The organism is Desulforhopalus vacuolatus (assembly GCF_016918505.1).
Taxonomy (GTDB): Bacteria; Desulfobacterota; Desulfobulbia; order Desulfobulbales; family Desulfocapsaceae; genus Desulforhopalus; species Desulforhopalus vacuolatus.
This window is the reverse complement of record NZ_JAFFPZ010000010.1, coordinates 1-57,671: the sequence shown is the minus strand read 5'-3', so window position 1 is coordinate 57,671 and position 57,671 is coordinate 1. Positions and strand designations below refer to the sequence as shown.

Genomic DNA, 57,671 nt, shown 5'->3' with positions numbered 1-57,671 from the left:
GCAGATGTCTATCGCCCGGCGGCCATTGAGCAGCTGCATGTGCTGGGGAAACAGATTGATGTCCCGGTATTTGACTCCACGACGGAGATGAAACCGGTTGATATCTGTCATCAGGCATTGAAAGATGCCGATGTTAAAGGTTACGACACCATCTTTATCGACACGGCCGGTCGCCTGCATGTTGATGAAAATCTGATGGCTGAGCTCAAGGAGATTCAGGCAGAAATTCCGCTTTCTGAAGTTCTTTTTGTCGCTGACTCCATGACCGGCCAGGATGCAGTTACCGTTGCAGACAAGTTTAACAGCGATCTGGAAATTTCCGGGATTGTCCTGACCAAGATGGAAGGTGATGCCCGTGGCGGTGCAGCTCTCTCCATCAAAAATATTACCGGCAAGCCGATTAAGTTTGTTGGTATAGGGGAAGGGCTTGAGGACCTTGAGGTTTTTCACCCGGAACGTGTTGCTTCCCGAATTCTCGGCATGGGTGACGTCCTTACTCTTATTGAGAAGGCGGAGAAGGTTGTTGACCGTAAAGATGCCGACCGGCTGGCGCAAAAACTGCGGAAAAATCAGTTTACGCTGGAAGATTTTCTTGATCAGATTCAGAAAATCAAGAAGATGGGTTCTCTTGAGCAGATTCTTGACATGGTTCCCGGTATCAATAAGCTGAAACAACTGAAAGATACTCCCAAACCGGATGAGAAAGAACTGCTGAAGACCGAGGCCATCATTTGCTCCATGACAAAAAAAGAGCGGGCCAATCATCAGATCCTCAACGCGAGCCGAAGAAAACGCATCGCGGCTGGCTCCGGTACACAGGTCAATGACGTAAACCGTGTACTGAAAAGTTACTCGGAGATGCTCAAGATGATGAAAAAATTTCGTGGGAAGCCCGGTGCAATTACGGGTGTCAAAAGAAGAAAAGCACCAAAGGGTATGAGGCGGAGATAATTCTCAGCACCCTGTTCTTTTTACAAGAAACAAAGTATAAGAAACTCACCCTTCGTGGTGCCAACAGTAATAACAACCAAAGGAAAACGGAATGGCTGTACGTATTCGTCTCACCAGACAAGGCAGAAAGAAAAAACCCTTCTACCGTATTATTGTTGCCAACGGTAAGAGCCCTCGTGATGGAAAATTTCTTGATATTCTTGGGACCTACGATCCACTCCAGGAACCAATTATAGTCAAAATTGATCAAGAAAAATTGAAGAACTGGATTGCCCTGGGGGCATTGCCCACCACTACGGTGAAAAGCATCCTGAAAAAGGCTCAGACTGCGTAACGCAATGGAAGACCTTATTGCTGCTGTCGCCTCTTCGCTTGTGGATGCTCCTGAATCAGTGAAGGTTCGACTCGTAGATGATGAAGAGAATTATCATCTTGAGTTGAGTGTCGCCCATCAGGATCTTGGCAAAGTGATAGGCAAGCAGGGGCGCACCGCGCGGGCGATGCGCCGTCTCCTTGCTGCGGCTGCTGCAAAACAGGGAAGAACATCCCGTCTTGATATTGTGGAATAATCTGTGGATATTTTTACTCTTCCCGGCGATGACTGGTTGCTCCTCGGCTTCATTCGCAAAGCACAGGGAATCCGGGGCGAAGTTTCAATGCAGTGTTTCTCCGGGCAACCAGAGAACATGAAACGTTACCCGAAAGTCTCCCTGATAAGCAAAGCGGGGGTGATTTCCGGTCCACTGGTGATTGAAAATGCCAGAGTGCAGGGCAAATGTGCTGTCCTGCACTTTCAGGGATTTGCCACTCGCAATGAGGCAGAAGAAGTCCGCGGTTCCGGGATAATTATTCGTAAAGACCTGTTGCCCGCTGCCAGTAAAGATGAATATTACCTGCATCAACTTGTTGGCAAATCGGTAAAGCTGGTTTCCGGGAAAGTCATCGGGACAGTTCACTCTTTTTTTAATAACGGAGCTCATGATCTGGCTGTGGTGCGAAGAGAGAGTGGCGAAGAATGTTACATCCCGATGGTAAAAGGTGTTATCGTCCAGAACAGTGGAGAAGAACTGGTTATTGATCCGCCAGAGGGTCTGCTGGAAGCAAATAAAGCGAAAGGAGATGCAGAGGAAAAAGGTTCGGAATGAGATTTGATATTCTGACCATTTTTCCGGAACTGCTTCGTTCTCCTTTGGAGGAAGGTATTCTCCGCCGGGCTCTCCAGCGGCAACAAATCAGTGTTAATCTTGTCAATATCCGCGATTTTGCCTGTGACAAACATCAAATGACCGATGATCGGCCTTTTGGTGGAGGAGAGGGGATGGTGATGAAGCCGGAACCTCTGAGCGAAGCACTGAAAAGTTGCCAGGAACCTGAGAAGAAGACGCGTACCATTCTCCTCAGTCCGCAGGGACGCAGATTTGATCAACGGACAGCGGAGGAATTTGCTGCTGAAGAAGAACATCTTATCTTCGTTTGTGGTCGCTATGAAGGTGTTGATCAGCGTTTCATTGATTCTTATGTTGATGAAGAGCTCTCTATTGGAGATTTTATTCTCACCGGTGGGGAGCTCGGCGCAATGATTGTCGTCGATACGGTGACCCGGTTACTGCCCGATGTTCTGGGATGTGCAGATTCTTCGGGGAAAGACACTTTCAGCCGCAACCTGCTGAAGCATCCACAATATACGCGTCCGCGGGAGTTTGAAGGTGTTGAGGTTCCTCCTGAGCTGCTTTCGGGAAACCATGAAGAGATAGAGCGTTACCGTTTCCTTGAATCAGTCCGCAATACACTGAAGAAAAGGCCTCAGTTGCTGGAAGAGGAAAAGTTCAGCCCGGCTGAGACTAAACTGCTGAAGAAGGCAGGTCTTTTCTTACAGATTCGGTCAATTCAACACCGGGAAATACAATGAGTAAAGGTGAGACAAGCCTTTATCTGGCGCTGATCCACCATCCGGTGATGAACAAGAATCAAGAGATTATCGGCTCGGCCGTTACCAACCTTGATATTCATGACATTGCCCGAATGGCATCGACCTACGGAGTGGCCCGCTACTTCATTTCCACTCCATGGGCAGATCAGCATACAATGGTTAAGGAGCTTCTCGATCACTGGCTCCACGGTCATGGAGCAACATACAACCCGGCTCGGAAAGAAGCACTTTCCCGGGTACGTCTTGTCTGGAACCTTGACGAAATTGTGGATCAGCTGGGAAAAGAATTTGGCAGAAAACCGCTGATTATTACTACCAGTGCCACTGAGCAGGAGAACACCCTGCCATGGCAGGAATTACGAGAACGAATCGGTGATAAAGAACCAGTGCTTATCCTTTTCGGGACGGCACACGGGCTCGCACCGGAAATATTGCAAAGAGCTGATTACAGTCTGCCGCCGATTCAGGGCGGAACACAGTACAATCATCTCTCGGTGAGATCTGCAGCGTCGATCGTTGTTGACCGACTGCTCGGATCTTAAATTACGGGGTAACTGGAAACCTCCTGAGACTTTAACTTGACATAATCCCATGAGCACTATTATTGACAGAATTAACAAAGAACAAATGCGGACTGATATTCCCGATTTTCGCCCGGGAGACAATGTAAAAGTTCACATTCGCATTTTCGAAGGCAGCAAAGAGCGTATTCAAATTTTCCAGGGCGTAGTTATCAAGCGCAAGCGTGGAACCATGAATGCGAGCTATACCGTGCGTAAAATCTCCCACGGTGTCGGCGTGGAAAAAACCTTTGCCCTGCACAATCCCCGTATTGAGAAAATTGAGCGGGTTACGAGAGGACGTGTACGCCGTTCACGTCTCTACTACCTGCGTACCCGTACCGGTAAAGCTGCCCGTATTCGCGAGCGCGGTCTCAACCGATAAGTCCAGGCGGAACTTCCATTTTACCTCACCGTCGCGGAAATCTTTTCCGCGACGGCGTTGTTGTGTCCCCTCTTTCCTGTCCAATCCATGGACCTGCGATTACCGAACTCCTTTTCTCCGTCCTCCGGAGATAATTTTGCCATTGAGAAGCATCTTTACGCTTCCAGCTGGCAAACTGTTGCCGGAACCGATGAAGCCGGGCGAGGCCCCCTCGCCGGCCCGGTAGTTGCGGCAGCTGTTATTCTTCCCCGCAGAGGAGAAACTTCCCTCTGGATTGACTCAAAAAAGTTGTCTCCCAAAAAATTACTCCTTCTCAGAAGTATATTGATGGAATCTGATGCCTTTATTGGTATTGGCGTCAGCAGTGTCATGGAGATTGAACACATCAATATTCTTCAAGCCTCCCTGCTGGCAATGGAGCGTGCCGTCTTAAACCTGTCGATACAGCCGGACTGTCTTCTCGTTGACGGGAAATTCCCTACTCATATACAACTGCCTCAGCTTCCCCTGATAAAAGGGGAGAGTCGCAGTGCTTCCATCGCCGCCGCCAGTATTATCGCTAAAACTCACCGGGATCAACTTCTCTGCGAACTGCACGAACAATACCCGCAGTATAACTTCGCACAGCACAAAGGGTATCCCACCCGTGAACATCGCAATGCCATCAAAAAATATGGAATATGCCCGGCACACCGCCGCACCTTCAAGGGGGTAAAAGAGTATGTCGATGCTGCGTCAGCTCCTCGGTAAGTCAGGGGAAGAGATGGCCGCCACAGAGTTGAAGCGAAAAGGCTACACAATTCACGCCCGCAACTGGCGCTGCCAATATGGAGAAATTGATATTATTGCAGAAAAAGACAACTGCATTGCCATCGTTGAGGTAAAAACACGCAGCTCAGAAAAATTTGGCCCTCCCACCTCGGCTGTCAATCGCCGCAAACAGGGAAAGATTACCCGGGCGACAGAGTGCTGGCTGCAAGAAAACCACCTCGATGCGGATATCCGCTTTGATGTCATAGCCATCGTTCAGCAACGGGGATGCAAACCTCTCCTTGAGCATTTTGAAAACGCCTTTGACTGCACCGGCTTTGGTTGGTGATTCACGGATGTCCTCTTTGCCGTCTGCTTCATGACATGGGTACCCTCAAAGATTTTCGTTTGATGAAAAACATCGATATTGCGAAACTTTTACGCTATATTGCCACGTTGAAACATAACCCTGTCTAAAAGACAAAAACACGCTGTCCCCCCTACACTTATGCAAAACACCCCCAGCAACAGAGGTCTTTTTATCGTCTTTGAAGGTGCCGACGGTACAGGCAAAAGCAGTCAGTTACGCCTGCTCGCACAATGGCTTGAGAACTCCGGGTATCCTGTTTTGATGACCCGGGAACCCAGTGACGGTCAACATGGCCGGGCCCTGCGGGAACACTTTTATTCCCGCAAAGAACTGTCACCTGAAAAAGAACTTGAGATGTTCCTGCAGGACCGCAGAGATCATCTTGAAAACTGCATTCAACCGGCCCTTGCCGAAGGAACACTTGTCCTGTGCGATCGCTACTTTCTCTCCACCGTTGCCTATCAGAGTCTCCATGGCTTCTCAACAGAGTTTTTGCTGAAAGAAAATGAGTTTGCACCGGCCCCGGATATCGCCTTTATTCTGCATGCCCCCCTGGCCACCTGTCTCCGGCGTATCACCACCGATCGCGGAGAAAAGCCCAACGACTTTGAAACCCGTGAGAGCCTCGAAAAGGTGGACGCAATATTCCATTCTCTCTCTTTTCCGTGGATCAGACGAATTGACAGCTCCGGTGAAATGGAAAATATCCAGCAGAGACTGCAAAAGAATCTCATGCCGCTGCTCAACGATATAAAAGCACCCCGATGACTTCGAGAGTCACATTTCTCCCCGTTGCGGCACGTCTCAGCGTCACGATTCTTGCGGTCGGCCTGCTGCTGTCACAGGGTTGCACCACCATGTTTCACAACGACAGGATAATTTCCTCCCAGGCTCCGGTGGTAGAGAAAGTTCTTGAAGACACCCGTCGTGCCGGGCACAGTGTTCCCGAAAGTTCCATGCGTCATCCCGCCACAGAATCCTTCGAAGAGGAGTTTTCCCGGGAGGCTGCGACAGAAGATTCTCTTGATCTCAACTGCTCCTGGTTCTATTTTCTCTGGGGATCCCAGGCCGAATATGATCACCGCTACGAAGAAGCACTGGAGTTTTACCAGAAATCTCTGATCTGCGCCCCGCAGACCCACTACATTGAAAGGAAGCTGCCACTGCTGATGATAGAGATGGAACGCTATGACGATGCGGACAAATGGCTCACCAGCAGGCTCGAAAAGGCCCCGGATAACAGGGACTGGCTGGAGTTGCAGGGTACCGTTGCCTTGGAGCAGAACGATCCGGAGAAAGCCGCCGAGAATTTCCGTAGAGTTCTTCATATTGACCCGGACGACGAACAGATCACCAGCAACCTTGCTGTCCTTTATGCAAGGCTCGGTGAACTGAACAGGGCGGAGTTACTGCTCCAGAGCTTTGTTAAAAAAAAGAGAGACGCCATTGCCCCGCGCATTACTCTGGCCAGAATCCTTGTTGAGCAGAAACGTTTTACTGACGCAGCAAAACAATACGATATCATTCTCAAACAGAAATGGTCCAACACCATCGCTTTTGAACTTGCCTCCCTGTACCGTATCAGTTCGAAAGATGACAAAGCTGAAGCAGTGTTCAAACAGATGCTCAAGCATGATTCACAGGATGAAAGAGCAGGCATCAATCTCGCCCGGCTTTACATTGACCAGCAGAAATATGCCGATGCAGAACAGGAGCTGGACCGCCTGCGCCGCTTCAGCAACAACACCTCCGCCATCGACTACTTCCGCGCCAGCCTCTATCTTAAACAGAAACGCAATGAGGAGGCAGAAAAACTGCTGGAATCCCTGCTTGAAACCCCGAGACATAATGATGCAGCGTGGTTCCTTGGACTGCTCCAATATCAGGAAAAGAAAAAAGAAGAGGCCCTTGCCACCCTGAAAAAGGTCGGAAGTGACAGCGAAAATTTCGAAGAGAGTGTCTATCTGCAGACACGAATCTACGAAGAGCTGAAGGAGTTCAACAAAGCGGCCAGGAACCTGAAAGAGTACATCGCCGATCACGAACACAGTTCTCCCCTTTTCTACACTCTTATCTCTTCCCTGTTACAGTCCCAGGGAAAAATGCGCGAGGCGAAAGAGTATCTTGAAGAGGGTCGTAAACTTTACCCGGACAGCGTACGGCTGCTTTACGAAACAGGGCTTCTCTATAAACAGCAGGGGATCGAAGCTCAGGCCATCAGTTCCATGGAAAAGATTCTTGAGCTGGACCCTGATAACGCCGAAGCTCTCAACTTCGTGGGTTACAGCTGGGCAGATCAGGGGATAAAGCTCGACAAGGCGTTTGAATATGTCACCCGTGCCAATGAACTCAAGCCCAAAAATGGTTTTATTCTCGATAGTCTCGGCTGGGTACTTTATAAACAGGGAAAACTTCGCAAGGCAGCAGACTTCCTGAGCAGGGCATTGCATATTACTCCCGATAACTGGCTGATCATGGAGCACCTCGGCGATGTATACAACGCTCTTCAACGTCCCCGGGATGCCCGTAAATATTACAGGAACGCCTGGAAAGCCTGTAATGACAATAAAGAAAAAGAGAGGCTCCGTGCAAAAATCAACGACCTCAAATAAACACCGAACCTTCCGCTGCGCCGCTGTTCTCGGTATTGTTGTTACCCTCCTGCTTGGAGGCTGTGCCAGAGAAGGTCAATGGAGCGGAACTCTGGTCCCCGGGGAGGATGCTCCGCAATTTGCCGCCGTTCTTGATGCCATGGCTGCCCGCGATGCACTCTGCCCGAAGACTCTCGTTGCTGATCTGCAGGTGGACTACGAATCTCCTCTTGAAAAGCGCAGATTACAGGGTTTTCTCCAGTTTTCTCTGCCGGGAAACTACAAGTTTATTGTCACCAGCCCTCTGGGCCAGATGGTATGGGGTACAGCTGGAAACCGCCGTCATTATCAGGTGCTGAACACCATGACAAAACAATATATTGAAGGGGGAATGGAATCTTTTGTATTGAACAATAAGCTCCCCTTTTTCCTGATACAAAGTCAGTGGGGCAACTGGTTGACGGGACGGGTCAGTTCTGAAGCACACCGAGCACACCGTATTGTTGATATTCGTAAAGATAAAGAGAATCGCGGGGTCTGGATTACAGTAAAGACAAACTCTTCAGAGGGGCCGCGAGATCACCTGCTTATCAATCCGGAGCGGCAGCAGCTTATAGAACGCGTCATTACAGACCTTGAGAACAATGAACTGGCCACCGTCAGCTACAGTGACATGAAAACGCCAGCTCCCGAAAATCCGGACGAGGAGACGGTTCAGTGCCTCCAGCCCGGTGCTGTTACCATCACCGGCCTCCCCTGGAACAGTCATATCGGGTTAAATCTTTCCCGCATTGAAACCCGGCGCGGAGAGGAATCGTACTCTCTTCCCCAGCCTGTAAGGTATTTTCGGCAATATCGACCGTGAAATACAAAAAAAAGAGGTTGCCTTTTTCAGGACAACCCCTTTATAAACGATATCAGGAAAGAGAGGAGGCAGTAGAGATCTCTGCTCAGTTCTTCTCCCCCGCTACACGTTCCTTGATAACGAGGGTAAAAGTGCTGTTGTCGCGATAGAAATATTGATGCAGACTGAAATTCTTGTTTTTCACCAGATCAAGAGAAACCTGTACACCACCCTTCTCCTTCTTGATCTGTATCTTCTGAACCAGTCCGTCACTTGAGGGAACGACATCTGTCACATCGTCAGCAGGGATGGTATCCTTGAACTCACAGAAAATTTGCGGGGTTATTCCCTCTCCGACAGTGATAACAGGAGGATAAAATCCGTTCAGAGTGAAATCGATACGCTCACCTTCATTTCTGTTTCCAGTGAAAGTGATTTTACGCAACTCTCCGCCACCAGCTTTTGCACTCGGCTTTTTGTTGATGGTCCTCGCTGCAATTTTTTGAGGGGACGCTGTCGATGCAGCAACTCCTGCTTCTTGTGTCACAGCAGGAACAGCAGTACCGTGCCCGCTCACCAGGACGATCTTCAGCACTCCGCCCTGCAAACTGTCGGTAAAACTTACTTGAGAGTCCGGCATGAGATCAAGAACCACCCGTGTTTTCTCAGGAGACCTATGCCATGCAACACGTATCTGGCGCACAAGTGTCGAGTTTTCCAGAGTTCTCCCGTTCTGCCCGGTATATTTTCCTCCGGTAAAATCAATGACCACCCGCGGGTTGGCACCTTTGAGTGCAAAAATATTATATGTCGCCCCGGGCCCTGTTTCGAAGGAGAGGACTTCAATATTTTCCGCCTGCCTTGTGAACTGAACCGGGGCAATACTGTAATTTGCAGCCATTGCGACCCCACCCAGCAGTGAAAGAAGTCCACAGGAGAGCGCCAGAACCGCTGAAAACAGAATCTTTTTCATGGGAGAACCTTTAGGAAAATCTTATTAAAATATTTTTCGTCAAATACATTTGAATACAACACAATTACTTGAAAAGTCAACCACATTCAAGTATTTCTCTGCCCCTCTTCATTGCCGATTCCACTGGAACAGGCTCTTTTGAAGAGTTGCCGTAAACCTATACATAATCTTCTATTTTTTATGCCAAATACAAATATTTTCTCTTCAGTTTCCCGCCCCGGTCGTTATCTCGGCCAGGAATTCAACTCTGTTCTCCGTCCATGGGAGAGTGCCGATGTCCGCATCGCTCTTGCTTTTCCCGATCTTTATGAAATCGGCATGTCCCATCAGGGACTGCAGATCCTCTATCATATTCTCAATCAGCGCGACGGCGTCCTCGCAGAACGCTGTTATGCACCCGCGCCGGATATGGAAAAGCTCCTGCGGGAGAAAGGGCTTCCTCTCACGACCCTCGAAGGAGAACATCCGCTCGCCGAGTTTGACGTCATCGGTATTACTCTGGCTTACGAACTCTGTTACAGCAACATTCTCACCCTGCTTGATCTTGCGAATATCCCTTTTTACAGCAAAGATCGCAGTGACAGCGATCCACTGCTCATTGCCGGCGGAGCCTGCTCCCTCAACCCCGAGCCCGTAGCCGATTTTTTTGATGCCGTGCTCCTGGGTGATGGTGAAGATGCCATAGTTGACATAGCAGAGGTATTGCGGGGCAATCGCGACTGCAGTCGTACTGAAAAACTGCGGTTACTGGAAAGCGTGGAGGGCATGTATATCCCCTCCCATTTCCGGCCACGGATGAAAGGAAACCGCATTGAGAGTATTGAACGTATCGATGGAGATCTTTCCAGGGCCACAGTCCCGCGTCGTATTCTGCCGGACCTGAACAACACTGACTTTCTCACTCACCCCCTTGTGCCAAACGCAAAAACCGTCCATGACCGTTTCGTCATTGAGGTGGCGCGGGGATGCACCCGGGGATGCCGCTTCTGTCAGGCCGGGATGACCTATCGTCCCGTACGTGAACGTACACCTGAAAAAGTGATTGAACTGGCAAAGAAGGGACTTGGCAACTCCGGCTTTGAGGAGCTGGCGCTGCTCTCTCTCTCCACGGGAGACTATTCCTGCCTTGATCAGACTCTGGCACCGCTGATGGACTCTTTTGTACGTAAATACATCAGTATCGCCATGCCCTCCATGCGGGTCGGGACCCTCACCCCCTCAGTGATGGAGCAGATCAAAAGGGTACGAAAAACGGGCTTTACCCTTGCCCCCGAAGCGGGTTCTGAACGTCTGCGTCAGGTCATCAATAAGGGCATCACCGAAGAAGACCTGCTCGCCACCTGCAATGACGCCTTCCGTCTCGGCTGGATGCTGATCAAATGTTATTTTATGATCGGTCTCCCTACTGAAACGAATGAGGATATCGTCGCCATGGCGACTCTGGTGCGCAAAGTGCTGCAGGCTGGCAGAGAGGGTCATGCCCTCGCCGTTCAGGGGAAAAAGAGAGGACCGCTGCCTCAGGTAAACGTCAGCGTCGGCACCTTCGTCCCCAAACCACACACCCCGTTTCAGTGGCAGCGCCAAATTGGTATAGAAGAGAGTTTCCAGCGTATCCACCTGCTCCAGGACAGTATGCCGAGGAAAGGCAGTAACCTGAAGTACCATAAACCAAAGGTAAGCTGGCTCGAAGGAGTTTTCTCCCGCGGTGACCGCCGCCTTGCACCCCTGCTCGTGGAGGCGTGGAAGAAGGGAGCCCGACTCGACGCCTGGACGGAGTATTTTAATCTTGATTACTGGCTCGACGCCGGTGAGGTCATCGGGCTGGACCTCGACGACTACCTGCGTGAGCGCGATCTTGAAGAGGTTTTACCATGGTCACATCTGAGTTCAGGGGTTACCACCGAGTATCTGAAAGAGGAATGGCACCGCGCCCTTGAAGGTACCTACACACCGGACTGCCGATATAACGACTGCAACCAGTGCGGTGTCTGCAACTTTAAAGATATCCGCCCCATTGTTCATAACCGCAGCGGGGAGATGCCTCCTGCTGTCAGTGTTCTGGAATCGCCGAAATCTCCATCCGATCAGCACTTCAGATATATAGTTCACTACAGCCGTCGCGGGAGAATTTGCTATCTTGGTCATCTTGAGATTCTGCAGCTTGTCTTCCGTACCCTGCGGCGGGCAGATATTCCGGTTCATTTCAGTCAGGGCTTCAACCCCTCGCCGAAAGTCTCTTTTGGTCCGGCACTGCCAGTTGGCACCGAGAGTCTTGCCGAGTTTTTCATTATGGACCTGACACAGCCGATTCTTGATCTCAAGGCTGCCGCAGAAAGGTTCAACGCAACTCTGCCTCCGGGGCTTGAGATCCAGAAACTTGAACTGCACAGCGGAAAAATGCCACTAAAGATGAGAGTTAACTATAGAATTTCTTATGGATCTCCGATAGGAGAACAACAACGCAGTGCTGTTGCCGCCTTCCTCGCCGCACCGCAGTTTCTTGTTAAACGGGAACGTAAAAAGAAAATGCAGGAAGTTGATATCCGTCCACAGATTTCTTCATTCGACGTGGAAGGAGATGATCTTCTGCTTTCCGTAATAAGTGAGCCAGCGGTTCCCGGGGTGAAACCAGCCGAGGCGGTTGAAGCTATTTTCGGGCTTACACCCTCCGAGACTCAAAAAATAAGTATTCTCAAAGAGAGCTGGTCACCTTTCTGACAGGCGGGTTCAAAGACAGGGAGACGGGAGACAGGAGACGGGAGACAGGAGAAAGGGAAAAGCAAAAAGCGAAAAGACAATTTTTTCACCGCGAAGAACGCAAAGAGTAAAAATAGAACAACAGCAATTCTCTGTTTAATTTTAAAATCTTTTTTAAAATTTTTTGCCTTTATTCGCATGTTTAGAGCTTTCCTTTGGCAAAAAGTTTTTCTCTGTTCCGTCTTTTGCTTTTCCCTGTTTCCCGTCTCCTTTCTCCTGTCTCCCATCCCCCTGCCTTTAAATTCACCAATAGAAAGTGAAAATGGTATTTAGTACGGTCATAATTTAATAGGAATGGTATTAGTACTCAGGAAGAGAGACAATTATTCAAGATACCCAGGTGTGAAAATTATGCTCAAGTCAAAATTTTACATTGTTTTGCTGACTGCACTCTTTTTTTTTCCCGTTACTGCCTGCAGTGCTGTGGTACCGAAGAACACGAGTCGTGACCTGGCCACAGACATGGTGGAGAACGGCGGTTTTCTGGTTGCCGGTTATACCTCACTGAGCTATCGGGCAAATGAAAAATTTACTCCCGCCTCCACTCTGAAAATTCTCACCAGCCTCGTTGCCCTTGAACGACTCGGCGCAGAGTACCGCTTTTCAACCATGCTTTATCTCGACGAGGACAGGAACCTCTACATCAAGGGCGGTGGAGACCCTTTCCTGACCTCGGAAGTAGTCCTGGAGATCTGCCACAGGCTGCACAAAGAAAACCCCGGCATCACATCAATCAATACCCTCTTCCTTGATGACAGTTGTTACGATCTCAAGGGTCAGCAGGTGAGCATTGAAAACTCTCGGAATTCGTACGATGCTCCCAACGGAGCCCTTGCCGTCAATTTTAACGCCCTGCCTGTCAAGGTCACAAAAAGCGGCAAGGTCTCCTCCGGGGAGAAAGAGACTCCTGCTCTGCCTCTTATGCGGCAGCGTGCTCAAAGCCTGCATCTTCCCCCCGGCATACACCGGATCAATATCGCATGGAAGGCCCCGCAGCTCGATAATTCTCACAATCTGACGCCTGCCCTGCGCTACGCGGGGCAACTCTTTACCGCCCAGCTTGCCCGGAATGGCATTACAGTAAAAAACGGTATCTGCCGCCGCGAGACGCCCTCTACACTCGGCCCCCTTATCATATACAAGAGTGAGAAGACACTGCAGGAGATGGTTCGCCTCCTGCTCCAATACTCCAGCAATTTTATTGCCAACCAGATCTTCCTCCAGCTCAGTTTCGAGCGGAATCGCCAACTCGGCCGTCCCGCCACCTGGGAGGATTCTCGAAAAATAGTCAACTCATACGCCCACAAAAAGCTGGGTATCTCTTCGCGTCACTTCCATCTTGAGGAGGGCTCCGGGCTCTCTCTCGAAAACCGTTTTACCTGCACCGCCTTTATCCACATTCTCAAAAGATTTCGCCCCTGGGCATATCTGATGAAAAGAAAAGGTGAGGATCTGGTAAAGAGCGGGACCATGCCCCAGACAGGAGTCTTCTGCTTCGCTGGATACTTCACCCGGGGAGAGGAGCTCGTTCCCTTTGTCCTGCTGCTTAATCAGCACAGGGACAGCCGCTGCAGCCTGCTGCAGGCGCTGCACAAAAGGATCCTTTGACATCGCCGCAAACAACACAGCCCCCAACTTCCTGAGAAGTTGGGGGCTTTTCCTTTTTCATGCAGAACACCATCCTGCATTGCACAGCAGGCTCATCAGGGTACCTTGAATAATCTTGTATTTCATTCATATTCAAGGTACCCATCAGTCGTAGACCTCTGCATCGATAAAAGCGATGCCCTTCTCATCTTTTTCAGAGAGCAGCGGGGTAAAGTCAACCGGCCAGTCGACACCGATAGTGGAGTCATTCCATTTGATCCCGCGCTCATACTCCGGTGCCCAGTAATCGGTAGTACGATAGAGGAATTCAGCTTCATCAGAAAGTACGGCGAAGCCATGAGCGAAACCTGCCGGAACCCAGAGCTGCTTTTTGTTTTCCGCTGACAGTTTTACCCCAACCCACTGGCCAAAGGTGGGAGAAGATCGGCGAATATCAACCGCAACATCGAAGACCTCCCCCACCAGAACCCGCACCAGTTTACCCTGCGCGTGCCTGATCTGATAGTGAAGTCCACGCAGCACACCTTTGGTAGAGCGGGAATGGTTATCCTGCACAAAAACGGTCTTCAGTCCGGTCTCTTTCTCCCAGTCACGCTGGTTAAAGGATTCAAAGAAAAAACCGCGCTGGTCTCCAAAGACCTGTGGTTCAATAATAAGTACCTCTGGAATTCTGGTCGGTGTTATCTTCATAATATCCTCAAATGCAGGGAACTGGCTTTTAATGTATGCAAAAAATCACAACTCGCCTTCAGCGGGTATACATCTTTTCGTAGTAATTTTGATAATCGCCACTGACAATTTCGTCCATCCACTGCTGGTGGGCAAGATACCAGTCGAGAGTCTTCTCAATACCTTCTTCAAAGCTCACCTTTGGCTGCCAGCCGAGTTCTCTGTCGATTTTGCCGGCATCAATGGCATACCGGCGATCATGACCAGGGCGGTCAGTAACGAAGGTAATCAATGACCGGCGCGGCTCACCACTCTTCAGTGGTGCAATCTTTCTGTCGAGCAGGTCGCAGACAACATGCACTATTTCAAGATTCTGTTTTTCATTGTTGCCACCGATATTATAGCTTTCCCCGTTTGCGCCCCGCAACAGCACCTGTTCAATGGCTTCACAGTGATCGACAACATAGAGCCAGTCACGCACATTTTTGCCATCACCGTATACCGGCAGAGGTTTGCCGTGCATGGCATTGTTGAAAATCAGCGGGATCAGTTTCTCCGGGAACTGCCAGGGACCGTAATTATTAGAGCAATTGGTGATACGCACCGGCAGGCCATAGGTATGAAAATAAGCGGAAGCGAGATGATCTGAACTCGCCTTCGACGCAGAGTATGGTGAGCGGGGATCATACCCGGTACTCTCGTTAAAAAAGCCGGTCTCTCCGAGGGAACCATACACCTCATCGGTGCTTACATGGAGGAAACAGCGTTCTCCAGCTCCTGGATTCTCGACGGGCCAGGCTTTGCGGGCTGCCTCAAGCAGAGTAAAGGTGCCTGTAATATTTGTTCCAATAAAGGCGGCAGGACCGGTAATGGAACGGTCAACGTGAGATTCAGCTGCGAAGTGAACCACCGTATCAATTTTTTCTTCGGTAAAAAGTTTTTCTACCAGTTCGGCATCACAGATGTCGCCACGCACAAAGCGGTAGTTTTCCCCCTCTTCAATACCTGCGAGGTTTTTCAGATTCCCGGCATAGGTAAGTTTATCTAAATTTACCACCCGCCACTCTTCCGGTTTCCCGACGAGTAAATGCACGAAATTAGAGCCGATAAAACCGGCGCCTCCTGTTACCAAAACTGTTTTTCTCATTTTCCCAACGTGTTACAGCGATTTTTGATTTGCATTCTTTGTGAAACATCCATATTCTACGGAGTTTTTCCAATTCAACTTTATAATAAAAATTCCCCTGAAATTAAAGTACAATTTATACAATGAGCAAACGACAAGACCAGGAAATAACCAAACGACGTACCTTTGGAATTATCAGTCACCCCGATGCAGGGAAAACGACTCTCACGGAAAAGCTTCTCCTCTTCGGTGGCGCCATCAATATGGCCGGAGCCGTGAAATCAAGGAAGGTGGCACGCAAGGCAACTTCCGACTGGATGGCCATTGAACAGGAGCGCGGCATATCCGTCACCACATCTGTAATGAAGTTTTCCTACCGCGATTTCGAGATCAACCTTCTCGACACCCCGGGTCATCAGGATTTCTCCGAGGATACCTACCGTGTACTCACTGCAGTGGACTCCGCCATCATGGTTATCGACTCTGCCAAGGGTGTTGAGGCGCAGACTGAGAAACTGATGGAGGTGTGCCGTATGCGCAACACGCCGATCATCACCTTCATCAACAAACTCGACCGCGAAGGTCTCTCCCCCCTCGACCTGCTGGCCGACGTGGAGGAAAAGCTGCAGATTGAATGTACTCCAATGTCATGGCCCATCGGCATGGGCAAGACCTTCAAAGGAGTATACAATATTTACAAGAAGCAAATCCACCTTTTCAGCTCCGGCGCCCAGACCCGCAATACAACAGGAATCACCATCGCGGATCTCAATGACCCGAAACTGGATGAACTCCTCGATTCTCAGGCCGACGAACTGCGTGAAGATATTGAACTGCTGGAAGGGGCAGCAAACCCCTTTGACTATGACCAATACCTCTCCGCGACCCAGACCCCCGTCTTTTTCGGATCGGCAGTCAACAACTTCGGAGTTCAGGAAATGCTCGACGGCTTTGTCGAAATGGCTCCGTCCCCCGGCCCCCGTAAAACGCTGACCCGCATGGTGGATCCACACGAAGAGCCATTCTCTGGTTTTGTCTTCAAGATTCAGGCGAATATGAATCCGGCACATCGAGACAGGATCGCTTTTCTGCGTATCTGCTCAGGAAAGTTCACCAGGGGGATGAAGGTTATGCACCACAGGATCGGCAAAGAGATCCCCCTCGCCAATGCGACCATCTTCATGGCTCAGGAACGGGCCAGCGTGGAAGAGGCCTGGCCCGGCGATATCATCGGCCTGCATAACCATGGTACGATCAAAATAGGCGACACCTTCACCCTGAAGGAACCGTTGAAATTCACCGGCATCCCCAATTTCGCACCGGAACATTTCCGCAGGGTACTGCTGAAAGACCCTCTGAAGATGAAGCAGCTGCAGAAAGGACTTATCCAACTCGCCGAAGAAGGGGCAATTCAGGTCTTTCGCCCGATGATCGGCTCAGACTGGGTAATGGGGGCTGTGGGAATACTGCAGTTTGAGGTTACCATGGCCCGCCTGCTCAATGAATACAACGTTCACGCCATCTCTGAGCAGGTTGACTATGGTGCCGCACGCTGGGTTCACTGTGACGACAAGAAGAAGATGGAAGAGTTTGAACGTGCCAATCAGTCGACCCTCGCCCGGGATTCAGAAGGATTTCTCACCTATCTCGCCAAAAACGAATGGATGCTCAATTTCTTTATGGAGAAATGGCCGGATATCATTTTCGAAAAAACACGCGAAAACGTCTGACCAGGGAGAGTAATATCCTGGGTAGCTTGAAACAGCCTGTATTTCGTTCCTATTCAAAGTACCCGGAAGAATCTCCTTGTTTTTTAACGTAATTCCCTCTGGATAAAAGGTGACAAAATGAAAGTGATTTCCTTCATAAGGACTTCCCTTTTCCTTCTCTGGATTTCCCTGCTGCTGGTTTTTTCTCCCGATACAGGTTCGGCCGTTCAGCCCTCTGTTGAGCAGAACATTTCTGTACCTTCTGCAACTGCAGACGAAACAGTCGACACCTCCCGTACGGTTGACGAGGAGAAGATGCTCCTCTCTATCAACGAATTGCGCCAGAAGCTTCAAAAGCAGATCCAGGACAAAATTCGCGAGGCGGAAAATTTACAGACGGAAAATGATAAAGCAATCGTCTGGAAGGAGATCGCTAAACTCCAGGAATCCATGGCCAAAGCTGACAACGACTTTGAGAAGATGGCCACCGGAGTAGATACCTCCAAATTCAAGGCAGAGGATCAAACCTCTTTTGACTGGAAGCAGGAGCTTTTCGATCTGATGAAGCCGGGAATCATGGAGTTGAAACAGCTCACCGTGCAGGCACGGCGCAAGGCGGAACTGCTTGATCAGCAAGACAAATATCAAGAGCTGCTGCCCATAGCACAAACAGCCAATAAAAATCTCCAGGAGTTGCTGAAGGCCACGACAGAACAGGCACTCAAGGCACAGATTCAACCCTTGCTTCCAGAATGGGAAAGCCTTGAAAGCCAGATCACCAACGGTCTCGATATCGTCAATATGGAACTGGCGAATATGAATGATCAGCAGCAGACCCTGCTGGAAAGCAGTAAAGCAACTCTTAAAAAATTTTTCCGTACCCGGGGACTCTATCTTACCATCGCCCTCGTCGCCTGTTTTCTGATTGTCTTCATCTTCCGCTTCCTGCAGACCTTTATCCGACGGATGATTCCGGGCCATGATAACGAGTATCGTCCCTTCCAGATTCGTGTGTATGACCTCGTCTTTCAGGTCGCCACCCTTTGTGCCGGTCTCTCCGCCTTTATTCTCGTCTTCTATGTGGTGGAGGACTGGGCCCTTCTCTCCTTTGCCATTATCATCCTCGCCGGCCTCGCCTGGGCAACGAAAACCGCCCTGCCGAGATTCTGGCAGCAGAGTGAACTGATGCTCAATGCAGGCCCTGTACGTGAAGGCGAGAGGCTCCTCCTGTACGGTGTGCCCTGGCTGGTGAAAAATATCAATATGCGAACCACCATTGAAAATCCTGATCTCGGCCTCACCATAAAGGTTCCGATTCGCGATCTCTTCGATAAAACCTCGCGGACCTTCAGCAGATATGAGCAGTGGTTTCCCTGCCGTCGGGATGACTGGGTGATTCTCTCTGACGGCACCCGCGGCGGCGTCGTTGCCCTCTCCCACGAGATTGTAGAACTGGTACTGCGTGGCGGTTCCCATAAAAGCTATCAGACTGCAGATTTCCTTGGCCTTGCTCCGCTCAACCTGTCACGCAATTTTCGTATCAAGGAGTATTTTGGTATTGGTTATGACAACCAGGCAGATGTCACCGAACGTATTCCCAAACAACTTGAAGACTTTATTCTCGGCAGAATTGAAGCAGAGGGACATCAAGAGGAACTGCTCTCGCTGCGGGTGGAATTTAACGCGGCAGGGGCATCATCACTGGATCTGGTGGTCATTGCAGACTTCAAAGGCAGCAACGCGCCCATCTACAACCGCCTGCGGCGGGCAATCCAGCGCTGGTGTGTAGATGCCTGCACTCAATACGGCTGGGATATTCCCTTCCCGCAGCTCACAATCCACAGGGAGAGAAGCGAAGCGGAAGCACTGCCGGAGAAATAAGAGTACCCTGGAACAGCCTGCATTCGTTCAAATTCGAGGCACAGGAGGGACTGTACCGGCAGGGCAGAAAAAGGAGAGACCTGCATCTACAATTCATCACCGACAAAGGCAAGGGCATAACCTTTGGAGAGAGCAGTAGCGGTTTTGGAACGGGCTACCGTAAGAATTCGCTGGATTGTCCCCCGTGACACACCCATCTGCTGTCCGGCCTCCTCCTGAGTGAGGCCGACACAATCACAAAGGCGCAGAGCTTCAAGTTCATCGCGATGCAGGTCCACCTGATGCAGACCTTCCAGAGGAATTCCTGCGGGACGATAAATCAACTCGCTGAATTTATGTTCAAAGTTTCGTTCTTTTTTCGGTCGTGGCATGGCTGGTCTGCTGGCTGAAAGTTTATAGATGTATAAGATTCAAGACTATAAGAGATGTTTATAATGCCTTGAACCCTCGAAAATTTCAACAGATACAGATGTCCCCCTGCACGCTTTGTTCGAGGACAAAAGCCGCAGGGTTCAGTATATTATATCAGGGGAAAACAGACATGCTCCGAACTGCAGCTTTCCTGCTTCTTTTCACCTTCTTCCTCCCGGCCCTGTCTGCCCGGGCCGACGATACAGCGGAATTTATTGAACTTACAGCGGCCGTCTCACCCGGTACCCTTCTCTTTTATGCGAAATTGAAACACAGCCTCACCGCAGAGATGCGCGAGGAACTGCACAGCGGTCTTCCCCTCACGTTCACCTTTACCATGGAACTTCACCGCAACGCCCGTGGTGGCCCCGGGGAACTGGTCGCCGAAAAAATATTCGAACATATCATCAGCTACGATACCCTCACTGACGATTATCGTGTTCGCCTTGGGGAGCACAACAATCGCAGCAAGGTCTTCACTGATGCAGTCAACGCCGAGAAGGCCCTTAACACTCTCAGCGGGGTACCGATAATCAATGTTGGCCGCCTGATTCCAAACAATACCTACACGCTGAGAATAAAGGCCGGACTTTACCACAAGAGCCTGCCGCCGGGCCTTGAATCAATTTTGCCCTTCCTCACCTGGGACGACCGTCGAATCGACTGGCAGACCATCGAATTTCACTATCAGTCAATCAAACCATGACAGCACAACTCGACGACCTCAACCTGCCTGACCTCTCCGCCGCCAACGTGGGCCGTCTGCGCCAGCGACGCAAACATATTCGCAGATGGATCATCGGATTCTGTCTGATGCTCATCCCCCTGGTCACCTGGCTGGAGGCGAGTCTGTTCCACGGGGAACCTGGTGGTCCGCAGGACAACAACAGTCTCATCTTCATTCTCATCAATATCAACGTCCTGCTTGCGCTTGTCTTCCTCTTCCTCGTACTGCGAAACCTTGCAGAGGTCTTGTTTGAGGGGCGTGCACGCCGCTTCGGCCGCAAGCTGAAAACCAAACTGATTGCCTCTTTTCTGCTGCTCTCCCTCATTCCGACCCTGCTGCTCTTCTTCGTTTCCATGCAGATAATTTTCACCTCCATGGACTACTGGTTTGACGATTCTGTAGAAGACTCCCTGCAGAAATCACTCACCCTTGCACAGTCTCTGCTCAACACGGGAAAAAAACAGACCACCCAGTTCAATCAATCTATCGGACAAATCCTGCGCGATGACGGGCTCTGGGATGTCTCGGGAGACAACACAGAAGTAATCTTAAAACGAATCATCCACTACACCCCCGACGGGAATCTTGATGTTATCCAATTGGAAAAGCTTAATGGCAAGGGAAAACTGAAGGTCTCCAGTCCACGCATGCAGGACACACTTCTTCCCGCCATTCCCTGGAAAATTCTGCAGAAGGTGAGAAACGGCGGAGACAGCGAATCACTGGTACAGGAGCTGAAAAACGGCTTCCTCGTCAGCAGTGTCACTCTGCTCAACCTTGATCCTAAAGGAACCGACAAGGCACTGATCACCTGCTCGATTCTCCTTGATTCGGCACAGCTTGCTCTTATGACGGACATCAGTCACGGTGTAGAAAACTATCGCCAGCTCAAGCACTTCAAAGAACCTATTAAATTCTGGCTGGTGGTTTTTCTTCTCATCGTCACTCTTATGGTGGCCTTTGCCGCTATCTGGTTCGGGCTTTACATATCTCGCGGCCTTACCTCACCGCTGGAAAACCTTGTACTCGCCACCCAGAGGGTCGCCGGAGGCGATCTGCAGTTTCAGATGCCCGCTGACAGCAACGATGAAATGGGCAAGCTGATGAAATCCTTCAACTTGATGACCGACCATCTCAACCGTTCCAACCAGGAACTTGCCGGTGTCCATGCCGCTCTGCAGCGCAGTTCGGAGGAGTCTGAACAACGACGGCGCTACACGGAGATTCTTCTGCAGAACGTCCAGGCCGGAGTTATCTCCATAGACCGTGATGGAAAAATCACCACTATCAACCGTTTTGCAGAGAATCTGCTCAATATCGACAGCAGCTTCTTTCTCAACCACAATTTCACAGATGTCCTGCCACCCTCCCAGTCGGAGATTGTCATCGGTTTTATTGAGGAATTGAGTGTCACCGGTAAACTCACCATCGAAAAACATATCAAACTGCGGGTGCTCGGCAAAAGATTTTCTCTCCTGATAAATTTCACCCGGCTCGATAATGATAACGGTGAACTGCTCGGCTATGTGCTGGTCTTTGACAATCTGACTAAAATTGAGAAGATGCAGCGCATGGCGGCCTGGCGTGAGGTGGCACGACGCATTGCTCATGAGATTAAAAACCCTCTTACGCCTATTCAGCTCAGTGCTCAGCGACTGCGTCGGCGTTATCCTCAGCTCATTGCCGAGCAGGGCAGCATTCTTGATAAATGCACCAATACCATCATTGACCAGGTGGACGAAATCAAGCTGCTGGTGAACGAGTTTTCCCAGTTTGCCCGCATGCCCAAAATCGAGAAAGTGGAAGGGGATATCGTGACACTTGCACGGAGAACACTTGACCTCTACGAAGAAGCACATCACCAGATACACTTCATCTTTGCCGCCAGTAATATTCCGATCTTTCGCTTCGACCGTGAACAGATAAAGCGCTGCCTGATTAACCTGCTCGACAATGCAGTTGCAGTTTTGCCGGTCGGCGGTAAGATATCAATTACTCTAAGCCAAAATGATGAGAATGAAACTCTCTTCATCTCTGTGGCTGATGACGGCCCGGGTATCCCCCTGGAAAACCAGTCACGCCTCTTTGAGCCTTATTTTTCCACGAAAAAAACTGGGACGGGTCTTGGTCTGGCCATCGTCTCCACCATTATCGCCGATCATAATGGTCATATTTTGGTACAGGACAACATTCCCCGTGGGACCGTTTTTATTATCGAATTGCCGCTTACGGCTCCTCCATCAACATCATGAAACCATCTTCATATCCCATGACGAAAAAGATTCTCATAATTGACGACGAAGCCGCCATCCGCGAATCTCTTTCGGAGATTCTTGAAGATGAAGGGTTTATCCCACTCACAGCTTCCTCTGGTGAAGAGGGGTGGGAGATGGTGGACAGGGGCGGAGTCGACCTGATTCTCCTCGATATCTGGCTGGGCGACGGCATGGACGGTCTGGAGACTCTGGTGAAAATAAAAGAGGTTTCCCCGCTGCCGGTAATCATGATCTCCGGTCATGGAACCATAGACACTGCCGTCGATGCCACCAAAAAGGGAGCCTACGATTTTATCGAAAAGCCACTCTCCTACGACAAGGTAATCCTCTCCATCAGCAACGGCCTGCGCTATGCAAAACTCGAGCAGGAGAACACACTGCTGCGCCAGAACAGAAAGCACACACCCGTACTCACCGGTCAATCGAAGGCCATTGCCGCCATCCGCCAGCAGATCAGTCTGGTCGCCCCCACCGAGGCCTGGGTACTGATCCTCGGTGAACACGGCACAGGCAAGGAACTGGTGGCGCAGGCCATTCACCGCGAATCGGCCACGGCAAGTCAGCCAATGGTGGAGGTGAACTGTGCTGCCATTCCGGAAGAGCTGATTGAATCTGAACTCTTCGGCCATGAGAAAGGTTCTTTCACTGGTGCCACATCCAGCAAACGCGGCAAGTTTGACCAGGCGGACGACGGTATTCTCTTTCTCGATGAAATCGGCGACATGAGCCTTATCACCCAGGCGAAGATTCTGCGCATCCTCCAGGAACAGAAATTTGAACGGGTCGGCGGCAATAAAACCATCTCCGTCAACGTACGGGTTCTTGCTGCAACCAACAAAAATCTCGAGCAGGAAATTAAGGCTGGCAATTTTCGCGCCGATCTCTACTACAGACTCAACGTCGTACCCATCACCCTGCCCCCGTTACGCAAACGACTCGAAGATATTCCGCTGCTGGTAGAATCTCTGATGAAGGAGCTCACCCGGAAAGGGCTGAAAGCCAAAGCCTTCTCAGCTGCTGCACTCACTGAAATGATGGCCCATCCCTGGCCGGGAAACGTGAGAGAGCTGCGTAACTTTATTGAACGGCTGATCATTATGTGCCCGGAGGAGGAAATCTCCGCCGAGCAGATTCAAATTTTTCTTGGTCCTGGCACCACCCCGTCGGTTACAGAACCCACCATTCCACCATCATCAAATATAAACGGCCTGATGCTGGAGGATTACAAGATGGCAAAACAACTCTTTGAACAGGAATATTTGCAGCAGAAACTACAGGAGAACGACGGCAACGTCACCAGAACCGCTGAGGCTGTCGGCCTTGAACGCAGCCATCTTCATAAAAAACTAAAAGCAATGGGCGTTATATAGCCCGCACAAAAAGGAGAAAAACCATGGTATTTCCAGAATACAGACCCCGCCGAATGCGCCGGACCGCAACCATGCGGGCCCTTATCCGCGAAACTCGAATGACCGCCGATCAATTTATCTACCCGCTCTTTATCATCCCGGGGAAAAACAAGCGTGAAGAGGTTTCCTCCATGCCGGGTGTCTTCCGTATCAGTGTGGACCTGCTGGAAAAAGAGGCTCGTGAGTGTCTTGAGCTTGGAGTAAACTCTCTGCTGCTCTTCGGGATTCCCGAGACAAAAGATGCCATGGGCACCAGCGCGCACATTAAGGACGGCATTGTACAACAGGCCATTCGGGAACTTAAAAAGAAGGTCCCGGAAATGCTGGTCATCACTGATGTCTGCCTCTGCGAATACACCAGTCATGGACATTGTGGCTGCCTGATCAATGGTGAGGTGGATAATGATTCCACCCTTGAGATTCTCGCCAAAATTGCCCTTTCCCACGTGGAAGCCGGAGCAGACATGGTCGCCCCCTCTGATATGATGGACGGCCGCGTCGCAGAGATTCGCGCAACCCTGGACGAACATAACTTTGAGATGGTGCCCATCATGGCCTATTCTGCGAAGTACGTCTCCTCTTTCTACGGCCCTTTCCGTGATGCCGCAGATTCCGCTCCGCAGTCTGGAAACCGTAAGGGATACCAGATGGATCCCGCCAACATCCGGGAGGCTATCCGCGAAGTCAGTCTTGATATTGACGAGGGTGCAGACATCGTCATGGTCAAACCGGCCGTTGCCTATCTTGATGTGCTGGCTGCTGTTCGGCAGGAGTTTGACCTTCCGGTTGCCGCCTATCACGTCAGCGGTGAATACTCCATGATCAAGGCCGCTGCAGCCAATGGCTGGATAGACGGGGATGCCGTCATGGAAGAGACCCTGCTCTCCATCAAACGGGCCGGTGCAGATATGATCATCACCTACTTCGCCAAGGATATGGCACGCATTCTGAAGAACCGCAGGTAAAACTGTGATGTGTTTTGATACACGTGCAGTTTAGAATGCAGAATAAAAAAAAAGAGGCTGTCCCCTGCGGGACAGCCTCTTTTCGCGGTAAAGAATCATTCAAAAAAAGGAAACAGTATTTTCACCTGTTCTTTATATCCCGCCAGATAAATCGCCACCAGAACAGGCTGCAGAGAAACGCTCCGATGCTGTCGGCGAAAACGTCGAAAATATCTGGAGAACGACCAGGAATAAAAGACTGATGAAACTCATCGGTAATTCCATAGAAAATACAAAAAAAGACCGTAAGGCAGATGGCTTTAAAGGGGAAGTTCCGGCGCCAGCGCGGCTGAAGAGCGAAGAGAACAGCACTCGCAAGCAGACCATAAATTCCACCATGGGCAATCTTGTCCATACCAGGGAAATATGGCAGATTCAGTTGATCACCAGGGATGTTGGATAAAAAAAATATGGTTCCCATCAGGAAAAGCGCGGGAACCATTCTCAGCGTTGAATGTATTGACATCTTGTTCAGGCATCAGTCTGTTTTCTTTCCGGACCCTTCAACGTGCACCTGCTCAAGCTGTTCCGGAGTAAAGCGCTTACGAATCCGCCGCATGGCGGCGTTGAGTTCACTGACAGGAGAACCTTCCAGAATGAAGGAATTTTTATCTTTCCAGGAAGTGAGCTTCAGCTGGCGATTTTCAATCGTATAGCTGTGGGTCCAGTTCACTTCAATGGTCTCCGAATTTTCTTCGATGGTGGCTTCGATCACTTTGCCCCCCTCGGCAACCTGAATGCCATCCTGATCAGTCATCTCCAGCATCCAGGCATCCCCGGCAGTATTCGTAAAGAAGAAGAAAACCCCCAGCTCGCGGTTGAGAATCTTCTTTTCAAAAGCATCTCGCTGTATCTGTTCAACTGCACTCATCAGTGTCAGTGGTACGGTCTTACCCGCCGGCATTCTGGAAGTCTGCTGCATCTGAGCGGGAGTTTTCCGCCCGCAACATTTTTTGAATTTCCTGCCACTGCCACAGGGACATTTCTCATTTCTTCCGATCTTGGCCATCACCAGTCCTCATACCGGAAACAAAAGCTCCCGAAGCAACATTTTTATTTTGTCTTACGAGCATTTGGAATAGCCGCACTCGCGACAGGTTTCGCACCCTTCCATGAAGAGGAGTTTGCCACCGCATTCAGGGCAAACAGAGGCAAAACCATGCTGTGTACCCGCAAGGAATGACTTAAGAAGTTTACTTAATTGTGCTGGCAGATCTAACATGTGACCGCTGGATCTGTCAAGTTGCTTGATAATTTCATTCATCGGTACATTACAGCGCAAAGCAAGAGAGACCAGACGGCATGTGGTTGTCCACATGGTGGACTTGTCATTCAGATCAACACGGTTGTCAAAGGGGAATTTGGCAAAAACTTCCATCGGCTTCTCGTTTTCATCAAAACAGACAATGATATAGACCGAATTCTGATTCCGGTCCTTTACCCGGTAACGCTTGGCATCAAGCATGTCTGGCAGACTTTCCTTCACCGGACCGGCGGAAGAGACCAGAGCCATCTGCTCTTCCCCGGTTTTGGCCGTGCTGTTCAGCACCTGATTATCACGAGAGCCATCACGATAAACGGTCAGTCCTTTGCACCCCAGTTTGAATCCGGCAAGATAAGAGGATTTCACATCTTCCCGAGTGGCGTTTCCGGGCAGGTTAATCGTCTTCGAGATGGAGCTGTCCACCCCGGCATTCTGCAAACAACCCTGCATGAGAATGTGGTCGACAGGGCTGATGTCCTGAGCCGTACAAAAGATTGCCTGCCATTTCTCCGGGATCTCTTCAATGCCGAGAACACTGCCACTGTCAGCAACCTTGCTCATCAAATTTTCAGTGTAGAAGCCTTCACGTTTTGCAACTTCTTCAAAGAGTTTGTTCACCATCAGCAGACGATCACCATCCATGACATTTTTCACCATGACAATGGAAAAATAGGGCTCACAGCCGGAAGCGCAGTCTGCAATCATTGAGACCGTTCCGGTCGGCTGAATGGAGGTCAGTGCGGCATTACGGCGGGGTTCGTATTTGTTGATCTCCGCATCCCAGGCCGGAAACGGACCCTTTTGCTCTGCCATCGCAATGGACACTTCTTCAGAGACGTCATGAATAAACTGCATCACCTCGGCAGATTCCTTGCGTCCCCTTTCACTCCCATACGGAACCTCAAGCTGAATGAGCATGTCATGCAGTCCCATAATTCCCAGCCCGATCTTACGGGTTCTCAGAGTCATATCCTCAATTTCAGGGATAGGGAAACGGTTGCAGTCAATCACATTGTCAAGAAATCTGGTGGCAGTTGTGGTGACCTTCTTCAGTCTTTCCCAGTCCACTTTCCCGGCCAGCACAAAATTTGCCAAATTAATGGAACCGAGATTACAGCTTTCATAGGGTAACAGCCATTGCTCACCACAGGGGTTGGTTGCTTCAAAATCACCAAGTTGAGGAGTGCTGTTGCCACGATTGGCGGCATCAATGAAGAGGACTCCGGGTTCCCCGTTGAGCCAGGCGAGATCGATAATCTGCTCAAAGACCTGGCGGGCATTCAGTGAATCAATCACCTGTCCGGTGGAGGGTTCAATAAGATTATAATCCGCGTTATCTTCCACCGCCTGCATAAACAGGTCAGTAATTGCCACACTGAAGTTGAAATTATTAAACTTTTCCGGATTCTGTTTGGCAACGATAAAATCGAGAATATCGGGGTGATCAATACGCAACACGCCCATATTGGCACCACGCCGTTTTCCCCCCTGCTTTATGGTCTCAGTGGCGACGTCGAAAACTGCAGCAAAACTCAGTGGTCCTGAGGCAATCCCCTGCGTGGAGTGAACGGAGGCATTTTTCGAGCGCAGACGAGAGAAAGAGTAGCCCGTTCCACCTCCAGTCTTGTGAACAAGTGCCCCATTGCGAATGGCGGTGAAGATGCCATCCATGGAATCAGGCACCGGCAGAACAAAACAGGCAGAAAGCTGGCCCAGATCTGTACCCGCATTCATCAGACATGGGGAATTAGGAAGAAAATCAAGACGGTAGATCATACTGTAAAAATCTTCCGCCAGTTTACTGTACTCTTCCGAGTCTTTACTGATTGAAGCAACGGCATTTGCCACCCGCCGGGAGAGACTCTCCCATGTTTCAACTGGATTCCCTTCAGAATCTTTAAGATAGTAACGGCGTGCAAGGACTGTTTCGGCAGTACTGGTCAATACCTGGCGAGTGCGATCAGGTGTCATAGAGATCTCTTCTGTAAAATTTTTTCGCGGAAAGGTTCAGCGGTCTGTTGCGTTTTTACTGCAGTAATATTCCCTTAGAAAGGAACGTTTTGTATGACAAAGGTTTTTACACTATATTTACGTCTTATTCAATACCAGGATACCATATTTACACATTATCCAACATCAAACCACAACATATAGTGTACGGCCAGAAATCTCGTTATTTCAAAGGATTAACAATTTTTGATATTCTGCAAGTAAATTTTCGAAATATTTTACTCTTCATCTTAACTTCCCGTCATTACTGAAAAACCAGAAACAGAGAAACGGAACCGCTCCATCAAAGAGACAGGCAACAGCACATAAAAAAAGATGAGAGTAATACCATTTACATTTTGTATTGGCGGATTCAAAGGCAGGGGACGGGAAAAGGGAGACGGGAGACAGGAGACGGGAGACAGGGAAAAGCAAAAGACGGAACAGCGAAAAACTTTTTGCCAAAGGAAAACTCTAAGCATGCGAATAAAGGCAACAAAAATTTATCGCGGTGAAATTTTTTGTCTTTTTATACCATTCCTATTAAGTTCTACCCCGTTTTGTCTTTTGTTTATTCATTCAGGGTTACAAACGACAAAAGGAACCACGAATGGACACAAATAAACACGAATTATTACTGAAAAAACCATAAGATAATGCCCTTGTAGTTAAATTCGGTCTGTTATTTGCTTTGAGGTAATTGATATTTTCCGTGTCCTTCCGTGTTTTCCGTGGTAGCCAGTCTTATTCATAATAATCCTGATGCACTGTACGGCTTAACTTCGGATACAAACGTTTTTGTTTAATGCGTTGTCCCTGTTCGTGAAAATTCGTGTCCATTCGTGGTTACAAACTGCAAAAGGAACCACGAATGGACACGAATAAACATGAATTATTACTCATTCGTAATAGCCAAAAAAGATGTTCACGCAGTTGCGTTCTCTGGTCAGTAAAAAAATGTGATTGGTATAAATAAAAAAGCGGTACCGGAAAACCGGTACCGCTTACAACAATCCAGCCACCCTGCAGGCAGGATTGACTTAAAAACTATAAGAGTTCTATAGATCAGAAGCTGAAACGAACACCGCCGCCTACGCGACCAGAATCTACCGGACTGCCAAGCTCATCAAAGGCAGAACGGGCTTCGACGAACAGTGAAGCATTGAATGCATCCGGTTCACCATAGATTCTATACCCCATGCCAACAATCAGGTCAGCATCAGTATCATCGTAATCTCCGTCACCGTCATCATCCGTACTCAACCATCCACCAACACCAAGGTTGAAGAAGAGGCGATCTATCCGATACTGGCCAAGGACATCAACCAGAACTGCAGAGGCACCATCACTTCCCTGGACGTGTTGAGCATAACCGGCAAGACCAAGAACAGACCAGTTTTCATCGAAACGATATTCAAGACCAACACGACCAAAAACCCAGTTACCTGGATCAAACATATGGTACGCGCCGACGTCAGCGAGGAAGTTGGTACGTTTCATCACGGTTACCGGAGCCATACACTCGGGAGAAGTAGCGGCAAGGCCACTGTCATCAATAACGGTAGTCTGGATACTTTTCGCACCAGCAGGCAACATAATGGAACCCACGAGAGCACCATCAACCATCTGCTCAGAAAGAGGTTGTCCATTTTCATCAAGAACAACCATTTTCATGCTGGTTACCTGACCATCGGGATCAGTGGAACCAGATGCATCAACTGCTACACTTGAACCAGAGAAGGCTTTGACAGGGCTGACCGTTGCACGACAGACAGGAGGCTGGTTTTCCACAATCACTTCTACCACTTCTACCACTTCTACAACAGGTTCTGTATCTGCAAGAGCAACGTTCCCGCAACCGAGCGGAACAGCAAAGGTGTAGAGCATGTTGTCCTGCATCACTTTAACTGTATATGCCGGGAAAGGAACTTCGTTTCCCCAGGTAAGATCACGGGAGAGGCGAACTTCGCCAGTTCCCTTACGTTTGAAGAACATCCATTCAAACTGACTTCCTTCAGGATAGTCTTTCGACTCAATATTTCCGGCAGCAATCTGCTCCATGAAAGGAGTAAAAAGTTCAGGGCATCCTGCTTTTTCAAAACCTTCTTGCATATCAGCAGACTGGGCTTGAGCCATTGAGGCCAAATCCTGGGTGCTGGCAAGGGGTGGACGATGGAAGGGACTGCGACCAATCTGCATAAGTGTAGATGCTGAATATGCCATGGAAGCCGACGCCATGATACTGCCAATAGCAAGAACAGTTACAAATCTTTTGTTCATGTTCTTCTCCTTTTTTAATTTTTACACAGGGTTAAGGAATTTGTACTAATCCTTAAAATGACATTACCCGCAGTATATATAAATTTCAAGAGAGTTTATTGAAATTCCGGGGAAAATTTCAATAAATCAAGAAGAGAAGTCTTCCCTGTCGGTGGATATAATAATTTGTACTTTCACCATCTCCCCTGCAAAAAAGTTCTCTGAATCCCACGGGAATTACGTGAGATACTCAGAACACTTTCTTCAGATAGTCGGCGTACAGGCCCTGCAGTCGCCGTACCATTTTTCCCGGGTTACCATCCCCCACCGGCCGACCATTAATGGCGATAACGGGGGTTACTTCCACCGTTGTCCCAAGAACCATAAATTCGCTGAATTTATCCTGCTCCGCTTCAAAAATCGGCCTTTGCTCTACGCGAATGCCATTGGCCGCCGCCAGTTCAAGAACAACAGCCTTGCTGATGCCGGGAAGGATGCGATTGCAATCAGGATGAGTTACCAGTGCTCCTTCACAAATCCCGGCAAAATTGCTGTGACTCCCCTCTATCCAGACACCATCCTTGACAAAGAGGGCTTCTCCTCCCCCCTTTGACTCGGCATACTCGCAGGCCAGAATGTTTGCCGTAAGGCTGGTGGTCTTCAGGTCGCATCGTGCCCAGCGATTATCGGAGACAGTATAGAGACCTATACCCTTTTCACGCTGCCGGAGGACTTTTGCAGGATCAAAGGCCGCCATTGACATATACATTGTCATCGGGGTATCAGCGGGAGGAAAGCCATGACCGCGCTTTGGTACAGCTCCACGGGAGACTTGTATGTATATTGTGGCCATGCTCTTCTCAAGACCATTTTTTCGACGCAGCTCTTCAGCAACGCCCTCCAGAAAACCAAAATCAGTTTGAGGAAATCGGAGCTGCTCTGCACCGCGATGAAGTCGGGTGAGGTGCTCCTGTATACGAAAGAACCCCCCTTCATAGCACAGGACAAACTCATAGAGCGCGTCAGCAAATAGGAAACCGCGATCATTTGGTGAAAGATGGATCTCTTCATCGGGTAAATATTCTCCGCAAAACCAGGAAATCATGGCATACTCTCCGTTAAAATTAATCTAAGGGAACCTTGAATAATCAGTCTTTCGCCCATCTTCTTCGTTACAGTAAAAAATTTATCCTCGTAATATCAAACATATAGCTCCGGTAAATTTTCTCCTGTGCCTTGAATATGAACGAAATACAAGATTATTCAAGGCACCCATAAAGCATCAGGTCCCGGCAATTTTCTTTTTGGGGGAAATTGACTCACGAAGGAGGATCTGGCGCAACGACATTCTTTTACATTATTGTTTTGTTCTTTAATTTCATAAACCTGGCCTGTATCTGGTATAACACTTTGGGATCTGATACAAGAGTGAAATGATCACTCTTGAAAAAGAACCAGAACAAATACTCACAGCGGCATTCCAGACGGATCACCCCATGCCGTCCGCAGTGCTGCATATTTTAATCCCCCCTGAGAAAAAGAGGGAGCAGAAATAACATAAGGGTCCCTTGAATAATCAGTTTTTCAAAGTCCCCGCATGAAGAAGGACTGCATTCTGGTCCAGGAGATTTTCACATGAGCAACACCGTACAGATGAGCAACACAGCACTCTGGTGCATCTGCGAAAAAAGTACCCTCTTTATTCAAAATGACAGCCTCCCATGCTGCCGCAGGGAAGAACTCCCTTTTCCCGCAGGAGAGGCAATTACCATTGCCGAAGAAGACGGCCTTCCTGTTTTCCTCGCTTCCCCCGTCGGAGACCACCCGCAATTCACCAGTTTCCGTTCCATGCTGCCAGTTGACGACCGCCGTTATTACCTCATCAGCCGGGCCCTGTCTCTTCATAATATGATGACCAACCACACCTTTTGCAGCCATTGCGGTCATAAATGCACTCTCGCCCGCAAAGAAATCGCCATGCGGTGCCCCAACTGCCACGCCCTGAACTATCCGCCAATATCACCGTGCATCATCGTTGCCATCCACCGGGATGACAGGCTGCTCCTTGCGAGACATGCCAGCCATGCGAATCGTCTTGCCACAGTATTGGCCGGCTTTCTGGAAGCAGGGGAAACTCTCGAGCAGTGTGTTGAGCGGGAGATATTTGAAGAAGTATCTCTACGGGTAAAAAATATCCGCTACTTTGCCAGCCAGAGCTGGTCCTTTCCTTCCCAGTTGATGACTGCCTTTACCTGTGACTATGCTTCGGGTGAAATTGCCGTGGACAACGTGGAGATACACGAGGCGGACTGGTTCAGTAGTACAAACATGCCGGAGGTTATACCAATGCACGGCACTGTAGCACGCCGATTAATAGAGAATTTCATTAGTTCCTTTACCGACAAATAAATTTATATTTTTTCTGGAGCCTGTCATGTTTTCTACCACCGCAGCCATTATTGTTGATCTACAGGAAGACTTTACCACGCTGATGAATGGCGCCCTCCCCGTTCCGGGGAGTGATGAACACTTCATACAGGAAACTGCAGAATGCGCTGCGGCTCTCAAGGCGCAAGGCTGTCGAATATATGGAACCATCGACTGGCATCCCCGGGATCACATCTCCTTTTACACCAGCCATCCCGGGAAAAAAGCCTTCGACTCTATTGAAATTGACGGCCACAGTCAGAAACTCTGGCCCCCTCACTGTATACAGGAGAGCGCTGGTGCTGTGCCCCTCGTCCCACCAGGCCTCTGCGAGACCTTCATCACAAAAGGGCGCAACCCCCGCTTCGACAGCTACTCCGGTTTCTTTGACGACGGTGGAGTCGCCACCGGACTCGACGATATCCTCAGACAGAATAACATAGACACTCTCCTTATCTGCGGCCTTGCCTTCGACTACTGTGTAAAAGCAACAGCTCTCGATGCCATCCGTCTGGGGTACACGGTGATCATTATTAAAGAGCTCACTGCCGCCGTAGATCCAGACTCTGCCGAACAGGCTCAGCAGGAACTGACCGCTGCCGGGGTATGCTTTATTTCCGCTGCATCTCTTCTCTTCTGACAGATTCAGCCGTCAACAGCTTGAACATACACGCCTGAGCATATTTATGGAACTCCATGGATCCCTTTGGCATACTGCTTCGAAGGTCTTGTTCCATTTACATTTTGTATTGACCAGAGAGCGCGACTGCGTGGACATCTTTTTTTGTGATTACGAATGAATAAACAGGATGTAAAAAAAGCATAACTTAATAGAAATGGTCTAATCATGCGAAAAAGGGCATTTTTTATAAAAGCGTAACTTCTTAAAGTTTTTTTGCCTTTATTCGCATGATTAGAGCTTTTATTCGTTGGCAAAAAGTTTTTCGCTGTTCCGTCTTTTGCTTTTCCCTGTCTCCCGTCTCCTTTCTCCTGTCTCCCATCCCCCTGCCTTTGAATTCACCAATAGAAAGTGAAAGTGGCATTTAGTAAGGTCATAACTTAATAGGAATGTTATTATCCCTCCTCTTTTTCTGTGTCTTCCGATACTCAACCAGATCGTTTCGGCAAAACACAAAAAGCCCCCAATCTTAAAAGATTGGGGGCTTCCGGTTTTTAGTGTTCTTGTCTGAACATGTAAATGGCGGAGCGGACGGGATTCGAACCCGCGACCTCCGGCGTGACAGGCCGGCATTCTAACCAGCTGAACTACCACTCCGCATTTCTTATGGCTACCTTGAATAATCAGTCTTTCGCCCATCTTCTTCGTTACAGTAAAAAATTTATCCTCGGGATATCAAACATATACCTCCGGTAAATTTTCTCCTGTGCCTCGAATATGAACGAAATACAAGATTATTCAAGATACCCTTATATGGTGAGCGCTACAAAAAGCCCCCAATCTTAAAAGATTGGGGGCTTTCCGGTTTTTAGTGTTCTTGTCTGAACATGTAGATGGCGGAGCGGACGGGATTCGAACCCGCGACCTCCGGCGTGACAGGCCGGCATTCTAACCAGCTGAACTACCACTCCGCATTTCTATATATGGTGGGCGCTACAGGGATCGAACCTGTGACCCTCGGCTTGTAAGGCCGATGCTCTCCCAGCTGAGCTAAGCGCCCGTCACATCCAACGATGAAGGTGTATTTACCAACTTCAGGCTCCGGCGTCAAGAGAAAATAACATTAAAGATAACTTTCTTTCCATCTTCTTTTTCTTTCTGTGTTTTCAGCAGTTTATTTCTTCACAGAGAGAATTTTTCCTTCATGAATCAGGGCGAGCTCAAGCACGTCATCCATATGCTCCACCGGTGTAATAGTCAGAGAATTACGAATCTTCGGCGGAACATCCGCAAGATCCCTCTCATTCTCCGCAGGGATAAGTACATGGGTGATATTTCCCCGTTTCGCGGCGAGCAGCTTTTCGGTAAGGCCACCAATTGGCAGTATCCTGCCACGCAGAGTAATCTCTCCAGTCATGGCAAGATAATGCTTCACGGGAAACTTCGTCAGAGCAGAGGCAAGAGTAGTGGCAAGAGTGATCCCTGCCGAAGGTCCATCTTTGGGAATAGCCCCTTCCGGGACATGGATATGAATATCAAGTTTCTGATAAAAATCATCCGCCAGCCCCAGAACCTCAGCGCGGGAACGCACATAACTGAGCGCGGCCTGCGCGGATTCCTGCATCACATCACCGAGCTTTCCGGTAATAATCAGTTTTCCCGCTCCCGGCATCAGGGTCGCCTCAATCTGCAGCAACTCACCGCCAACCTCCGTCCATGCAAGGCCGGTGGTTAATCCCACCTCATCGGTCTCCTCCGCTGTACCGTGGCGGAATCGAGGTGTTCCAAGAAATTTCTTGATACTCTGGACACTTACCCGATATTTTTTCTTCTGATCTCCGCGTTTCTGCCGATCTCTGGCAATTTTCCTGCACAGTGATGCAATATAGCGTTCAAGGGTCCGCACCCCTGCTTCACGGGTATAAAGGCGGATTATCTCCATCAATGCACCGGACGTAAAGTTGATATCCCCTGCTTTGAAACCATTTTCTTTCAGCTGTTTGGGGACAAGAAAACCCTCAGCAATTTTCTCTTTATCTTCTTCAGTGTACCCGCTGAGGGTGATGATCTCCAGGCGATCCTGCAGAGGAACCGGAATACCATGAAGACTGTTGGCCGTCGTGATGAAGAAAATTTCTGAAAGATCATAGTCGAGGTCAATATAATGATCATTGAAGCTGTTATTCTGCTCTGGATCCAGCACTTCAAGCAGTGCTGCAGAGGGATCACCCCGAAAATCCGCAGACATTTTGTCAACTTCATCAAGACAAAACACCGGATTGGAAACCCCGACTTTCTGCAGAGACTGAATAATTTTACCAGGCATCGCGCCGACATAGGTACGCCGATGGCCACGAATTTCCGCCTCATCCCGTACACCACCAAGAGAGAGTCGGGCAAACTCACGCCCCATCGCCCGGGCAATAGAACGACAGATCGAAGTCTTCCCGACACCCGGAGGACCAACAAGACAGAGGATCGGCCCTTTAAGTTTTTTCACCTGGGCCTGTACAGCCAGGTATTCAAGGATGCGCTCCTTGGGTTTGGCAAGTCCGTAGTGATCGGCATCAAGAATCTTTTCTGCTTTATTAACATCAATCTTTAAGCGGCTCTTTTTCTTCCAGGGAAGACTGATGATGGTATCAATATAGTTGCGTATCACCGCTGTCTCTGCAGACATCGCTGGCATGTTACGCAGTTTTTTGAACTCTTTGAGGGTCTTCTCCCGTGCAGCTGCGGGCATTTTTTTCGCGAGAATAACGTTCTCAAGCTCACTCATTTCATCCGTGCCATCCTCATCACGGCCAAGCTGAGACTGAATTTCGTGAACCTTTTCGCTGAGAAAATAATCCCGCTGATTCTTGCCCATCTTCGCCTTCACTTTGGCATCGATGGACTGCTCCAGTTCAATCATTTTCACTTCACGCTGCAAAATAATGAGAACCTGCTGCAGACGATCCTCTATGGAATCAGCCTCAAGAAGTTTCTGCTTTTCCAGAGAGTTAACAGGGAGATGTGAAAGAATAACGTTGAGATACTTATGGGGATTTTCAATGTTCTTAATGGTTTTCAGGACGTCTTTAGCGACCTTGTGGCTGCTGGCTGCGTAATTTTCAAAGCTTCGACTGCATGCACGTTGCAGAACTTCCCCGAGAGGGTTGGAGCTGAAATCAACAGATTCCTCCATCTCTTCCACCTCAGCCTGAAGAAAGTCACCATGGGGAAGATAGGAGATAATTCGTACCTTGCGCTGTCCTTTAACCAGGGTCTTTATAGTTTCATCTGGAAGACGGAGAATCTGCATGACAGAAACGAGGGTCCCGTATTCATACAAGTCTTCCGGAGCGGGAGTGTTCACCTCCGAGGCTTTCTGAGTCACCAGAACGATCTCAGTGCTCTTCTCCATAGCATCTTCCAGTGCAAGAATGGAAGGTTTCCGGCCAACCACCAGAGGTGCAACCATGTACGGAAAGATAACAATATCTCGCAGGGGCATAATTGGGTAAAGTTTTGTGGTCACGAAATCTCCTTGCCGCAAAGATAAAACCCCCTTTAATCAGAGATTAAAGGGGGAAAATAAATACATGGGAACATTGAATAACCTGTCTTTCGCCCATTTTTTTCATTACAGTCAAAAATTTATCCTCGGAGGTAAGCGCCAGACTCCGATATCAATCACACCGGTGATGAACAGTAAGCCGGTATAAGCACCTGTGATAAATTTTCTCCTGTGCCTCGAATATGAACGAAATACAAACTGTTTCAAGGTACCCACATGTCCTGAATCAGGCCGTTTTCCGTTTCTCTTCCAGATCCTTTCTGTAGAGAACGGTTGGGTAATCCCCGTTGGTAATTACCTCCTCATTAATCAGGCAATCCTCTACACCCTCACGGGAAGGAAGATCAAACATTACATCCAGCATCGCCTCTTCAATGACAGAACGCAGACCTCGGGCACCTGCTTTGCGGGAGAGAGCCTTTTGGGCAATAGCAGTAAGCGCACCTTCCGTAAAACGCAATGTAATTCCTTCAAGCTCAAAAAGTCGCTGATACTGCTTTGTCAACGCATTCTTTGGTTCTTTGAGAATGCGGATAAGATCATTCTCTTCCAGCTCTTCCATAGTGGCAATAACGGGCAGGCGTCCGACCAGCTCGGGAATAAGGCCAAACTTGAGCAGGTCTTCCGGCTGAGTCTGCTGCAGCAGTTCGCCGATTTTTTTCTTCTCGCCGATTACCTTCGCGCCAAAGCCAATGGATTTTTTTCCGCTGCGGCGACTGACAACCTTGTCAAGACCGACAAAAGCCCCGCCAACAATAAAAAGAATATTGGTGGTGTCGATCTGCACCAGTTCCTGCTGCGGGTGTTTGCGTCCCCCCTTGGGCGGGACAGAAGCAACAGTTCCTTCGATAATTTTCAACAGTGCCTGCTGCACCCCTTCCCCGCTCACATCACGGGTAAGCGAGGGGCTGTCTGCCTTGCGGGCAATTTTGTCAATTTCGTCAATATAGATAATACCACGCTGTGCCTTTTTTACATCGTAATCCGCTGCCTGCAACAGAGAGACAAGGATATTCTCCACATCTTCACCAACATATCCGGCCTCGGTAAGGGTGGTGGCATCGGCCATGCAAAACGGTACATTGAGCACCCGTGCCAGCGTCTGGGCAATCAGAGTCTTACCACTTCCCGTCGGACCAAGCAGAATGATATTGGATTTCTGCAACTCCACGGTATCGTCATTACCCACCGGCGCATTGATGCGCTTGTAGTGGTTGTGCACCGCAACAGAGAGTACTTTTTTTGCAAAGTCCTGACCGATAACATAGTCGTTGAGGTGATCATTGAGTTCCCGGGGAGTGAGCTGCGTGAGAGCTTCTTCTGCATGCTCCTCCTCTTTTTTATCGTCTTTCTCGCTTCCCTCAATAATTTCCTGGCACGCCAGTACACACTCATTACAAATATGTACTCCGTCCGGTCCCTGCACAAGGCGATTCACCTCATCCTTTCCTTTACCACAAAAGGAACAGCGTGCAGTGCTTTCGTCGTTATATTCGTCGCTCATAATCCACTTCCAGTATTTCAGAAGGTCACCCCGAAAAGCCTGTACAATCGGGGTAAATCACTGAATTTTTATTCCTTTTCCAGTTCATCACGCCTGCTGAGAACCTTATCGATCAGACCGTATTTTTTCGCTTCATCCGCACTCATGAAATTGTCACGCTCGGTATCAACTTCAATCTTTTTCAGTGTCTTTCCAGTATGTTTTGCGAGTATGGTGTTCAAATCTTTTCTCATGCGGAGAATCTCACGGGCATGAATATCAATATCCGTCGCCTGCCCCTGAAATCCACCCATCGGCTGATGAATCATGATGCGCGCATTAGGCAGACTGTAACGTTTACCCGCCGAGCCGCCTGCCAGCAGGAAGGCCCCCATGGAGGCAGCCTGCCCCATGCACAGCGTGGCAACGTCGCACTTCACATACTGTATGGTATCGTAAATCGCCATGCCGGCAGTCACTGAACCTCCGGGAGAATTGATGTAAAAAGTAATATCCTTTTCCGCATCTTCTGCTTCAAGAAACAGCAGCTGAGCAACAATTACGTTAGCGACATCGTCAGTTACAGCTGTGCCCATAAAGATAATACGTTCTTTAAGCAGCCGGGAGTATATATCAAAAGCCCGCTCTCCACGTGGACTCTGCTCTACCACCATGGGTATGACACTCATCGAAATCTCCTTGATCCTGAAATAAGTTCGACTGCACGGGCACGCGGCCCGATGCAGTCGATATATCGTGAGGTAAAGCCCTCACCTGCACCAGCACAAAAACAATAAGTCGCGGTACGCAGGATGCAAGCAGGGCCAGGCCTCTCTCGGTAGAAGACTACAGATTATTCGCCGTCTTCTTTCTTCTCTTCAACGGCAGCCTCTTCAACAGCAGCCTCTTCAGGTTTCTCGGCGGGCTCAATCATAACGGCGCTCTCGCGCAGAAAATTGAGAACTTTTTCATTGAGAAGTTCGCCTATGAACGGCAGGAGATCATCGCGATTTTTAAAGAACTCCTTCACTTTGGCAACCGGCATGTTGTACATGTCACCAATTCGCTTGAAGCCCCGATCCATATCCTCCTCTTCAACCTTGATCTCCTCAACCTCTCCAATCTTCTTGAGAATAAAGTCACCTCGAACCCTCTGGGCAGCGGGCTCTTTATTTTGTTCCACAAGAGTATCACGGTTAATTCCAGCAGCCTCAAGGCTCATGCCCATCTGTTCAAACTGCTGTTCGGTCTGCTTGATCATTTGATCAATTTCATAGGCAACGAGACGATTCGGTACTTCGAACGCATGGAGTTCAAGGAGCTTCTGCACCATTTTGTCAGAAACAGCACCATCGGCTTCACTCTGACGACGACTGATCAGACGCTCTTTTACAGCAGCTTTCAACTCATCAAGAGAGTCGTACTCTCCGACATCTTTGGCAAAATCATCATCAATTGCAGGCAGTACACGCTCTTTAATATTTTGAATGATAACTTTGAATGCAATCTTTTTGCCTTTCAGCATCGGGTTGGGATGGCTCTCGGGGAAATCTACTTCATGAGTTCCCTCTTCGTCTTTTTTCATGCCGACGAGTTTTTCTTCAAACTCCGTCCCCATTTTCCCTGAGCCAAGCTCAACAGAGTAGTTTTCCTGCTTCACCTGAGGCATGGCATTGCCTTTATAGAAGCCCTGGAAATCAACGACAACAGTATCACCTTTCTGCGCCGCACGGTCTCCAACAGATTCAAAAGGTGCTTTACTGCGCTGCATCCGCTCAAGTTCCTGCTGCATTTCGTCGTCGCTGACTTCAACAACTTCCTTCTCAATCTCAAGGCCTTTATAATTGCCAAGCTCAAAGACAGGATGGACATCAACTTCGGCAATAAAAGTAAAGCCGCCGTCATCGTTATATTTTACATCTTTGATTTCAGGATGGGTAATGGGGTCCACGTCATCACGTTTCTCCACAATGTCAAAATAGTTATCCTGAACCAGCTTTTCGCCCACCTCTCCTTCAACCTGGCCCTTGTAATATTTCTCCACCACAGAACGGGGCACTTTGCCGCGGCGATACCCTTTCAGGCGAGCCTCACTCATGAGCTTGTCGTAGGCTTCTTTAAGCCTGGGCTGCACAATGTCGGAAGGCAGCGTAATTGTAAGTTTTCTGGTGAGAGCGCTGAGCTCTTCTACTTGGACATCCATTCAAATCCCATCCTTTTTTTCTGAATTCACAGCAGGCCGAGACGGTTCCGGCGCTTCTGATTTACAATAATTTATGGTGCGAGAGGGGGGAGTCGAACCCCCACACCAAAGGCGCCAGATCCTAAGTCTGGTGCGTCTACCAATTCCGCCACCCTCGCAACCGCTTCCTGACACCAGCGAAACGCTCTTTTTTACTGCAAATGGTGAATTTCGTCAAGCTTAACATGGTGAGATTATGCCGAAACGAAGGCTGAAAGCCCTCTGCTTGCGAAATCAACTCTAACGAATTATCTTCTTTATGGTTCGAATACCGTAAATACGATGGTGAGATTGAAAGAACAATTTTTTCTCCACAGAAATAAAAAAGGATCCCCATGATTTTCACATTCAGCAAGATCATCCCCACAGCTCTTTGTGCCCTGCTTCTCAGTGCCAGCAGTATTTCTGCCCTTCCTCCCGGCTCTGATGCCCCTGGTTATGACAACCAGATCCGCTGGCAGAAGCTGCCGGAATGGCAGATAAACAGTGGTGCAATTGATATGGTTCACTCCCTCGGCGGCAGGCGGCTTTACGTACTTACCGACAGGAAAGAAGTGAAAATTTTCGGGGATGAAACCAGTACTCAGGGCCAATTACTCGGCACCATTCCCGTTGCCTCCGGTATGGATAAGATTGACATCAGTCCGGACGGCTCGACAGTCTATCTGCTCAACAGCAAAAGTGGTGCAGTCAATGAACTTTCCGTAACCTTTCACAAAGATTTCGACCTTGCAACAACCCCAATGAAGGGAGATAAAAACGCCCCTGTTTCCATCGTTGTTTTTACTGATTTCCAATGCCCTTTCTGTAACAAATTACCGCCAGTGCTTGATGAAGTGCTGCAAAGAAACAAGGGAAAGGTCAACCTTTACTTCAAAAACATGCCGCTCATAACTATCCATCCCCAGGCAGAAAATGCAGCAAGAGCAGTCGTAGCAGCAGGTGATCAGGGCAAATTCTGGGAGATGCACGACTTGCTTTTCAATTCTGACTCCCTTGATTCAGAGACCATTGAAGGGTTTGCCAAAAAGCTCAATCTTGATATAGAACGCTTTGAAGAAGACGTCACCAGCAATGAAACAACCAATAAACTTCGTGCTGATCTGATGGAAGGCCAGCTCAACGGGGTGAACGGTACTCCCTCCATTTTTATTGATGGCTGGCCACTTGGCAACCGTTCACTTGAAGGATTCCAGACAATGATTGATTCAATCCTGAAGGAGAAAAAACACTCAGTATGAAATCGCAGACCACACGGGTTATTGAGTTTTCTGACAACACCCGGGCCTCCACTCTTTATGGCGACCTCAATAAAAATCTGCAGATGCTTGAAAAAAGTGCAGGTGTTTCTCTTCAAGCCCGCGGTTCCCACGTACGCATCACAGGTTTGCCCTGTGATGTTGACCTTACTGCAGAACTTTTACAGCAGCTCTATGATCTTCTCAGCTGCGGTTATCCGCTCTATTCCGCCGACATTGCCTTTGGCCTGAAGATCCTCCAGGGCAACCCTGATGCCCGCCTTGACTCCATCTTTCTTGATAAGATCTATGTTACCACCCGCAATCGCATTATCTCCCCGAAAACACCAAATCAGAAGCGTTATATTGACGCTCTGCGGAACAACGATATCGTTTTTGGTATCGGCCCGGCAGGTACAGGGAAGACCTATCTTGCCGTGGCCATGGCGGTGGCAGCACTTACCTCGGGGAGAGTTCAGTCAATCATCCTGACCCGGCCAGCAGTGGAAGCTGGGGAAAAACTTGGTTTTCTCCCCGGCGACCTCGCTCAGAAAGTTAATCCCTATCTGCGCCCCCTGCTCGATGCTCTTGCAGAACTTCTCGGCGCCGAAAAGACAATTGACATGATGGAGGAAAAAATAATTGAAATCGCCCCCCTGGCTTTCATGCGCGGCCGCACGCTCACCAATGCCTTCATCATTCTTGATGAGGCACAAAATACAACCCGAGAACAGATGAAAATGTTTCTCACCCGCATCGGCTTTGATTCTGTGGCGGTAATTACCGGCGACATTACACAGATTGACCTGCCCAACCACGCCCAGTCCGGCTTGATTGAAGCCCAAAAGCTGCTCAATCGCATTCCTGGTCTTGAGTTCTGCGCCTTTGGCAAGGAAGACGTGGTACGCCACCCGCTGGTGCAGAAAATTATCAACGCTTATGAGCAGAAATAATGTCGACACTCCTGACCGTACACCATCCGCACTTTGAAAATTTTAACTTTGACGGGAACGCACTTGCCCACTTCGCCGATGCCCTGCTCAAAGAAACAGATCACGCAAAATATGGACTCTCCCTCGTATTGACAGATGATCAGGAAGTTCGTCACCTTAACAAGACCTACCGACACAAGGACAAGGCCACCAATGTCCTCTCTTTCCCTTTTACTGATGGTGCTGAAGCCTTTCTGGGAATGCTGCCGGTATACGAACTTGGTGATATTTTCATCTCCCTTGATACCGCATGCAGGGAGTCAGAAGAGTATGCCCAGCCCTTTTCCCGGCGCATGTGCTGGCTGACCGTTCACGGACTGCTTCACCTTCTCGGCATGGACCATGAGCGCTCCAGAGAAGAAGCACAACAGATGTTTGCCCGGGAGAAAGAGCTGCAGAACATAATTACTCCTGCCGAATTTGGCCTGTAATCGACATTTTACCACGGAGGATGAATGAAACTTCTTATCGTTTTGCTTTCTCTGCTCTTTCTGTTTTCCCCTGGAAAACTTCTGGCGAAAGAAAACATACTGCTCCTGAAAACATGGAAAGGTGAGGATGTCTCTGGCTGGCTGATGAGTGAAAAACTTGACGGTATCCGTGCGATTTGGGATGGCAGGATACTGTGTACCCGCAGCGGGAAAGGGATTGCCGCCCCTCAGTGGTTTGTGAAGAAACTTCCACCCTTTGCCATCGACGGCGAACTCTGGACCCGCCGGGGAAACTTCCAGAACATTCAAAGCATTGTCATGGACCACCGGCCGAGCGAAAAATGGCAGGAAATCACCTACAATATCTTTGATGTTCCCAATGCCAGAGGCGGCCTGCAGCATCGTCTGATAAAACTCGCTGACTGGCTGCAGTTGCACCCCACTCCCTGCATTCATATTCTGGAACAGATCCCATGCCGAAACAATGCCCATCTTGAGGCATTCCGCCGTGATATTGAGGCAAAGGGAGGTGAAGGAGTCGTGGTTCGTAATCCCGATGCACCGTATGAGAAGAAGCGCACCGCGAACGCGCTGAAGGTGAAAAGTTTTGAGGATGACGAGTGTGTGGTAACAGCACACCATGAAGGCAGGGGACATTTTGTCGGAATGCTCGGCGCCTTCAGTTGCCGACTTCCAAATGGGCAGGTGTTCAGGATTGGCAGTGGCCTGAAAAAAAGTGATCGTCTCAATCCGCCGGCAATCGGGACAATCGTCACCTTTAAACATCAGGGCTGGACGGACGGAGGGAAACCACGTTTTCCCGTCTTTCTCAGGGTGAATGTAATAAAACAGAGATAAAATACGATAATTGTCGATTGACACCATAAAATCAAATATGGTAAAAGCTGTATCACGTAATAATAAAGAAGTGAATACGTTTACACTTGTGAATGGGCGGATGATGGAATTGGTAGACATCGGGGACTTAAAATCCCCTGGCGCAAGCCATGCGGGTTCGATTCCCGCTCCGCCTACCAGCAATGTTGTTTAAGATTTTTTAGAGATCGACAGCTTCCCCTTCCCTGGTGCTTCTGCCCCCTTCTCTTCAGGTGACAGCGCCGGGATTTTCCCCTCATTTCTTATCCCTTTTTACCTTTTCAACATTTATCCTTCTTAAAATTAACACAAACGAGGCCTGTAATGGCATACACCGGCATAAAATTCACCTGTCACCAGATCTCCCCTTCCTTCTCATACCAGGACGACCTTGCACAGCTGAATCGTTCCGCCTGGATTTTGTCACAACTGGGTCTGGCTCCACTGCACGATAACGGGGCCTATGGCAATTTCTCCTGCCGGGGAGAAAAAGAACCGGAGTTTTTCATCAGTAAATCAGGGATGACTCCCGTCGAAGAATTCACTCCAGAGCAATTCTGCCATATCACCGCCTGTGATGAAGAAAAGATGTCTCTTGATTACCACGGTCTTGCGGTACCATCCTCTGAAACATTTATGCATCACCTCATATATCAGAACCGTACAGATATCGGTTCCATTCTCCATGGCCACTGCGATATCATGACCAGGCTCGCCGAAGAACTCGGCTTGCCCATCACCCCTCAGTTTTTGGAATATGGTACCGAGGCACTGGCCCGGGCCGGATTGGAACTGGCGGAAAGTGAGGACTTTTTCATCCTTAAAGACCATGGTTTTATCTCTCTTGGAGAAGATATAAACATTGCTGCCCGGCAGACCTTCTCCATTCTGCATCAACTGCTCAGCCTGCTCGAATCCAGCTGAACCGCTCCACCCTCCCGCAGAGCATTGACTGCCCCGAGAAGAGCCACCACCGCCGTATCTACCTTGAGGATACGGCTTCCCATGGTACAGCAGCGAAAACCCGCCGCTTGAAACAGTTCCACTTCGAAGTCTATCCACCCCCCTTCCGGACCAACAGCGAGGGCAATACGCCCCCGTTCTCCACTGACCAGATCCGCCAGTGTTTTCTCTCCGAAAGGATGGGCAATGAGCTGCAGTTCATGTTTTTTCTTCTGTCGCGGCCAGAAATCCTCTATAAAAGATTTGAACCTGCGATGAAAGATCACCTCCGGCAGGCGGGTATCCACCGCCGCCTGTTCCAGCCCCTGACGGAGATGCAGCTCATACTCTCCCGGATCAAGCAGGTTGCTCTCCCAGAAGCTCTTTTCCACCCGCCGACTCTGAATGATATGAAAAGTACCGACGCCGAGAGCCGTGGCCTGGCTGAGAATACGCTTGAGCATAATCGGCCGGGGCAGAGCCAGGATAAGATCCAGAGCGGGTTGTTCCGGTGGTTCTTCGGTTAATTCGACGGCAAGCAACACTTCAAAGGGATATTTTTTCTGCAATACGAGGATCGTTCCCCTGCCGAGCCGCCCCCCGACTTCCCCCATCCGCACTGAATCACCGATTTCGGCCCGCAGTACTTTGACAATATGTTCTGCCCGGGCATCCTTCAGCAACACATTGTTATCTTGTATTTCTTCCTCATTGAAGAGTATTATATTCATAGTTATTCTCCGAAAACCATTTGATGGAGCCAGCTGCGCTCCCTCCACTTTCCCCGTGATTCCCATGCTCTTTTTGTATAACCTTCTGCAACTCCTTCTTCTTCCGATCCTTGCACCGGTTCTGGCCCTTGTGGTCCTGGGGCGGGCGAAATATCGCCACCGTACTCCCTCACGTCTGGGATGGGGGATAAGAAATTTTCTGACGAAACCCGAAGAAAAGCGCCTCACCTTCTGGGTGCATGCCCTCTCAGTTGGCGAGACAACCTCCGCAGTACCCCTGCTTGAAGGAATTCGCGCAGCCTGGCCGGAAAGCAAAATTATCTTTTCAGTTACCACCCGCAGCGGTCGTCGGGTCGCGAACAGAGTCATGCACGACCTTGCGGATATTGTTATCAACAGCCCTTTCGATATCCTGCCGGTGGTCCTCCGCTTCTACAACAGAATTGAACCGGACTGTTATATCCTGGTGGAGACTGATTTCTGGCCAAATATTCTTCACATCATGCACCGACGCGGTGTCCCGACTCTGCTGGTCAACGGCAGAGTATCTGATGAGGCCCTTGCCGGCTACAGGAAACTGCGCTTTTTCTTTGCACCGATGTTCGCCAGCTTCACAGCCCTCTGCCTGCAGACAACTGCTGATTCCGAGAAGCTTAAGAGCCTCGGTCTCCCCCCGGAACATCTGCATACCCTCGGCAATCTCAAATTTGACACCATGGCACAGGGAGACAAAAACAGCGCCGTGCTTGAGGAGATCAGCCGACTGCTGCCTGCAGGGCGTACCATTTTTATCGCTGGTTCCACCCATCCAGGAGAAGAAAAGATCCTGCTGGCAAGTTTTGCGCTCCTGAAAAAGGAGTTTCCAAAATTGTTCCTGATTCTCGCCCCGCGTCATGTTACCCGGGCAGTAGAATTGCAGAAAATTTGTGCCAGGGCAGGCTTTCCCGCCGTACTGCGTACAGATGAAGAGAAGGCAAAAGATGTCTTAATTCTCAACACCATCGGTGAGCTTGCCACCTGCTACATGCTTGGCGAAATTTCATTTGTTGGCGGTTCACTGGTGAAAAATGGGGGACACAATCCTATCGAACCTGCCCTGGCTGGTCATCCAGTTTTTTTTGGTCCGTCAATGGAAGATTTCAGTGAAATAACCGAAGATCTGCGACGGGAAGGTGCCGCCACCACAGTTCACAATGCAGGGGAACTGGCAAATTTCATGCGGCCTCTGCTTGTTGACAAACAGAAAAGACACAAGGCAGGCGACAAGGCCCGACAATGTGTGCTGCGTCAGCAGGGTGTCATTAAACGCCACCTGGACCTGATTCGCACCTTCCTGAACACGAAGCGGTGAAATATTTAGTTCTTCTCTCCCGTCATTACGTTCTTGTTCCTTTTACTGTTGCCTTCATTACCGGCATCGCGGCAGGCCATTACTGGCTGCTGCCCGAGAGAAGATTGAAGCCGTTTTTTTTTATTATTGCGATCCTCGCAACTGTAACCTGCTGGTATTTTATAAAGTATAGACCACGAAAAACTTCTTCCTGTCTCCCCCTGTATCTTCTTGCTTTTCTTCTCGGGGCGCTGTTCGTCTCCACAGCTCTACGTCTGCCGATACGCTCAAACGTGTTCTATTCTTTCCCTGCAAAGAGAGATGCAGTAATTATCGGCACGATGCTGAAAATGGCGAAGCAGAACGATCGCACAAGCTCGGCAACCATTGAGTGCAGTGAGGTTCGTTTCGCCGACAGTGATTTTCAGCCGGTGACAGGCAGGGCAACGGTCAGTCTTGAAGGCCCATGGCCAGAAGATATTCTGCCGGGAAACCGACTGATGGTTCGTGCCACCTTCAAGCGACCGCAAAGCTGGCGTACTCCGGGAACCTTTGATTACACCCGTTACCTTGCAACACAAGGAATTACCATCACCGGTTTCAGCCGTTCTTCACTCTTTTTCACCCGGCTGCCAGCTGTTCAGCACTCTCTGATCCACAGAACAGTCTTTGCCGCCGAGCGCACACGTACCCGCCTCGCCAGAGCAATCAATACGTCCCTGCCCGAGAAGAATGCCACTCTCTTCCGTGCCCTTCTCCTCGGCGACCGCAGCGGAGTTGATGACCAGACACTGGAAAACTTCAAAAGGGCCGGAGTACTGCATACTCTGGCCATCTCCGGCCTGCATCTCACGGTAGTTTCAGGACTTCTCTATCTGCTCTTCTATCTACTGTTAAGCCAGTCAGAACATCTGTTGCTCTTTTACCCCGTACACATTCTCTCATTCTGTGCCACCCTGCCGTTCCTTCTCTTTTATGCCTTTCTGACAGGTCTCAACCCTCCCGTCCTGCGGGCTGTCATAATGGCAATCGTGGTCACCTGCGCAGTAATCACACGCCGTGTGGGTTCATCATCAACGCTGCTCGCCACAGCGGCTCTCGCCCTGTTGATCCTCAACCCGCTGCAGCTTTACACGGCCTCCTTTCAACTCTCTTTTCTTGCTGTCGCGGCAATATTTCTGTTCATCCCCCTCATGGAAAAAGTGGGACAAAAGCGTGTCACCCTTACAGCCACCTGGGCCGGTCGCATCGCTGCTGCATTTTTTCTTTCCTGTGGAATTACCCTTTTCACTGCCCCTGTAACCATTGTTCAATTCAATCGCCTGAGCGCAATCGGCCCCCTCGCCAATCTGCTGATAGAGCCGCTTCTCTGTCTCATCACTCTGCCCCTCGGCCTGCTCGCCCTCCCCTTTCTCTACGCCGGGAATCCGATCGGTCCTCTGCTTTTGAAGCTGGCCAGTCTGCCGATGGAACTTTCCACCTGTCTTGTAAAATGGTTTGCATCTTTACCCTGCGCTTCTTTTGCCATCGCCGCAGAGGAACCGTGGTTTGCAGTGGGCACACTGCTCTTCTACATTGCCCTCGGCCTGCTGGCACTGGGAGCATTCTATAACCGCTGGAATCCGGCACAACGCCGACTGTCTGTCAGGTGCGCGGCCTTTCTTCCCGGACTGCTCCCGCTTGCTACAGCACCTTTTTTATTTTTCCATCCTCCAGCACATCATAACCGGGCGGTCTTTCTTGATGTAGGGCAAGGCAGCGCCACTTTTCTTGAATGGTCTGATGGGAAACGCATTCTTGTGGATGGAGGAGGCGGAGTCTTTACCCGCGACCTCGGTAAACGAGCTATTGCCCCTTTTTTCTGGAGTAAGGGGGTCTCCCGCATTGATGCAGTGGTTGCCACCCATTCTGATGCAGACCACACCCGCGGACTGCCCTTTATTGTACAGACTTTTCATCCGCAGGCTCTCTACCTTCGGGCTTTGCAGGAAAAAAACAAACTGGTTGCAAGGATGGAGAAATCTGCAGTTAACGCTGGCAGCAAAGTTTTCAGCCCCGCCACGGGAGAGACCCTTTCTGGCAATCACCTTCTCTGTCTGTACAACTTTGGCCTTCCTGATAGAAGAAAGAGGAAAACGAAAAACCGCGGTCTGGTGCTGCTTGCCCGCTTTCAAAATAAGGAAATCCTCCTTCCCGGAGATATTGATAAAGAAGCAGAGCAGATGCTGATCGACATGGGGAAAATTCATCAAACGAGTCTGCTGCTTGCCGCCCACCACGGTTCCAAAACATCCAACAGTGCAGAACTGCTCAACCGACTCAATCCCCAAATTGTTTTCGTTTCCAATGGAGATCGACCAGGAATTTTTCCCTCGACAAGCCTGATTAAAGAGCTGAAGCAGAGAAATATCCCGCTTCTTGACACACGACACTATGGGACAATAGAGATTGAATTTCTGCAGAAAGGATGGCGGCTTTTTCACTGGCAACGCCCGAATCACAATCCTCTTCTTCCCCTTAAGAAAATTGAAATACTGCTGTAATACCATTTCCATTTTGTGTTAACCAGAGAACGCAACTGCGTGGACATCTTTTTTGGCGATGACGAATGAGTAATAATACGTGTTTATCCGTGTCCATTCGTGGTTCCTTTTGCATTTTGTAACCACGAATGGACACTAATTTTCACTAATATCAACTACATTTTTTACCGCGAAGAATGCTAAGGAAAGTAAAAGCGAAAAGACTTTTTGCCAACGAATAACTGCTCGAATAAGGCGAATAAGGGCAAAAAGAATTTGAAAACAAAGAATTTTTCTATTTAAAGCGGGAAGGCAATTTTGGGCGATTATGAATGAGTAATAATTCGTGTCCATTCGTGTTCATTCGTGGTTTCTCTTGCAGTTCCTTTTGTGGTTCCTTTTGTCGTTTGTAACCACGAATGGATAAACAGGATGCAAAACGGGGTATAACTTAATAGGAATGGTATAATTCGTGTTTATCCGTGTCCATTCGTAGTTCCTTTTGCAATTTGTAACCACGAATAGACACGAATTTTCACGAACAGGGACAACGCATTAAACGAAAACGTTTGCATCCGAAGTTAAGCCGTACAGTGAGGAGTATTATGAATAAGATTGGCTACCACGGAAAACACGGAAGGACACGGAAAACATCAATTATCTTAAAGTAACAAATTTAAAACCAGGATTATTAATCAACTTTGGGAGTATCCGAAAATCGGAGTTGAGCGTTTGGGCGCATTCCCATTTTCCCGGTCAATAATAACTGTCCGCTAAAACCCTCAATTTTTCTAGGTTTAGCCTGCCGGGAAAATGGGAATGGCGGGCCTCTCAATTACTCTAACTTGCTTATTTTGTGTTATTTTTCACGGCAATCTCTCTTCTGGACTGATAGTGTTGTTTTTTATGTTTATGGGTAATACCATTCCTATTAAGTTATGCCTCATTTGGGGGCCCAATCGCGGTTGTACCTGCTCTTAATAATTCCGGGAATTACTACCAGTTTAGCCCACCAATGGTTGTGTAATTCCACTGTTATCGTTACCTTTCCCGTCACAGTGTAGACAAGGCATGCCTTGTCTCTACAACACCATTGCTGGAATCACTGTTGTAGCGATTTTTCACCAGGGATGTGTAATGTCACCGTTATGACAACATGGCGTGTATTGTTTCGCGGGGGATCGGTGATAGTCGCCATTTCGCTGATTGCCGCCACCGTAGAGACAAGGCATGCCTTGTCTACACAACAACATTGTGGGAAACCACTGCCGTGCCGATTTTCCATCAATGGTGATGAATCAATACAAAATGGAAATGGTATAACAGGCTCATGGTAGCCGGGAAAATGGGAATGCGCCCGAGCGTTTTACGCTCTAATATTCCGAGCTTTCCGTGTCTTCCGTGGTTTACCAGGAGCATGAGAACAGACCGAATTCAACCACAAGGGCATTCTCTTATGTTTTTTTTCAGTAATAATTCGTGTTTATTCGTGTCCATTCGTGGTTCCTTTTGTCGTTTGTAACCGTGAATGGATAAACAGGAGACAAAAGCATAACAGGAATCGAAAAGAAAAAAGCGGCGGAGAACCCGAAAGGCCACCGCCGCTCTACGTTGAAGATTTCTTGAAAAATAGCTGAAATTAGACTTCAGTGAAGTCTGAAGGCGCGTTTTTCAAGTATTTGAGGAAACGGGGTTTTTCAATGCAATTCGTATACGCATCGTTTGCACTGATTTGTTTTTTCAAAAGAAAATTTTCAATGGCATCATCCAGGGTCTGCATGCCATACTTTTTCCCCGTCTGCATGGAGGAGATAATCTGGAAGGTTTTTCCTTCACGGATCAGGTTTCGTACTGCAGCGGTGGCTATCAGAATCTCCAATGCCGCGCAACGCCCCTTTACATCCACCCGCTTGAAGAGTGTCTGCGAGACAACTGCACGCAGTGAATCAGCAAGAGTGGAACGAACCTGCCCCTGCTGGTTGGCTGGAAAGATTTCAATAATCCGGTCAACTGTTTTCATGGCGTTGAGAGTATGCAGAGTACTGAAAACGAGATGACCTGTCATGGCTGCTTCCATGGCGAGAGAGATGGTTTCCAGGTCGCGCATCTCACCAACCATAATGATATCCGGATCCTCACGGAGCGCGCCGCGCAAGGCAGCAGTGAAACTCCTGGTATGCGTTCCGACTTCACGATGGTTGATAATACACTTCTGACTCTGATGAACAAATTCTACAGGATCCTCAACAGTGATAATATGGTCTTTGCGAGTTCTATTACACTCATCAATGATAGCGGCAAGGGTGGTAGACTTCCCAGAACCGGTTGGCCCGGTCACAAGAACAAGTCCCTTGGGCAACTGAGAAAGGCGAGAGATAACTCCTGGCAGGCCAAGTTCCTTAACAGTCATGATGTCGCTGGGGATCTCCCGAAAAACAGCACCGACACCATTTTTCTGTTGAAAATAGTTACAGCGATAACGGGCCATGCCCGGAATCTCATAACCAAAATCCACATCACCGGTCTCCTCAAAGACACGGATTTTCTCTTCTGGACAGATCTCATATAACATCATACGCAGGGCATCATTTTCAAGACGCTTGAACTTTACCCGCTCCATATCGCCGCGGATACGCAAAACCGGCTGTTGCCCGGCAACCATATGAAGGTCGGATGCCCCCTCATCGTTCATCAATTTAAAAAAACCATCAATCTGTGCCATTGCACTTTACCTCTGTAGAAGACCCTGAATAGCCAGTCTTTCGCCCATTTTCTTCGTTACAGTTAAAAAATTATCATCGGAGGGAAGCGCCAGGCTCCGATATCAAACTGGATCTGCGGTAAATTTTCTCCTGTGTCTCGAATATGAACAAATGCAGGCTGTTTCAAGGTACCCTGTAGTTAATCTTTTCTGATTCCCAAATAATATTCAGGGTACCCTCTCATTATATGAAACATTATTTATCAACAGCAGGTATTCTTTCCGTCAAAAATTGTACAACTTCGTCTACATCATCCAATACAGTGAAGAGAGAAAGATCTTTTTCTGCAATGTTCCCGGAGGAAAGCATCTGCTCCTTCAACCACTCCACCAGCCCGCCCCAAAATTCGCTCCCGAAAAGAACAATGGGAAACGGTTCAATACGTTTCGTCTGAATAAGAGTTATAGACTCAAAGATCTCATCCATCGAACCAAAGCCACCCGGCATACAGACAAAGCCCTGAGAATATTTCATCAACATAACCTTTCTCACAAAAAAGTACTTAAAATCCATAGAAAAATTAGTATAGGGATTCGGCACCTGCTCATGGGGAAGGGTTATATTAAGCCCGACCGAAACGCCGCCTCCTTCAGAAGCCCCTTTATTTGCGGCCTCCATGATGCCTGGTCCTCCGCCGGTAATAATGCCAAAACCGGCATCGACAAGCCCCCGGGCAATCTCTGTTGCCAGCTTATAATACTTTTCCCCGGGCTTTGTTCGTGCAGAACCATAAATGGTAACTGCCGTGGTATCTATGGAACCAAGACCATCAAACCCCTCAACAAATTCAGCGAGAATACGAAAAACACGCCAGGAATCACTGGCTTTCGCGTTACTTAAGTCGTAGGTCGGATCCTTGACAATTTTTCCGAAAGATCTTTTCGTTATCACTTTTTTCTCCTGTTATATTTCCTGAATTTTCAATTTTTGGATGGCAATGCCTGTGCGCTATCACTCTATATAAGGAGATTAACGACATGCTTTCAGGCCTGTTCTGGCAGCGATATATGTCGTATTTCCATGCTTTTCTGAATCAAGAATTCGCCGAAACCATCGCTCGGCCGAGCGCTTTTCCCCTGTTGCGAGGCAGAGTTGAGCCATTTCAAGCCGGGCGGCACTGCGCCAGCGCTTGCTCCGCATGCAGTCCGCAAGTTCACTTCGTGCCTCTGCAAACTGTCCTTCCGCCGCAAGAGCACGGGCATAGATAATTCGATGGGCCCAATTTTGCGGCTCTATCTCCAGGCTTTTCCGACAAAGAGTCAGTGCAATGTCACTCCCCTCGCCGGTCTGCAGATAGGTGTCACCGAGTAAAGCCATTGCGACAGCGTTAAAACGATCGAGATTGAGCGCTTTCTGCAGATAATCACGGGCGCGGCGAAATTCGCCGAGCCCATGGCAGGCCTCTCCGAGGCGGCTCCACACTCTTCCATTTTTACGCTGGTCCGTATTTTTCTTCAGCCATTCGTTGAAATATCGATCTGCATCTGCAAAACGCCGACAGAGACAGGCCGCATTCCCAAGCTGAAAAAGCAGGTCCTGCAGAGTTTCATCATCAATCTCTTCACTACCTTCCCGTTTAGAGCTGAGCAAAGCCTTTTCGAAAGAAAGAAAAGCTGTCTCGTCTTCTCCACTGTCATGCAGAGCAAGACCAAGGTTGTACATTGCCATGAAGTTCTTCGGAGCGAGACGCAGCGCCGCGTTAAAATTCTCCATTGCAGAGGCAGTGCGATTCATCAACGCCAGAGTCACTCCAAGGCTGTTATAGAGATTGATCTCTTCCGACCCATCCGGATTAACAGGAGGCGAAGCAAGCCCACGGCGATATTCCCTCACGGCTGAGATAAGGTCACCATCTCCGAAATAAATATCACCACTGATATTCAGGCTTGTCTGATCAAACTCTACAACACTGCTGCTGCCAAAAAAAGAGGCATGAATCAGCGCCTTGCGGCAATTCTGCAGGATTTCACTCTTACGAAAATCATAAAAGGGGAAAATGGCAATCCCTGCAGAGAACGTTCGGCCCTTCGCCTCTCCTCTGTTCATGAGCTGCTTCGCCAGCTTCATCGCCTCACTGTTTTTCGATACGGGAAAGAAAAACCAGGCAGAGACAGAATCGTCACTGATCACAGCAGAATGCGTAAATTCTTCCTCAAAATCTGGAAGGAGGGCATTGTGATCATCTGCCTCAACCAGCAGAAGTTCAAACTGCTTTTCTTTTGCTGCAAGGCGACTGATCTTTCTGCGCACACCTGACGATGCAGGAGCAAGTGGATGCAGGTCAGGCCAGGCCAGTTGCAGCCAGGTACAGAAACTGAAAGGACCACGCTTCTCAGCGTACTGCAGGGCTGTCCATGCTTCATTCAGCAGAGTCCGTCCCGCAGTGTGATTTTCCTCGTTCGGAACAGCCTTTCTACTGCTGCCAATATGGACCCGGCAACAGCCCTCTTTTTTTAACCAGGCGACCAGTCTTTTTTCAAAATCGTGGTTCCCGGGAATATCCATCGCAGGATCGGCAGAGAGAAGAAGTGCAAAGGTGAGACTTCCTATATAATGAAGGGTTGACCTGTCAGGACCAAAGTCTCGCAGGGCGCGGGCGCAGTGCTCAAGGTACCGGTGATCGCGCAGCCAGGTCTGGCGGCGCCCGGGAAGCTCTACAAGAAGCAGGAAGAATCCCGGAGTTGTATCCCATGAATCGAGAACAGATTGCAGGTTGGCAAGGTTGAGAAGTCCGGTTTCCTGATCGATTCGTGCTTCACGCAGAAGGGTAAATTCACCTTCAAGTTTTTCACGAACCTCTTCAAGCCAAATCTCATCCAGCCGACGCAAAAACTCGCTGTCTCCACCATATCCTGCTGTAATTACCGGTGGAGCATCCAGGAACTGAAAGGAGAAAAGCAGAACTCCATCTGCAACACCATAAAAGAGCTCACCAGACATAATCTGTCGATAGAGTTTCTTCAGCATTTCACTCTCCGCATTCTCAGGAGAATGTGGAGGTAATTCCTCACTGTTGAAAAACAGAACTTCCTTCACTGTAGGAAGCATCTCCTCCGTTCGAGCCGCAAAAGAACTCGAAAAGAGCTGAAAATCTTCGTGTTGAAGATGATTGTCGGTAAACGGTACAGGAAAATTTTCAACCACGTATTTCTCCATCTGTGCTGCTTAGAAATTGATTCAGTTCTTGTGCAAGTTCAGGAATTTCACGCTCCTGAACAGTTCTCATATCAAGAACGAAGTGACCATTTTCAACGCGTCCGATAATCGGCACTGCCATCTTGCGAAGCCCTGTTTCGAGGGACTGGATTGTCACCTCTCCATTATAGTAGAGCGCCCTGCTGTCGATAGAATGTTCTGGCATGGCCCCTCCACCAACGCGTGAGAAGACGGATTTAATACTGAAATCTCTCTGCAGAGCAGTATCAAGCAAAGACAGCAGTCGTACACATCTCTCCTCAACCTGCTGAGGGGATTGCGTCAACATCCGCAGAGTTGGAATCTTCTGAAGAGCCTGTTCAATATCATAATATTCACGAAGGACACTCTCGAGAGCTGCAAGAGTAAATTTATCTATGCGCAACGCACGATTAAGGGGATTTTTTTTAATTCGATCGATAATTTTGCGGCGTCCGACAATGATTCCCGCCTGAGGCCCGCCGAGCAGTTTGTCGCCGCTGAAGGTGACGACATCAACCCCGGCTTTGACGATCTCCTGCACAGTCGGCTCTCTGGGCAGGCCATAACGGGAAAAATCAACAAGAGAACCACTGCCCAGATCCTCCATAGTCAACACATCATGTTTTGCGCCAAGGGAAACCATTTCTTCTACGGAAACCTCTGAGGTAAAACCTATAACTCTGAAATTCGATGTATGGACACGTAATAACAGCGAAGTTTCTGGAGTAACAGCATCTTCATAATCAAAGAGATGAGTACGATTGGTCGCGCCAACCTCAACAAGCCGGGCCCCGCTCCTTGCCATGATATCGGGGATACGAAAGGATCCTCCGATTTCCACAAGCTGTCCGCGCGACACAATAACCTCCCTCCCGCCTGCAAGTGTATCAAGGGCAATGAGGACGGCAGCAGCATTATTATTAACGATAATCGCACTTTCCGCTCCGGTAAGATCGCAGAGGATATCCTCAACAAGATCATATCGGCTGCCCCGCTGCCCTGTATGAAGATCAAATTCAAGATTTGAATAATAACCTCCGGCAAGATGAAGCATGTTACAGGCCGCCGAAGAAAGGACAGATCTCCCAAGATTGGTGTGAATCACCACTCCAGAGGCATTGAAGACTCGACGCAAACGAGGAGCAGTCATCTCAGCAAGACGTGAAAGAAATCGTTCCTGCCACTCTTCGGAGGAAACAGCGGAACTCGAACCTCCGGACAAAATAACACGCCGTTCCTGCTCAATGGCAGTGCGTATCGCTTTGAGAATCAGTTGTCGGGGTGCACCTGGTGGAGTGTGGCCTTCCAGTAGCAGTAGACATTCATCAATTTTAGGGAGGGCCCGCAAGAGATTTTCAGAGGGGTGAGTCATGCTGATATTTCCATGGAAGAGAGGAAGAAGTCTGATAACAAGCAGTAAAAACGCAATAATAGTAGAAAGGAAATAGTTTGTCTCTTTCTTTATCAAACTGTTTTGAGATTGTTCTTGACCTTTATTCTTCGATCACGTATATTCCCGCCTTCGTTGCAGATGACATGGGCAAGACGCCACAGAGACTCTGCATCGGAGAGTAAAAAAAAGAGTTGACAGGATGAATCAGAAATGATAAATACTGACGGCTTGCCGGACGCAAAAACTGCACTGCAGGGAAAGCAAACGGCAGGAAAGAAAAGAAAATAAAAAGTGTTGACAGAGCGGTTAGAATTTGGTAAAAACTTGCTCCTGTTGCACAGCGGAATTCGCACCGCATCTTCCTGATTACAGGAAGAAAAGTAACGATCCTTGAAAACTGAATAATAACAAAACAAATGAGCTCTCGAAGTCTTTGACTTCAATGAGCAAGTTTTTGTAATTCTAAAAAAACGAGCTCTTACAACTTGTAAGAAACTATCTTCG

Annotated in this window: 49 protein-coding genes and 5 tRNA genes (1 of these 54 running past the window's edge); 30 read left to right on the top strand and 24 right to left on the bottom strand. The window is 49.0% G+C overall.

Features of this window, described 5'->3' with window-relative positions; all coding sequences use genetic code 11:
- The 12 genes from ffh to JWG39_RS08240 form a co-directional block, all read left to right on the top strand.
- Positions 1-951, top strand: the 3' portion of a protein-coding gene (gene ffh / locus JWG39_RS08295; RefSeq protein WP_205218925.1) for a signal recognition particle protein. The gene continues 405 nt to the left of window position 1, outside the view; 951 of the gene's 1,356 nt are visible here — the last part of the coding sequence; the start codon falls outside the window, past its left edge; the stop codon is at positions 949-951.
- A 91-nt stretch (positions 952-1,042) separates the two neighbouring features.
- Entirely contained in the window at positions 1,043-1,285 is a 243-nt protein-coding gene (gene rpsP, locus JWG39_RS08290; RefSeq protein ID WP_205218924.1) for a 30S ribosomal protein S16, read from the top strand.
- A 4-nt stretch (positions 1,286-1,289) separates the two neighbouring features.
- On the top strand, positions 1,290-1,520 hold the full coding sequence (locus tag JWG39_RS08285; protein ID WP_205218923.1) for a KH domain-containing protein: 231 nt from the start codon (positions 1,290-1,292) through the stop codon (positions 1,518-1,520).
- Positions 1,521-1,523: 3 nt separating this feature from the next.
- Entirely contained in the window at positions 1,524-2,096 is a 573-nt protein-coding gene (gene rimM, locus JWG39_RS08280; protein ID WP_205218922.1) for a ribosome maturation factor RimM, read from the top strand.
- Complete coding sequence (trmD, locus tag JWG39_RS08275) at positions 2,093-2,860, top strand: tRNA (guanosine(37)-N1)-methyltransferase TrmD (protein ID WP_205218921.1); 768 nt, start codon at positions 2,093-2,095, stop codon at positions 2,858-2,860. The genes rimM and trmD overlap by 4 nt, the downstream gene beginning before the upstream one ends.
- Positions 2,857-3,423, top strand: a complete 567-nt coding sequence (locus JWG39_RS08270; RefSeq protein ID WP_205218920.1) for an RNA methyltransferase — start codon at positions 2,857-2,859, stop codon at positions 3,421-3,423. Before trmD ends, JWG39_RS08270 begins: the two co-directional genes overlap by 4 nt.
- A gap of 49 nt (positions 3,424-3,472) precedes the next feature.
- Positions 3,473-3,826 carry a 50S ribosomal protein L19 gene (rplS, locus tag JWG39_RS08265; RefSeq protein WP_205218919.1) on the top strand — a complete coding sequence of 118 codons (354 nt, stop codon included), beginning with the start codon at positions 3,473-3,475 and terminating at the stop codon, positions 3,824-3,826.
- A gap of 87 nt (positions 3,827-3,913) precedes the next feature.
- Positions 3,914-4,576 (top strand): ribonuclease HII, encoded by a 663-nt coding sequence (gene rnhB / locus JWG39_RS08260; protein ID WP_205218918.1) that lies wholly within the window; start codon positions 3,914-3,916, stop codon positions 4,574-4,576.
- Positions 4,548-4,925, top strand: a complete 378-nt coding sequence (locus JWG39_RS08255) for a YraN family protein (RefSeq protein ID WP_205218917.1) — start codon at positions 4,548-4,550, stop codon at positions 4,923-4,925. Before rnhB ends, JWG39_RS08255 begins: the two co-directional genes overlap by 29 nt.
- Before the next feature lie 159 nt (positions 4,926-5,084).
- Positions 5,085-5,714 carry a dTMP kinase gene (tmk, locus tag JWG39_RS08250; protein ID WP_205218916.1) on the top strand — a complete coding sequence of 210 codons (630 nt, stop codon included), beginning with the start codon at positions 5,085-5,087 and terminating at the stop codon, positions 5,712-5,714.
- A complete protein-coding gene (locus JWG39_RS08245) occupies positions 5,711-7,558 on the top strand; it encodes a tetratricopeptide repeat protein (protein ID WP_205218915.1) in 1,848 nt (615 codons plus the stop codon). Before tmk ends, JWG39_RS08245 begins: the two co-directional genes overlap by 4 nt.
- Positions 7,533-8,402 (top strand): hypothetical protein, encoded by an 870-nt coding sequence (locus tag JWG39_RS08240; RefSeq protein ID WP_205218914.1) that lies wholly within the window; start codon positions 7,533-7,535, stop codon positions 8,400-8,402. The genes JWG39_RS08245 and JWG39_RS08240 overlap by 26 nt, the downstream gene beginning before the upstream one ends.
- Positions 8,403-8,487: 85 nt before the next feature.
- On the opposite strand, the gene JWG39_RS08235 is transcribed toward JWG39_RS08240, so the two are convergent.
- Positions 8,488-9,354 (bottom strand): AMIN domain-containing protein, encoded by an 867-nt coding sequence (locus JWG39_RS08235; RefSeq protein ID WP_205218913.1) that lies wholly within the window; start codon positions 9,352-9,354, stop codon positions 8,488-8,490.
- A 180-nt stretch (positions 9,355-9,534) separates the two neighbouring features.
- On the opposite strand from JWG39_RS08235, the gene JWG39_RS08230 reads away from it, so the two are divergent.
- On the top strand, positions 9,535-12,072 hold the full coding sequence (locus JWG39_RS08230; RefSeq protein WP_205218912.1) for a TIGR03960 family B12-binding radical SAM protein: 2,538 nt from the start codon (positions 9,535-9,537) through the stop codon (positions 12,070-12,072).
- 390 nt (positions 12,073-12,462) lie between these two features.
- Positions 12,463-13,719, top strand: coding sequence for a D-alanyl-D-alanine carboxypeptidase/D-alanyl-D-alanine-endopeptidase (locus JWG39_RS08225; RefSeq protein ID WP_205218911.1), 1,257 nt, complete (start codon positions 12,463-12,465; stop codon positions 13,717-13,719).
- A gap of 144 nt (positions 13,720-13,863) precedes the next feature.
- On the opposite strand, the gene rfbC is transcribed toward JWG39_RS08225, so the two are convergent.
- Together rfbC and rfbB are read right to left on the bottom strand one after the other, a co-directional pair.
- Entirely contained in the window at positions 13,864-14,409 is a 546-nt protein-coding gene (gene rfbC, locus JWG39_RS08220; protein ID WP_205218910.1) for a dTDP-4-dehydrorhamnose 3,5-epimerase, read from the bottom strand.
- A 58-nt stretch (positions 14,410-14,467) separates the two neighbouring features.
- The gene (rfbB, locus tag JWG39_RS08215) at positions 14,468-15,535 is read right to left on the bottom strand and encodes a dTDP-glucose 4,6-dehydratase (protein WP_205218909.1); all 1,068 of its coding nucleotides are present in this window, start codon (positions 15,533-15,535) and stop codon (positions 14,468-14,470) included.
- A 122-nt stretch (positions 15,536-15,657) separates the two neighbouring features.
- Here rfbB and JWG39_RS08210 point away from each other — a divergent pair, with 122 nt between their 5' ends.
- Both JWG39_RS08210 and JWG39_RS08205 read left to right on the top strand, forming a co-directional pair.
- Positions 15,658-17,244: a peptide chain release factor 3 gene (locus JWG39_RS08210; RefSeq protein WP_205218908.1), complete on the top strand. Its 1,587-nt coding sequence runs from the start codon at positions 15,658-15,660 to the stop codon at positions 17,242-17,244.
- A gap of 117 nt (positions 17,245-17,361) precedes the next feature.
- Positions 17,362-19,104: a hypothetical protein gene (locus tag JWG39_RS08205; RefSeq protein WP_205218907.1), complete on the top strand. Its 1,743-nt coding sequence runs from the start codon at positions 17,362-17,364 to the stop codon at positions 19,102-19,104.
- A gap of 86 nt (positions 19,105-19,190) precedes the next feature.
- On the opposite strand, the gene JWG39_RS08200 is transcribed toward JWG39_RS08205, so the two are convergent.
- The gene (locus tag JWG39_RS08200; protein ID WP_205218906.1) at positions 19,191-19,475 is read right to left on the bottom strand and encodes a DUF134 domain-containing protein; all 285 of its coding nucleotides are present in this window, start codon (positions 19,473-19,475) and stop codon (positions 19,191-19,193) included.
- A 170-nt stretch (positions 19,476-19,645) separates the two neighbouring features.
- On the opposite strand from JWG39_RS08200, the gene JWG39_RS08195 reads away from it, so the two are divergent.
- The 4 genes from JWG39_RS08195 to hemB are packed head-to-tail and all read left to right on the top strand — an operon-like array spanning position 19,646 to position 24,892.
- Complete coding sequence (locus tag JWG39_RS08195; RefSeq protein WP_205218905.1) at positions 19,646-20,221, top strand: DUF4390 domain-containing protein; 576 nt, start codon at positions 19,646-19,648, stop codon at positions 20,219-20,221.
- The gene (locus JWG39_RS08190) at positions 20,218-22,494 is read left to right on the top strand and encodes a sensor histidine kinase (RefSeq protein ID WP_205218904.1); all 2,277 of its coding nucleotides are present in this window, start codon (positions 20,218-20,220) and stop codon (positions 22,492-22,494) included. Before JWG39_RS08195 ends, JWG39_RS08190 begins: the two co-directional genes overlap by 4 nt.
- Positions 22,495-22,511: 17 nt before the next feature.
- Complete coding sequence (locus JWG39_RS08185; protein WP_205218903.1) at positions 22,512-23,888, top strand: sigma-54-dependent transcriptional regulator; 1,377 nt, start codon at positions 22,512-22,514, stop codon at positions 23,886-23,888.
- Positions 23,889-23,911: 23 nt separating this feature from the next.
- Complete coding sequence (gene hemB, locus JWG39_RS08180; protein ID WP_205218902.1) at positions 23,912-24,892, top strand: porphobilinogen synthase; 981 nt, start codon at positions 23,912-23,914, stop codon at positions 24,890-24,892.
- A 121-nt stretch (positions 24,893-25,013) separates the two neighbouring features.
- Here the strand turns inward: hemB and JWG39_RS08175 are convergent, their stop codons facing one another.
- The 5 genes from JWG39_RS08175 to JWG39_RS08155 all read right to left on the bottom strand — a co-directional run bounded on the left by JWG39_RS08175 (position 25,014) and on the right by JWG39_RS08155 (position 31,548).
- Complete coding sequence (locus tag JWG39_RS08175; RefSeq protein ID WP_205218901.1) at positions 25,014-25,397, bottom strand: VanZ family protein; 384 nt, start codon at positions 25,395-25,397, stop codon at positions 25,014-25,016.
- Positions 25,398-25,409: 12 nt separating this feature from the next.
- Positions 25,410-25,940 (bottom strand): YecA family protein, encoded by a 531-nt coding sequence (locus JWG39_RS08170; RefSeq protein WP_205218900.1) that lies wholly within the window; start codon positions 25,938-25,940, stop codon positions 25,410-25,412.
- Positions 25,941-25,994: 54 nt separating this feature from the next.
- Positions 25,995-28,166 (bottom strand): adenosylcobalamin-dependent ribonucleoside-diphosphate reductase, encoded by a 2,172-nt coding sequence (locus JWG39_RS08165; protein ID WP_205218899.1) that lies wholly within the window; start codon positions 28,164-28,166, stop codon positions 25,995-25,997.
- 1,083 nt (positions 28,167-29,249) lie between these two features.
- Positions 29,250-30,464 carry a hypothetical protein gene (locus JWG39_RS08160; protein WP_205218898.1) on the bottom strand — a complete coding sequence of 405 codons (1,215 nt, stop codon included), beginning with the start codon at positions 30,462-30,464 and terminating at the stop codon, positions 29,250-29,252.
- 229 nt (positions 30,465-30,693) lie between these two features.
- The gene (locus JWG39_RS08155; RefSeq protein ID WP_205218897.1) at positions 30,694-31,548 is read right to left on the bottom strand and encodes an aminotransferase class IV; all 855 of its coding nucleotides are present in this window, start codon (positions 31,546-31,548) and stop codon (positions 30,694-30,696) included.
- Positions 31,549-32,078: 530 nt separating this feature from the next.
- Between JWG39_RS08155 and nudC the strand changes: the two genes are divergently transcribed.
- Complete coding sequence (gene nudC, locus JWG39_RS08150; RefSeq protein ID WP_205218896.1) at positions 32,079-32,852, top strand: NAD(+) diphosphatase; 774 nt, start codon at positions 32,079-32,081, stop codon at positions 32,850-32,852.
- Positions 32,853-32,877: 25 nt separating this feature from the next.
- The gene (locus JWG39_RS08145) at positions 32,878-33,510 is read left to right on the top strand and encodes an isochorismatase family protein (protein WP_205218895.1); all 633 of its coding nucleotides are present in this window, start codon (positions 32,878-32,880) and stop codon (positions 33,508-33,510) included.
- 559 nt (positions 33,511-34,069) lie between these two features.
- Here the strand turns inward: JWG39_RS08145 and JWG39_RS08140 are convergent.
- The 8 genes from JWG39_RS08140 to JWG39_RS08105 form a co-directional block, all read right to left on the bottom strand.
- Positions 34,070-34,146: transfer RNA gene (locus JWG39_RS08140), tRNA-Asp, on the bottom strand.
- A 237-nt stretch (positions 34,147-34,383) separates the two neighbouring features.
- A tRNA-Asp gene (locus JWG39_RS08135) sits at positions 34,384-34,460 on the bottom strand.
- Between the two features lie 13 nt (positions 34,461-34,473).
- Positions 34,474-34,549, bottom strand: a tRNA-Val gene (locus JWG39_RS08130).
- A 114-nt stretch (positions 34,550-34,663) separates the two neighbouring features.
- Positions 34,664-36,985: an endopeptidase La gene (gene lon, locus JWG39_RS08125; RefSeq protein ID WP_205218976.1), complete on the bottom strand. Its 2,322-nt coding sequence runs from the start codon at positions 36,983-36,985 to the stop codon at positions 34,664-34,666.
- A gap of 289 nt (positions 36,986-37,274) precedes the next feature.
- A complete protein-coding gene (gene clpX, locus JWG39_RS08120; RefSeq protein WP_205218894.1) occupies positions 37,275-38,552 on the bottom strand; it encodes an ATP-dependent Clp protease ATP-binding subunit ClpX in 1,278 nt (425 codons plus the stop codon).
- A 68-nt stretch (positions 38,553-38,620) separates the two neighbouring features.
- The gene (clpP, locus tag JWG39_RS08115; RefSeq protein ID WP_205218893.1) at positions 38,621-39,220 is read right to left on the bottom strand and encodes an ATP-dependent Clp endopeptidase proteolytic subunit ClpP; all 600 of its coding nucleotides are present in this window, start codon (positions 39,218-39,220) and stop codon (positions 38,621-38,623) included.
- 164 nt (positions 39,221-39,384) lie between these two features.
- Positions 39,385-40,734 (bottom strand): trigger factor, encoded by a 1,350-nt coding sequence (tig, locus tag JWG39_RS08110; RefSeq protein WP_205218892.1) that lies wholly within the window; start codon positions 40,732-40,734, stop codon positions 39,385-39,387.
- A 74-nt stretch (positions 40,735-40,808) separates the two neighbouring features.
- A tRNA-Leu gene (locus JWG39_RS08105) sits at positions 40,809-40,892 on the bottom strand.
- 216 nt (positions 40,893-41,108) lie between these two features.
- Between JWG39_RS08105 and JWG39_RS08100 the strand changes: the two genes are divergently transcribed.
- From JWG39_RS08100 to JWG39_RS08075, 6 genes are all read left to right on the top strand, one after another.
- Positions 41,109-42,014, top strand: a complete 906-nt coding sequence (locus tag JWG39_RS08100) for a thioredoxin domain-containing protein (protein WP_205218891.1) — start codon at positions 41,109-41,111, stop codon at positions 42,012-42,014.
- Complete coding sequence (locus tag JWG39_RS08095) at positions 42,011-42,964, top strand: PhoH family protein (protein ID WP_205218887.1); 954 nt, start codon at positions 42,011-42,013, stop codon at positions 42,962-42,964. Before JWG39_RS08100 ends, JWG39_RS08095 begins: the two co-directional genes overlap by 4 nt.
- On the top strand, positions 42,964-43,434 hold the full coding sequence (gene ybeY / locus JWG39_RS08090) for an rRNA maturation RNase YbeY (RefSeq protein WP_205218886.1): 471 nt from the start codon (positions 42,964-42,966) through the stop codon (positions 43,432-43,434). Before JWG39_RS08095 ends, ybeY begins: the two co-directional genes overlap by 1 nt.
- Before the next feature lie 24 nt (positions 43,435-43,458).
- Positions 43,459-44,292, top strand: a complete 834-nt coding sequence (locus tag JWG39_RS08085) for a DNA ligase (RefSeq protein ID WP_205218885.1) — start codon at positions 43,459-43,461, stop codon at positions 44,290-44,292.
- 94 nt (positions 44,293-44,386) lie between these two features.
- Positions 44,387-44,471, top strand: a tRNA-Leu gene (locus tag JWG39_RS08080).
- Between the two features lie 163 nt (positions 44,472-44,634).
- A complete protein-coding gene (locus JWG39_RS08075; RefSeq protein ID WP_205218884.1) occupies positions 44,635-45,234 on the top strand; it encodes a class II aldolase/adducin family protein in 600 nt (199 codons plus the stop codon).
- Here JWG39_RS08075 and JWG39_RS08070 read toward each other — a convergent pair.
- Entirely contained in the window at positions 45,204-45,983 is a 780-nt protein-coding gene (locus tag JWG39_RS08070; RefSeq protein ID WP_205218883.1) for a 16S rRNA (uracil(1498)-N(3))-methyltransferase, read from the bottom strand. The genes JWG39_RS08075 and JWG39_RS08070 overlap by 31 nt on opposite strands.
- Before the next feature lie 64 nt (positions 45,984-46,047).
- Here JWG39_RS08070 and JWG39_RS08065 point away from each other — a divergent pair, with 64 nt between their 5' ends.
- A complete protein-coding gene (locus tag JWG39_RS08065) occupies positions 46,048-47,334 on the top strand; it encodes a 3-deoxy-D-manno-octulosonic acid transferase (protein WP_205218882.1) in 1,287 nt (428 codons plus the stop codon).
- The gene (locus JWG39_RS08060; protein WP_205218880.1) at positions 47,331-49,856 is read left to right on the top strand and encodes a DNA internalization-related competence protein ComEC/Rec2; all 2,526 of its coding nucleotides are present in this window, start codon (positions 47,331-47,333) and stop codon (positions 49,854-49,856) included. The genes JWG39_RS08065 and JWG39_RS08060 overlap by 4 nt, the downstream gene beginning before the upstream one ends.
- A 1,081-nt stretch (positions 49,857-50,937) precedes the next feature.
- Here the strand turns inward: JWG39_RS08060 and JWG39_RS08055 are convergent.
- The 6 genes from JWG39_RS08055 to JWG39_RS08030 all read right to left on the bottom strand — a co-directional run.
- Positions 50,938-51,120, bottom strand: a complete 183-nt coding sequence (locus JWG39_RS08055) for a hypothetical protein (RefSeq protein ID WP_205218879.1) — start codon at positions 51,118-51,120, stop codon at positions 50,938-50,940.
- A 354-nt stretch (positions 51,121-51,474) separates the two neighbouring features.
- Positions 51,475-52,557 carry a type IV pilus twitching motility protein PilT gene (locus JWG39_RS08050; protein ID WP_205218878.1) on the bottom strand — a complete coding sequence of 361 codons (1,083 nt, stop codon included), beginning with the start codon at positions 52,555-52,557 and terminating at the stop codon, positions 51,475-51,477.
- A 235-nt stretch (positions 52,558-52,792) separates the two neighbouring features.
- Positions 52,793-53,485 (bottom strand): LOG family protein, encoded by a 693-nt coding sequence (locus JWG39_RS08045; protein WP_369130594.1) that lies wholly within the window; start codon positions 53,483-53,485, stop codon positions 52,793-52,795.
- 81 nt (positions 53,486-53,566) lie between these two features.
- Positions 53,567-55,741: a tetratricopeptide repeat protein gene (locus tag JWG39_RS16930; RefSeq protein WP_205218877.1), complete on the bottom strand. Its 2,175-nt coding sequence runs from the start codon at positions 55,739-55,741 to the stop codon at positions 53,567-53,569.
- Positions 55,734-57,146: an L-seryl-tRNA(Sec) selenium transferase gene (selA, locus tag JWG39_RS08035; RefSeq protein WP_205218876.1), complete on the bottom strand. Its 1,413-nt coding sequence runs from the start codon at positions 57,144-57,146 to the stop codon at positions 55,734-55,736. The genes JWG39_RS16930 and selA overlap by 8 nt, the downstream gene beginning before the upstream one ends.
- Before the next feature lie 92 nt (positions 57,147-57,238).
- The coding region (locus tag JWG39_RS08030; RefSeq protein ID WP_205218875.1) for a hypothetical protein at positions 57,239-57,671 on the bottom strand (433 nt) is incomplete at its 5' end.

Excerpts from the sequence above, each read along its gene's own strand:
- rpsP (WP_205218924.1), top strand. The coding sequence starts at position 1,043 with ATGGCTGTACGTATTCGTCTCACCAGACAAGGCAGAAAGAAAAAACCC.
- JWG39_RS08285 (WP_205218923.1), top strand. The coding sequence starts at position 1,290 with ATGGAAGACCTTATTGCTGCTGTCGCCTCTTCGCTTGTGGATGCTCCT.
- trmD (WP_205218921.1), top strand. The coding sequence starts at position 2,093 with ATGAGATTTGATATTCTGACCATTTTTCCGGAACTGCTTCGTTCTCCT.
- JWG39_RS08270 (WP_205218920.1), top strand. The coding sequence starts at position 2,857 with ATGAGTAAAGGTGAGACAAGCCTTTATCTGGCGCTGATCCACCATCCG.
- rplS (WP_205218919.1), top strand. The coding sequence starts at position 3,473 with ATGAGCACTATTATTGACAGAATTAACAAAGAACAAATGCGGACTGAT.
- rnhB (WP_205218918.1), top strand. The coding sequence starts at position 3,914 with ATGGACCTGCGATTACCGAACTCCTTTTCTCCGTCCTCCGGAGATAAT.
- JWG39_RS08255 (WP_205218917.1), top strand. The coding sequence starts at position 4,548 with ATGTCGATGCTGCGTCAGCTCCTCGGTAAGTCAGGGGAAGAGATGGCC.
- tmk (WP_205218916.1), top strand. The coding sequence starts at position 5,085 with ATGCAAAACACCCCCAGCAACAGAGGTCTTTTTATCGTCTTTGAAGGT.
- JWG39_RS08245 (WP_205218915.1), top strand. The coding sequence starts at position 5,711 with ATGACTTCGAGAGTCACATTTCTCCCCGTTGCGGCACGTCTCAGCGTC.
- JWG39_RS08235 (WP_205218913.1), bottom strand. The coding sequence starts at position 9,354 with ATGAAAAAGATTCTGTTTTCAGCGGTTCTGGCGCTCTCCTGTGGACTT.
- JWG39_RS08230 (WP_205218912.1), top strand. The coding sequence starts at position 9,535 with ATGCCAAATACAAATATTTTCTCTTCAGTTTCCCGCCCCGGTCGTTAT.
- JWG39_RS08225 (WP_205218911.1), top strand. The coding sequence starts at position 12,463 with ATGCTCAAGTCAAAATTTTACATTGTTTTGCTGACTGCACTCTTTTTT.
- rfbC (WP_205218910.1), bottom strand. The coding sequence starts at position 14,409 with ATGAAGATAACACCGACCAGAATTCCAGAGGTACTTATTATTGAACCA.
- rfbB (WP_205218909.1), bottom strand. The coding sequence starts at position 15,535 with ATGAGAAAAACAGTTTTGGTAACAGGAGGCGCCGGTTTTATCGGCTCT.
- JWG39_RS08210 (WP_205218908.1), top strand. The coding sequence starts at position 15,658 with ATGAGCAAACGACAAGACCAGGAAATAACCAAACGACGTACCTTTGGA.
- JWG39_RS08205 (WP_205218907.1), top strand. The coding sequence starts at position 17,362 with ATGAAAGTGATTTCCTTCATAAGGACTTCCCTTTTCCTTCTCTGGATT.
- JWG39_RS08200 (WP_205218906.1), bottom strand. The coding sequence starts at position 19,475 with ATGCCACGACCGAAAAAAGAACGAAACTTTGAACATAAATTCAGCGAG.
- JWG39_RS08195 (WP_205218905.1), top strand. The coding sequence starts at position 19,646 with ATGCTCCGAACTGCAGCTTTCCTGCTTCTTTTCACCTTCTTCCTCCCG.
- JWG39_RS08190 (WP_205218904.1), top strand. The coding sequence starts at position 20,218 with ATGACAGCACAACTCGACGACCTCAACCTGCCTGACCTCTCCGCCGCC.
- JWG39_RS08185 (WP_205218903.1), top strand. The coding sequence starts at position 22,512 with ATGACGAAAAAGATTCTCATAATTGACGACGAAGCCGCCATCCGCGAA.
- hemB (WP_205218902.1), top strand. The coding sequence starts at position 23,912 with ATGGTATTTCCAGAATACAGACCCCGCCGAATGCGCCGGACCGCAACC.
- JWG39_RS08175 (WP_205218901.1), bottom strand. The coding sequence starts at position 25,397 with ATGTCAATACATTCAACGCTGAGAATGGTTCCCGCGCTTTTCCTGATG.
- JWG39_RS08170 (WP_205218900.1), bottom strand. The coding sequence starts at position 25,940 with ATGGCCAAGATCGGAAGAAATGAGAAATGTCCCTGTGGCAGTGGCAGG.
- JWG39_RS08165 (WP_205218899.1), bottom strand. The coding sequence starts at position 28,166 with ATGACACCTGATCGCACTCGCCAGGTATTGACCAGTACTGCCGAAACA.
- JWG39_RS08160 (WP_205218898.1), bottom strand. The coding sequence starts at position 30,464 with ATGAACAAAAGATTTGTAACTGTTCTTGCTATTGGCAGTATCATGGCG.
- JWG39_RS08155 (WP_205218897.1), bottom strand. The coding sequence starts at position 31,548 with ATGATTTCCTGGTTTTGCGGAGAATATTTACCCGATGAAGAGATCCAT.
- nudC (WP_205218896.1), top strand. The coding sequence starts at position 32,079 with ATGAGCAACACCGTACAGATGAGCAACACAGCACTCTGGTGCATCTGC.
- JWG39_RS08145 (WP_205218895.1), top strand. The coding sequence starts at position 32,878 with ATGTTTTCTACCACCGCAGCCATTATTGTTGATCTACAGGAAGACTTT.
- lon (WP_205218976.1), bottom strand. The coding sequence starts at position 36,985 with ATGCCCCTGCGAGATATTGTTATCTTTCCGTACATGGTTGCACCTCTG.
- clpX (WP_205218894.1), bottom strand. The coding sequence starts at position 38,552 with ATGAGCGACGAATATAACGACGAAAGCACTGCACGCTGTTCCTTTTGT.
- clpP (WP_205218893.1), bottom strand. The coding sequence starts at position 39,220 with ATGAGTGTCATACCCATGGTGGTAGAGCAGAGTCCACGTGGAGAGCGG.
- tig (WP_205218892.1), bottom strand. The coding sequence starts at position 40,734 with ATGGATGTCCAAGTAGAAGAGCTCAGCGCTCTCACCAGAAAACTTACA.
- JWG39_RS08100 (WP_205218891.1), top strand. The coding sequence starts at position 41,109 with ATGATTTTCACATTCAGCAAGATCATCCCCACAGCTCTTTGTGCCCTG.
- JWG39_RS08095 (WP_205218887.1), top strand. The coding sequence starts at position 42,011 with ATGAAATCGCAGACCACACGGGTTATTGAGTTTTCTGACAACACCCGG.
- ybeY (WP_205218886.1), top strand. The coding sequence starts at position 42,964 with ATGTCGACACTCCTGACCGTACACCATCCGCACTTTGAAAATTTTAAC.
- JWG39_RS08085 (WP_205218885.1), top strand. The coding sequence starts at position 43,459 with ATGAAACTTCTTATCGTTTTGCTTTCTCTGCTCTTTCTGTTTTCCCCT.
- JWG39_RS08075 (WP_205218884.1), top strand. The coding sequence starts at position 44,635 with ATGGCATACACCGGCATAAAATTCACCTGTCACCAGATCTCCCCTTCC.
- JWG39_RS08070 (WP_205218883.1), bottom strand. The coding sequence starts at position 45,983 with ATGAATATAATACTCTTCAATGAGGAAGAAATACAAGATAACAATGTG.
- JWG39_RS08065 (WP_205218882.1), top strand. The coding sequence starts at position 46,048 with ATGCTCTTTTTGTATAACCTTCTGCAACTCCTTCTTCTTCCGATCCTT.
- JWG39_RS08055 (WP_205218879.1), bottom strand. The coding sequence starts at position 51,120 with ATGGAAAATCGGCACGGCAGTGGTTTCCCACAATGTTGTTGTGTAGAC.
- JWG39_RS08050 (WP_205218878.1), bottom strand. The coding sequence starts at position 52,557 with ATGGCACAGATTGATGGTTTTTTTAAATTGATGAACGATGAGGGGGCA.
- selA (WP_205218876.1), bottom strand. The coding sequence starts at position 57,146 with ATGACTCACCCCTCTGAAAATCTCTTGCGGGCCCTCCCTAAAATTGAT.